Here is a 57,671-nt window from a genome sequence, read left to right on the forward strand (position 1 = left end):
TTTAATAGCAAAGGTAAGCAAGGACCCCAGTTTAAAACTGTGACTATTTTTGCCAATACCAATCCTGCTACCAACGATATTCAGTTTAAAGCAGACGTAACTCCCGCTCCAACGGCGGACTCAACGGCCGCAAAGTAAGACGAAAAACTTCTTAGACTTAACTTCTAACATATCACCTACGAGAATGAACAGTATTTTTTTACAAGCCGCATCTGGCCAAACTAGCATGATTTATCAGCTTTTGATGTGGGCAGGTATCATTGGAGTGTTTTATTTCTTCATGATTCGTCCGCAACAAAAAAAGCAAAAAGATCAAAAGAAATTTTTGGAAGAACTTAAAAAAGGCGACGAAGTTGTTACCATTGGCGGTTTGCACGCAACGGTCATTTCAGTATATGAAACAACCGTTACCCTTGACGTGGACGGCAAAGGCACTAAAATGAAATTCGAGAAATCTTCTATTTCGCGCAAAGCTGGAACAACTGCTTAATCGTGGCACAATTACCTGTCTCTTCAAAGCCTGCTCGTAGCCGCACCCTGATACTTAGTCTGGTAGCGGCTACGATTATTTGGCTTTTCAACGAACTCAACAAAGACGGCTATACGCTGCGGGTTCCGTATCCTGTCAAAATTTCTTACAACGATTCGTTGTATATTCCCATTCACCCACTTCCCCAAAGTGCCAACGCCATCATTAAAGGCAGTGGCTGGACACTCTTGCGCAAATCAATCGCCTTTACCGTTCCTCCTGTTACGTACGTCATCGAAAACCCCTTGGCTACCAACTCAATCAATACCAGCGCATTAGCAGCTGCCATGAATGAGCAAGTAAAGGATGTGGACATTACGCACGTAGAACTCGACAAAAATCGAATTGATTTTGAAGAACGCGTCGTCAAAACATCCATTCTTAAAGTGGATAGCTTGGGACTCAATCTATTTCCCAAATTTGTGGTGTCGAGCCTAATCAATCTTCGCCCGAACAAGGTGACGTTTGACGGCCCCGCTTCGCTGGTGAACGATATTGCGGATACGTTGATTGTGAAAGTTCCCGCCCAGAAAATCAGGGGAAATTACGACGAAGAACTTCCCATTCGCTATCCACAGTCGCCCTTGCTAAAAACCAGCGCCGAGCGCGTTTTTGTCAGCTTTGAAGTAGCCGAATTTTTGGGCACGCCTCCTCCTGCACCCCAACCCAAAGCGCCAGAACCCGTCAAAAAGACCAAAGCCAACAAAGGGAAGAAAAAGAAATAATTGCAAAATTGTCGTCATTCGTACTTCGACATTCATCATGGCTTTACAAATCGGAATAACAGGAGGAATCGGATCTGGAAAAAGTGTGGTTTGCCGTATTTTTGAAGCACTTGGCGCACCTTTTTATTCGGCCGATGAACGTGCCAAGTGGCTCCTTAATAACGACGAAAAGCTCAAAAAAACGGTAGAAGCGCTGTTGGGCAAAGACGCCTACTTACCCGACGGAAGTTACAACCGCAGGTGGGTAGCACAAGAAGTTTTTTCAAAACCTGCCCTGCTTCAACAGCTCAATGCCATCGTGCATCCAAGGGTGGGAGAAGATACCGAAGCTTGGATAAAAAAACATAAAAAAGCGCCTTATTTGGTCAAAGAAGCGGCCATCATGGCCCGCGCAGGCCAACGCAATTCACTCGACAAAGTAATCGTTGTTGAAGCCCCTGTTGCGCTTCGCGTCGCTCGGGTTTTGCAGCGCGACCCACAGCGTTCTGAAGCTGAAATAAGGGATATCATTTCTCGACAAATCTCTGACGATGAGCGACTTCAACTAGCCGACTATGTTGTCACAAACGATGAAAATCAGCTTCTGCTCCCGCAAGTGTGGGAACTTCACCAAGTATTTAGCAAAAAGAGATAAGCTGTAATGGCCACTCACCTCAACGGCGTTGGCCATTACAGCTAACCAAAAGGGCTTACCAGAAAATCCAGTAAATCAAGCTAAAAGTCACAACAACGGCAATGGCTCCCATGCGGAACGATGGCGTTACGCGGAACCATTCGGGGCGTACTTCAAACGCATTTTCTTGGTTTTGGCCTTTCGATTGAGCAAGGCTAATCGCCACGTGAACCGCCGAACAAATCCAGAATACCACGCCCATACGGTTGAGGAACGGGAAGGCAGGATAAAGATTTTCAATAACCGCCGACAACGCAATACTCAACACCGCTGCTGCCAAAGCGCCATTGGCAGTGGCTTTTTTCCAGAAAAATCCGAGCAAGAAAATACTCAAAATACCTGGTGAAATATAGCCTGTATAAACCTGAATGTATTCAAAAGCTTGACCAAAATTAGCCAACAATGGACTGACAATCAAGGCAATGATAAAGGCAATCACAATTGCCACTCGCCCCGTCCAAACGGTTTGTTTTTCAGTTAAGTTTTTGTTGAAAAACTTCTGGTGAATGTCTAACACATAAATGGTTGAAATACTGTTGGCTTTCCCTGCCAAACTCGCCACAATCGCCGCCGTCAGGGCTGCAAAAGCGAGTCCTTTCAAGCCTACTGGCAATAAATTGAGCAACACTGGGTACGCATTATCGGGTTTGACGATACCGTTTTGGGTAATTCCGTTTACAATCGACGTATCGGCATTTTCTTGGAATAATACATAAGCTGCAAGTCCTGGCAATACCACAATGAAAGGCATCATCATTTTCAAAAAAGCCGCAAACAACACGCCGCTCCGTGCCGTATTTAGGTCGGCTCCGAGGGCGCGCTGCGTCATGTATTGGTTACAGCCAAAATAGTTAAGGTTGTTTACCCACTGCCCACCAATGATAAACATCATAATCCCTGGAAGCTGGTTATAGGCATCAATAAATCCACCACGCCCGTCGTGAACTTGGTATTGGCCTGGGGTAAAAATCATGTGCAAGTGGCTATCTGCTTTTTCACGAATGAGGCCAAGCCCTTCCATAATACCCGCGCCCGTTCCCACCTTGGCAGAAAGCAAATCTAAGGCCAAGTAGGTGGTGGCCAATCCACCAAAAATCAAACAAACTACCTGAATCACGTCCGTGTAGCCAATTACTTTCATCCCACCCAAAGTGATAATCACCGCGAAAGTGGTCAAGAAAATGGCGCATGGCATGAATGAAAAGCCCGTCATTTTTTCCAAGCTCAATGCGCCCAAATAAATGATGGAAGTGAGGTTCACAAAAATGTAGAGGAACAACCAGAATACCGCCATAATGGTAGCCAAGCGCTCATTATAGCGCTTCGACAAAAACTGCGGCATGGTATAAATTTTGTTGTTGAGATACATGGGCAAGAAATACACCGCCACAATAATGAGCGCCACTCCCCCCAACAACTCATAGACAGAAATGGCAATCCCAAGCTGGAAAGCCTGTCCGCTCATTCCGATAAACTGCTCCGCCGAAATGTTGGAAGCAATGATAGAAGCCCCAATCGCCCACCAAGTAAGTGAACCTTCCGCCAAGAAAAAGTCCTTGGAATCAGCGGTTTGCTTGCCTTTGTTTTTATATACCCAATAGCCGTAGCTGGATACAATGACGAAATAAATGAGGAAAATTACGTAGTCAAGGGTTTCTAGTCCTAGCGTCATAAAAAGTCAGATTGTAAGAACGGGTTCTTGATAAATGATAGGTTTACTTTTGATTTATGTCAAAAAGACACAATTCGCTTTTTCGTACTCATTTTTCTTATAAATCATTTCAATCACCTTTTATACTATTGTGTTTTCCCACAATTCTCGACAAACTTCGGCAATATTTTTGCGCGACAAAATCTATAAACCGACCTATGTCTTATTATTCCCAAAAATAAAAGCATTAACTTTGACCATTCTTAACTTTTTTGGCTATGAAACTTGTTCGTTTGTGGATATTTTTAGCGATGACCGTGTTGGGACTCAGTCAGTGCAACGTTACTAACACTGGCGGCGGTGATCCAACTCCCGACCCTAACATTACCAAAACGGAGCTTTTGGCAGGCAAATCCTCAAAAGCCTGGGTGTTGACAGTTTCTAAAATCAACGGGAATGACGTTTTCAATCAGACAGTTGCCTGTGTGCGTGACAACAACATGGTGTTTCGTACCGACAAAAACTACGAGTGGAACGAAGGTGCTACCAAATGCCGTACGCAAGACGACCAAGTCTATGAAAAAGGAACGTGGGCTTTTAACACCGCCGAAACCGAGCTTGTGCTAAACAACGAGACGAAATATAAAATCGTCAAACTCACCGAAAATACCCTCCAAGTTTCATATACAAACGTATTTGGAGAAACCTTGGAAATGACCTTTAAGCCTAATTAATTCTTGCAAAAACTTCTTATCGTCATTGCTGGTCCCACGGCAGTGGGAAAGACAGACTTATGCGTTCGACTTGCCCAAACGCTCGAAACGGAAGTCATTTCGGCCGATTCTCGGCAATTTTACCGCGAACTTTCCATCGGCACGGCCAAACCTTCACTGGAAGAATTGAAGGGTGTTCCGCATCATTTTATTGATTCTCATTCGATTGAAACCTTATATAGCGCGGGTTCGTTTGAGCGCGATGCCTTGACGCTTTTGGAGCAATTGTTTCAAACCAAAGACGTGGTGCTCCTCACGGGTGGGTCGGGTTTGTACATCAAAGCAGTGTGTGAAGGACTGGATAATTTGCCCGAAACGCCTCCCGAATTACGAACGTCGCTCATGACCCGTCTCGAAACCGAAGGATTGGCTGTGTTGCAAGCGGAACTCCAACAACTTGACCCCGTTTACTGCACCACCAACGACCTCCAAAATACCCAACGGGTAGTTCGTGCGCTGGAAGTGTGTTTGCTCACGGGCAAGCCTTACTCATCGTTTCGGGAAAAGCAGGTAGCCCAGCGCCCTTTCCGAATCATCCAGATTGCGCTAGAACGTGACCGCGACGAATTGTACCACCGCATCGACGCCCGCATGGACCAAATGCTCGCCGCTGGCTTGGTCGAAGAAGCCCGCTCGGTCATTGCTTTTCGGGAGCACAATGCGCTGCAAACCGTTGGTTATAAAGAAATTTACGATTATTTTGACGGAGCCTACGACTATGCCGAAATGGTAAGACTCCTCAAACGTAACACCCGACGCTACGCCAAACGACAGGTGACGTGGTTTAAGCACCAAGGTGATTTTCGGTGGTTTCATGCCTCCGATTTTGAAGGCATTTTGTGGTATATTAGCGAAGCCCGCTCGCCCCGACTTGATGTCGGGGCGGACACGGCCTAAAGTCTCTGACTTTAATAAAACTTGCACTTGCTCGCCCCGACTTGAAGTCGGGGCGAACACGGCCTAAAGTCTCTGACTTTAATAAAACTTGCTCACCCTGACTTAAAAATCGGGCGGATATAGTTTAAAGTCTCTGACTTTAACAAGCAATACTTGCTCGCCCCGACTTGAAGTCGGGGCGGACACGGCCTAAAGTCTCCGACTTTAACAAACAAACCCAACTCAAATAAAGATAAAAAATAACCGAACAAACCCCTGCCATGTCAAACGAAGAAATTGTTGAAGTACTTGAACTTACCGTCAAATTAATGGAGCTTCACAATGCCGATGCGTTCAAAACGCGGGCATTTGGTTCTGCCGCCTTTAACCTCGACCGCTTCAAAGATGCCGAACTTGCCAGTCTTTCGGCCGATGAACTCACAAAAATTCAGGGAGTTAGTAAAAACATGGCGGGGAAACTCGTACAGCTTATTGACACGGGTCACTTAGCCGAACTCGACGAATTGTTGGCCCAAACGCCCGCTGGCGTCTTGGAAATGTTCAAAATCAAAGGCATTGGCCCAAAAAAAATTGGCACTATCTGGCGCGACTTAGGCATCGAAACCCTCGAAGCCTTGCAAGCCGCCTGCGAAAGTGGACAAATTGCCAAATTGAAAGGTTTTGGTGAAGGTACACAGCAGAAGATTTTGGATTCGATGGCTTTTCTCCGCAGCCAAGTGGGCAAACTCCGCATGGACAAAGGAGAAGCGCTTGCCACCATTATTCTGGAAGAATTACAACCTTATTTTACTCAAATAGCCATCACGGGCGAAGTAGCGCGCAAGTGCGAGATTGTAGAAACCATCCAACTCATCATTGGGACGGAGTCGACCGTAGCGGCGGCCCGCAGCATCGCCAAGGTAGGCTGGTTGGTTCAGAACCTTAAAGAATCATCACCGTTTATTTGGCGGGGCAAAATCCAAGACCGTAGCCAAGCGACCGACCTCCCACCCCAAGGTGAAGAAATTGAAGTCAAAAAAACGCTGGAAGTAAACGTCGAAATTCTCTTCGTTCAACCCGAACGTTTTGAAAACGAACGCTTTATTTCAGATAGCGCCAACGCTCACCTATTTGCCAAAACCCCGTCTGGACATACCCTACTGTCGTTGGCCAACACCGCTCAATCGTTTGTATCAGCCGAAGAAATTTATCAACAAGCAGGGCTTTCGTACATCGTCCCAGAAATGCGGGAAGGCTTGGGGGAATTTGATTGGAAGGCCACCCATACCAACGACGACCTCATCGAATGGAAAAACCTGCGCGGTATATTGCACAACCACAGTACTTACTCGGACGGAAAACATAGCCTAGAGCAAATGGCTCGTTTTTGCCAAGAGCTTGGTTTTGAATACCTTGGTATTGCCGACCATTCCCAAACCGCCTCTTACGCCCAAGGGCTCAACGAAGAACGCGTCGAACAACAGCACGCTGAGATAGACCGCCTCAACCAAGTGTTTGCCCAAGAATTTTCGACTCCTTTTAAAATCCTGAAAGGCATCGAATCCGATATTTTGGGCGATGGCTCACTCGACTACCCCGAAAGCATTCTCAAATCGTTTGATTTTATCGTAGCTTCGGTTCATAGCAACCTCAACATGAGTATCGAAAAGGCGACTACGCGTCTGCTTCGTGCCATCGAAAACCCTTATACAACCATTTTGGGACACCCTACAGGACGGCTTTTGTTGGCGCGGTCGGGCTACCCTATCGACCACAAAACCATCATTGACGCTTGCGCCCAAAACGGCGTAGTCATCGAAATAAACGCGAGCCCTTGGCGCTTAGATTTGGACTGGCGCTGGATTCGGTATTGCATGGAAAAAGGCGTGATGCTTTCCATCAACCCCGATGCCCACGAAAAAAATGGCTACTACGACATGCACTACGGCGTGGCCGTCGGTCGCAAGGGTGGATTGACCAAAGACATGACCTTCAATGCGTTACCATTGGCAGAGTTGGAACACTATTTAGCCAAACGCAAAAGCCACTAACAAGACTTTTCACCCCAAGAATAAACACATAGCCTACTTCTGTTTTCTATGTGTTTATTCTATTGTGCCCTATGTGTTTAAAAATGAATGCGTAAAAACCTTCTCGAACAACAATTTTACTTTCTCCGCATCATTTTCGCCAGATAACGCGTTACTACTAAAAGAAAACTATCTTTACGTAAACGAAACTCTCGGCACAATGAAAAAGCTATTCTTCGGGCTTTTGTTTATCGCAGCGGCACTTCAATCTTGCAAAACTGACCCAGATCCCAACGAAAAAAATACCCTTACGCTCTCTTTTTTGAACAAAGTAGGCACGCAAGACGTGGTGTTGGGCCAAGAGTCGTACCAAAATGCTGTGGGCGAAACCTACGGAGTGACTACGTACAATTACTATATCAGCAATATTTCGCTCAAAAAATCAGACGGTACGACCTACACGGTTCCGCAAGATTCGAGTTATTTTCTTGTCAAAGAGTCTAACCCCGCCTCCAAAAAAGTAACCCTGCGAGGCGTTCCAGCGGGTAGCTACACCGAACTTAGTTTTATGATTGGGGTCGATAGCCTTCGCAATACGATGAACATCAGCCGCCGTACTGGCGTGCTTGACCCAGGCGATGCCACCCACGACGGTGACGGGATGTACTGGTCGTGGAACTCGGGCTACATTTTCTTAAAGGTAGAAGGCACTTCGCCGCAAGTGGCCGCCGATGCCGCAGGAAACCGCAAGTTCCGCTACCACATTGGAGGGTTTGGGGGATATAATGCCAAAACCTTCAACAATCTTCGCACGGTTAAATTACCTTTGGGAAGCATTGCCGCCACCGTTGGCCCCGAACAACAGCCTGTGATTGAGGTCGTAAGCGATATTTCTAAGATTTTTAACGGGACTCAAAAAGTAAGCCTTGCTCAATACCCAACGGTGATGTTTGCCGATTATTCGAGTACGATTGCCAACAACTACGCCGCGATGTTTAGCATTGGAGGAGTTAAAGATTAAGTAAGTATGAATAGGTCGTTTCTTGTTATCGGTTCTATGGCTTTGTTTGGATGGGCTGCGTGTAGCAAATCTACCCCACCGCCTGACCCTACCACGCCTACCGCCGAAACGCTAGAAATGCCCCAACCGAGTTATTTCCCTTCGGTGGTGTACGACCTCAAGTCCAACCCGCTGACGTACGACGGATTTCAACTGGGTCGCTCGCTGTTTTACGACGGACTTTTGTCAAGAAACGGGACGATTGCCTGCGGAACGTGCCACCAGCAGGCCGTTGCTTTTACCCATCACGGGCACGATTTAAGCCACGGGATTGACGATAAAATTGGCATGAGAAATGCCCCACCCATTCAAAACATGGCGTGGTCGAAGGAATTTTTTTGGGATGGAGGCGTGCATCAGTTGGATTTGTTTCCGATTGCGCCCATTGAAAATCCCGTTGAAATGGACGAAAAATTACCCAACGTCCTCCAGAAACTTCGCGATAGTAAAAATCCCAATTACCCAGAGTTATTTAAAAAAGCCTTTGGCACAACCGACATCACCACCGAGCGATTTACCAAGGCCTTGTCGCAGTTTATGGTGTTTTTGGTGTCCAACAACTCCCGCTACGACCTTTACTTACGCGGTACTACCAACGCCCTCACGGCGACCGAAAAAGAAGGATTGGCATTATTTAAACAAAAATGCGCTACCTGCCACGCGGGTGAGTTGTTTACCGACCAATCGTTTCGCAACAATGGCCTCGACAACAGTCGCAGCAGCGATCAAGGGCGGTTCCTCATCACTCAAAATACCGACGACCTCTTTAAATTTAAAGTTCCTAGCCTACGCAATGTCGGCTACACCTCCCCTTACATGCACGACGGCCGTTTTAGCACCCTCGAACAAGTGCTAAACCACTACTCCACCAACGTCCAAAAAACCGCTACCTTAGACCCAGCACTGCAAACCAACGGCCAACTCGGCATTGCGATGACCGACGACGAAAAGGCCAAAATCATTGCCTTCTTAAAAACACTCTCCGACGAACAATTTGTAAAAGACTACCGCTTTGCCGACCCTGGCTTTGGGAAGGCGTTTTAGTAGGATGATAATTGAATAATCTTAGGAAGTTTAATCAACAAAAACATCAAACTATGGAAAACAGAACAATGGGAGTCTTCTTTTTTATGATTATCGGAATCATATCTGGGAGAGCTTTAATAAAGAAATTTGACCCTGATATTTTCAAATTTCATGAGCCATTAACTTCCCTCATTTATGTTATTTACATTCTTGGATTCTTAGCCTCTATTTTGGGTTTACTAATGATCTACAAAAATCGAAATCAAAAATAATCACAAGAGTTATCTACTGAGACGCAAGACTATCTTACAGGCTATCCTCAAAAAAGTAATCGAAAGCCATCAAATTGAATTTGTATGCGGTATATGGGCACCGACGTCACGATGAACGATTTGTTTGAGTAAAAAATGTATGACAAACATCTTCATGAAAAAACTAAGCCGCTTTCTCTTTCGCATCCACAGTTGGTTTGGACTGGCGACAGGGGTATTTTTACTCTTACTGGGGCTGAGTGGGTCTATTTTGATGTTTATGGAGGAATTGGATCCGATTATCTATCGCAACTCCCTCCGTGTAAAACCCACTGGGCAACCGCTCCCCATCGACAGTATTTATCGTATTATCACGGCCGAATACCCGCAACTTGATGGAATCGCTTGGCTTAACTCCGAAGCTACGCCCGAAGAGTCGTATCATTTTCGGTTATACATGAACGATACTCGCCTCATTTCGTACGATTTGGGGGCGATAAACATCAACCAATACACGGGTACAATTTTGCGTAAAGGCCGCAGTGACGACCTCGAAGTGGGCTGGATTGAATGGATTTTTCAATTCCATTTTTCGTTCCACCTCGGAATGCCTGGCGCCGCCCTGGCGGCTATTTTTGGCCTCACGATGCTGATTTCTATCCTAACGGGAGTGGTGGTGTATCGAAAATTTATTTGGAAAGTGCTGACGTTTAGGGTGAAAGTCAACCGCAAAAACTGGCGCACGGTCTCGTCTGACTTGCACCGCATCATCGGCGTATGGTCGTTGGCACTCAACGTCATCATCTTTTTTACGGGCTTTTGGATGAATCTTTTTGCCTTTGAAAAGAAAACGTGGGACAACGAAGTAATTCCCACTCCTACCAATACCCTTGCGAAAGTTTCACTTCAAAACCTGTACCAACAAGCCCTTCAAAAAGCACCCAATTTTACGCCCAACTACGTCTATTTACCCACGCAACCACATCGTAAGTTTAACGTCAGGGGGTATTACAACGACGAAAACCGCTTGTTTTCTAGCCGAAATGCTATTCTTTTTGATGCCTATACGGGTAAATTTATCGGCATTACCCGCTATGCCGACTTGTCGGCGTGGGAAAAAATTGAAGCGACTTTCCATCCCCTGCACGTCGGAAATTTTGGGGGTATTTTCCTCAAAATAGTCTATGTCATCGTGGGCCTCACTCCTGGCGTATTGTCAGTGACGGGCTTCTTACTTTGGTGGCGTCGTAAACTTAGAGCTACTCGTAGCTAAGTATTATTTCTGACTTTTGTCATATTGATACTCAGAAATATTACTCAATTTGTCTATAATTACTAAAATTAAGATAGACAAATGGCGGGTATTCCATCAGCGATATTACAACAATATGGAGCATCACTCAATCGCTTTGTCAAAGGTGAATACATCTTTTACGAAGGTTGGCCTGCTCACTTTTATTTTCAGGTGGAGGAAGGTAACATTAAGATGCTGAATGGCGGCGAAAACAACGATTATATCCAAGGTGTTTTTTCTCAGGGAGAGGGTTTCGGAGAACCGCCATTAATCGGTGACTTCCCCTACCCTGCCGATGCCCGAGCCGTTTCCAATGCAAAGGTGTGGGTCCTCAAAAAAGTTGAATATCTACGCCTATTGCGCGAAAATCCCGATATTCATTTTGAGCTTACCAAAATTTTAGCCAAGCGACTTTGCCACAAAAACAAGCTCCTCAATGCCATAAATACCCAAAGTCCTGAGCAACGAATTTTGACCATCATCGACTTTTTTAAACAAAAATCACCACGCTCTGGCGATTGTTTTGAAGTCCCCATCACCCGTCAAGCCATTGCCGATATGACGGGGCTACGGGTAGAAACAGTCATCAAAAAAGTGATTCAACTCGCAGATATAGGAGAGTTAAAAATTGCTAATCACAAAATTATGCGACCTTGGTAGATTCCTCAACTGACACTTCTCAAGCCCCTCGTTGGGGCTTTTTTTATTTAGTACACTTCCTCCCAAATCCTGTCAAAGATTAGGGAAGCAGTATGATTCAAACCATAAGTTTTTGGGGGTAAGCTGCTGTACGTTTGTGCTGTTGTTAACCAAAAACCAATTTCCTAATGAAACGTTTATTCCTTTATTTATTAACCCTCACCGCTCTCCTTTGGTATGGTTGCTCTGGCAAAGGGGCAGAACAGCGGGCAGAAGCTCCAGAAACAAACCCAAAAGAGATTTTGGAACAACCCGAAACGCACGGTACTGAAGTCAAAGAGGTAGCTCTTTCTACCCCGCTCGACCAAGCCATGGTCAAAAAAGGAAGCGACATTTACGACCTAAAATGTATGTCGTGCCACAAACTCACCGATGAAAAACTGGTTGGGCCAGGTTGGAAAGAGGTAACCAAAAAACGCAAACCTACATGGATTATCAACATGATTACTAACGTGGACATGATGCTCGCCGAAGATGCCGAAGCCCAAAAACTCTTGGAACAATGCCTAGTCAGAATGCCTAACCAAAACATCACCGCCGAGGAAGCCCGCAGCGTATTAGAATTTATGCGTAAAAACGACGGTGAGAAATAACTGTGCGTGTATAGGGTTGCTCACAACCCGACGAATAATCATACCTAATTTAAAACCATACTTCAATGAAAACCAATATCATCAACAGCATCGCGGTTGCGGTGCTTGCAGGGGGCTTTTTTGCCTGCAAACCCGACAACGCTGGTAAAAATGGCGGTTCGGAAATTGCAGGAGATGCCGCCCAAAAAGTATATGTTGCCCCAGGGAAACATGACGAATTTTACAACATTGTTTCGGGAGGATTCAACGGCCAACTTTCGGTTGTCGGATTGCCTTCAGGGCGGGTATTTCGAATCATTCCTGTTTTTTCACAATTTGCCGAAAACGGCTGGGGCTACAGCGAAGAAACCAAACCTATGCTCAATACGTCGCACGGATTTGTTCCATGGGACGACTCCCACCACGTAGCACTCTCGACCACCAACGGCGAACATGACGGACGTTGGGCATTCATCAACGGCAACAACACCCCCCGTATCGCCCGCGTCAGCCTTTCTACGTTTCGCACCGACGAAATCATAGAGCTCCCAAACTCAGGTGGCAATCACTCGTCGCCATTCATTACCGCTAATACCGAATACGCCGTAGCAGGAACCCGTTTTTCAGTTCCTCCCGATGCCAACGCCGATGTGCCCATCAGTAGCTTTAAACAAAACTTCAAAGGGTATATCAGTTTTGTGAGTATCGACAAAACGACTGGGCACATGGGGGTTAAGTTTCAGTTGAAAACCCCTGGCGTAAGTTTTGACTTGGCAAGAGCTGGCAAAGGAAAGTCGGATGGTTGGTTCTTTTTCTCTTGCTACAATACCGAACAAGCCGCTTCTTTGTTGGAAGTAAATGCCTCTCAAAAGGACAAAGACTTTATTTTGGCCGTCAACTGGAAAAAAGCAGAGGAGTACTTAGCACAAGGAAAAGGTAAAAAAGAAGCCGCTAAGTACGCACACAACATTTATGACGAAAAAACGCACTCAGCTACTTCTACCATTCTAACGGAAGTAATGACCCTCGATCCCAAAGAATGCCCAGGGATGTTGTATTTTATGCCTTGTCCCAAATCCCCTCACGGTTGTGACGTGGATCCAACGGGCAGTTATATCGTAGGTTCGGGTAAATTGGCGGCAGTTATTCCTGTGTTTTCGTTTGACAAAATGCAAAAAGCCATTGCTGCCAAAACATTCGATGGCGATTTTGACGGTATTCCTGTCCTAAAATACGACGCAGTACTTCATGGTGAAGTAAAAAAACCAGGCTTGGGCCCTCTTCACACTGAGTTTGATGGTCAAGGCAATGCCATTACTTCGTTCTTTGTATCGTCTGAATTGGTAAAATGGAACATCGAAAAACTCGAAGTCCTCGACCGTGTTCCTACTTACTATTCTGTGGGGCACTTGTGTATCCCAGGCGGCCCTACTGCCAAGCCTCACGGCAAATACGTAATTGCGTACAACAAAATTACCAAAGACCGTTACTTGCCAACAGGCCCAGAATTGACTCAATCAGCACAATTGTATGATATTTCGGGCGACAAAATGAAACTTTTGCTCGACTTCCCGACCATTGGCGAGCCCCACTACGCCGAAGCCATTCCAGCTTCATTGGTTGAAAAAAATACCAAAAAGATATTCAAGTTGGAAGAAAACAACCACCCTTACGTGGCTAAAGGCGAGAAAGAGACCAAAGTAGTACGCAAAGGCAACGAAGTACACGTTTATATGACGTCGATTCGGTCACACTTTACCCCTGACAATATCGAAGGAGTAAAAATGGGCGATGAGGTATTTTTCCACGTCACCAACCTCGAACAAGACTGGGACGTGCCACACGGATTTGCCGTGCGCGGCGCACAAAATGCCGAAATCCTCATCATGCCAGGCGAAACTTCGACCTTGCGCTGGAAACCTACCAAAGTCGGAGTTACGCCAATGTACTGCACCGATTTCTGCTCGGCACTCCACCAAGAAATGCAAGGTTACGTGCGGGTTTCACCAGCAGGCAGTAGTGTGCCGTTGACCTGGGGAACAGGCAAAACCCCAACCGCCGAAGCTGAAAAGAAAACGGCCAATGCCAAGCCCAAATTAAATACGCCTAAAGTAGCAATGAAATAAGGTTTCCACTACCGACAAGGGGGCAAGCGCCTCGTTTGCCCTCCTTTGTCGGTTTTCAAAAACTATTTTTATGAAACCCCTCCGTCCGTTTACCATTGGTAGTTTGTATGTAGCGTCGTTGTCGCTCATTGCTACCTATTTTCTCCCACTTTGGCGCATCGACTTATGGGCGCCGCAGTATCCCGAAGGGCTTTCGATGCAAATTTGGCTCGACAAGCTTTCGGGTCAAGTCGAGATCATCAACGGCCTCAACCACTACATTGGTATGGCTCACATCAAAGAAGAAATGTTTCCTGAATTTCAGTTTCTTTCTTACATCGTCGCTTTCTACATCGCTTTTGGCCTGCTGACGGCCTTTTTAAAAAGTCGTAAAATGCTCATTAGCTATTTGGTCTTGCTCATTTTAGCTGGAGCTGCCGCTTTGTACGATTTTTGGAGTTGGGGCTACGAATACGGGCATAATTTGAGCCCAGATGCTGCCATAAAAGTCCCAGGAATGTCGTATCAACCTCCGCTAATTGGCTATAAAGAACTCCTCAACTTCGGGGCATATTCCATTCCCGATGCAGGTGGATGGGTTTTTGTAGCAGTGGGTATTCTCGTGATTCTTTTGGTAGCCTGCGAAACCTACTTCTGCCAACCCAAAAACCAGCTAGTTCCCAAAAGCAACGTTTCACCCGCCTTGGTGGTGTTTTTGTTGGGAACCATGGCTAGCCTCCAAAGTTGCGCCCAGCAACCCGAACCCATCCGTTACGGTCAAGAAGCCTGTGTGTTTTGTAAAATGACAATTATGGATAAAAAATTTGCGTCCGAAATTGTCAATAGCAAAGGAAAAGCGTTCAAGTTTGATGACCTAAGCTGCATGGTTAAATACATAAAAACCAATCAATTAAAACAAGAAGAACTCACTTTTGTGGTAGTAAATGATTACAATCGACCAGGGGAGTTGATTGATACAAAAACGGCCATTTTTTTGAGTAGTAAAGAGCTTCGCAGCCCAATGCGCGGCGACATAGCAGCCTTTTCTGACAAAGCCAGTGCTGAAGCCGTAAAAGCTAAGTTTTCAGAAGCAAAAATACTGACGTGGAAAGAGGTTTTTGAAAGTTTATAAACGCCTTACTCTCAACTAATTTTAACCAAGTGTGTCATGTTTCAAGTCAATAACTCTCCTTGTTGGGATCACAGAGTTTCACGAAGTTTTTCACGGAGTTACACAACGTATCCTCAACATTCCTCGGTGCAACTCTGTGCTTTTCAAACTCTGCGTCACTCTGTGTCGAGTAATTGGCGCACGTGCACTCTTTTAACTACTATCGCTTTCCTCATTTGCTTTACGAGTTATGCGCGTCTTTGGAAAATCACCCCAAAACAGCCTTTGAAACAAGCGATTGAACAGGCGAATGCCTACGATACACTCCTGATTCAAAAGGGCTTATACCGTATCCAAAATATCGTCATTGACAAACCCCTAACCCTCATTGGCCAGCAGTTTCCAATTTTAGATATTCAATTTAAGAATGAAATTTTTACTGTCAAATCCAACGACGTCACCATCAAAGGCATCGAATTTAGAAACGTGGGTATGACGAGTATGATTGACTGGGCAGCCATCAAAGTATTGGAAGCGAGCAATATCCGTATTCTAAACAACCGAATCAGAAACTGTTATTTCGGGATTTATTTGTCGGCTTCCGACCATTGTTTGGTGCAAGGAAACGACGTGCAGGGCAACCCCAAAGAAGAACAAAATACTGGCAACGGCATTCACGCCTGGAAATGTGACAGCATTCTTATCCAACACAACCATACCCAAGGCCACCGCGACGGTATTTACTTTGAGTTTGTGACCAACTCTACCATTCAACACAATGATAGTCAACAAAATATACGTTATGGACTGCATTTTATGTTTTCGCACAACAATGGCTATTTCTACAATCATTTCCATAAAAACGGTGCTGGCGTAGCCGTGATGTACACCAAGTTTGTGACCATGAAACACAATATTTTTGAACAAAATTGGGGTGGGGCAGCCTACGGACTTTTGCTCAAAGATATTTCGGATAGTCACATCGAACAAAATAGCTTCAAAACCAATACTGTCGGCGTATATATGGAAGGGTGTAGCCGTTCGGTATTTACCAAAAACCAATTTATCGCAAACGGGTATGCCCTCCGTGTTCAAGCCAATTGCGACGACAACACGCTTACTTACAGCAACTTTCGAGGAAACACCTTTGATGTAGCTACCAATGGCGACGTTGTTTTGAATCACGTTTCACATAATTATTGGGACAAATACGAAGGCTATGACCTCAATCGCGACGGCATCGGCGACGTGCCCTTTCGCCCCGTGAGCCTGTACGCCACTGTCATTGAGCGAATCCCCCAAGCCATGATGCTACTGCGAAGCTTTACGGTCACCCTCCTCGACCGCATCGAAAAGATTATTCCTACCCTTACCCCCGAAGGAATGAAGGACGAAAAACCACAAATGAAACCTTTAAAACTATAAACCCATGATTCGCGCAGAAGCTATTTCAAAATCTTTTGGTAAACTCAACGTGCTCCGCAACGTAAGCGTGCGGCTCGACGCAGGGCGAGTCGTGGCGGTCATTGGGCCGAACGGTTCGGGAAAAACGACCTTTATCAAAACCCTGCTCGGGATGGTCGTGCCTGACAGCGGAACGGTATTGTTTGACAATCAACCCATTGAAAAACAACACGCCTATCGTTCTCAGATTGGTTACATGCCCCAAATCGGACATTACCCCGCCAATCTAAAAATCAGGCAGTTGTTTGAGATGATGGTGGATGTCCGCAAAAATGCCGCGACACAACTGGATGAAGATTTGGTAGAAGCATTTCACTTAAAAGGATTATTTGAAAAGCCATTAGGAACGCTATCGGGAGGAACCAAGCAGAAGGTGAGTGCGGCGTTGGCGTTTTTGTTTAACCCTTCGGTATTGATTTTAGACGAACCGACGGCAGGCTTAGACCCGCTTTCGAGCGAGATTTTGAAGGAAAAAATTCAGAAAGAGCACCAAAACGGAAAGCTCATTTTGATTACGTCTCACGTCATGTCTGATCTCGACGAACTCGCTACCGACGTGCTATACTTGCAAGATGGCAGCGTTCAGTTTTACAAAACCATCACCGAACTCAAGCTTGAAACAGGCGAGAACAAACTCGGCCGCGTCATTGCACAACTGATGTCAAAAGTCCCACAAATGTCATGAACAAAATCACTAAATACGTCCTCTACGACATCGTCCGAAACCGTTTCGTGATGGGTTATACCTTGTTATTATTGGCCATCAGCATGAGTTTTTTCAGCTTCGAGTCTGACCCAAACAAAGGACTTTTGAGCCTACTCAATATCATTTTGATGGTCGTACCATTGGTCAGTATTATTTTTTCGACCATTCATTTTTATAATTCTTACGAATTTATCGAACTGATGTCGGCGCAACCGCTAAGCCGCAAAGCCATTTTTTTAAGTGAATATCTCGGCGTAGCCGCCTCCCTGAGTTTAGCTTTTTTGGTCGGTGTAGGTATTCCTACCCTCGTTTTTGGCGGTGACCAAAGCAGCCTTATTCTGATTATCAGCGGGCTTCTTCTTACGCTTTCGTTTGTTTCCTTAGCATTTTTAGCTTCCGTCATTACCCGTGACAAAGCCAAGGGCATTGGCCTTGCACTGGTGCTCTGGTTTTATTTTTCATTGGTATACGACGGACTCGTTTTAGGCATTTTATTCTCCTTCAACGATTATCCACTCGAGAAAGCCATGCTTGTCTTGACCGCCCTTAACCCTACCGATTTAGCCCGAATTATGGTACTGATGAAAATGGACATTTCGGCCTTGATGGGCTTTACAGGAGCTGTTTTTCAGGATTTTTTTAGCACGAATTACGGGCTATTGGTAGCGTTGTTTGTGCTATTACTTTGGGTTGTTGTCCCCGTCAGTATCGCTACCCGAATTTTTCAGAAAAAAGACCTTTAATAGGTCAGACGATAGTCAGACCAGCGTTGGAATTTTCGGTCTGACTATCGTCTGACCATCAAATCAATCTTTTTAAACCAACCACTTACAACAATGAAACATCACTTTCTTTCTTTGGCATTCGTAGCTCTTTTTGCGGCCTGTCAGTCGTCTCAGAACTCACACTCACAAGACCAATCTACTACCACTACTACCGAGAGCGCGCCCGCCGCAGGGCAGTCGGGGGTAGAAGACAACGACTCCCAAAAGGACGTCGTGAAAGTAGCAGTAGGCTCTCCCGACCACACGACACTTGTGAAAGCTGTGCAGGCAGCAGGGCTTGTAGATGCACTTTCAAACGCAGGACCGTTTACGGTTTTCGCCCCCACGAACGCGGCCTTTGACAAACTCCCCGCAGGAACGGTAGAAGATTTATTAAAGCCCGAAAATAAAGACAAACTTAAAGCTGTTTTGGAGCACCACGTAATGACATCTGCATTGGCTGCCGACTTTTTTCAAGAAGGACAAAGCATGGGGATGGTGGACGGCACCAATGCTACTTTCCACGTCAAAGGCAACGATGTTTATATCGGTGAAGCCAAAATTGTGGCCTCGATACGCGCCTCCAATGGCTATGTTCACGTAATTGACGGTGTTGTTGTTCCTAAATAAATTTACCATGACTACCCACAATATCCCCGAGTTATTGCCTTATAACGGCATTAAAACCAAAAAAATAGAAGCTAATGAGCACTTTCGGGTGGTGCTCATTAGCCTCCAGCAGGGCCAACGTCTCGATGAACATACGTCGCCCACCGATGCCTTTATTTATGTATTGGAAGGTAATGCCAATTTTAATTTGGAAGGAGTAGCGCATTTCCTTTCTCCAGGCGATGGGTTTTCTTTTAAAGCTCACGCCGAGCATTCGGTAAACGCCTTGACCGACTTTAAGATGCTTCTGTTTAGATAAATCTTCTACCTTTGTCAAAATTTTGAAAAACCAATGAATCCCAAACGGCACATAGCGTTCTTTTTGCTTCTGCTTGTCAGCTTCAAAACGCTGGTAGTGCCGTTTGTATATTTGGATTTTGAGCTGCGCAAAGAGTACATCATCCATCACCTTTGCGAAAACCGCTTTAAGCCCCAATTGCACTGCGACGGTAAATGTTATCTGGCCAAGCAACTACACAAAGTAGCCGAAGATAACGCCCGCCAAGAAACACAAAAACAAAGCGATACCGTTAAGAAACTCCTTCAAGAAGTTTTTGACGAAACCGCTTTTACTATTCCTCCCCTTCACCTTTGCTATTTTCTCAAAGAGCGTCCCTTTTTCTTGCGGTGCGCTCCTCAAAACGGCTTTTTAGATAAGCTTATTCTTCCTCCCATTGCCTAATGGTTGTGTGTACGTTGTGGTAAACGTACCTCTCTCTCCAGCGGGAGAGATTTGGAGTTTATTTTCACACTTGTATCATTAGTCAAACCAATGAAAATCAAGCACATACTTTTGTGCGGATGTTGCATTGTGTCTGCATGCAGCAACCCACAAAAAGACCAAGCCGAAAAGCTTGAAAAAGAGGTGATGATGATTCACGACGCCGTTATGCCCAAAATGGGAGAACTCGTTTCGTTAGAATCGGCCATCAGTAAACGTATTGCGTTACTGGATAGCGTCACCCACGACACCAGCGCTCAATCATCGCTCAAAAAAGCACTTCAACTGAGCAGTCAACTCAAAAAAGCGGACGACAGTATGATGGATTGGATGCACCGCTACAAGGGTGATTCACTCAAAAAACTCGCCCCCAGTGAGGCCATCAAGGCATTGACTCACGAAAAAATCAACATCGAACAAGTGAGCGACGACATGCTTAAAAGCATAGAAGAAGCTCAGAAATTCTTGAAACAACAATGAAAAATCTATATATCACGCTCCTCATTGTCTGCGGAGCTATTTTCCAACCACTTCACGCCCAGTCGCTAAAAGGGAAAATTTTTGACGCTGCCACCAAAGAACCAGTGATTGGGGCTACGATTCAAATCATCAATACCCACACGGGCGTTGTCAGCGATAACAACGGAACTTTCACTTTACAAAATGTAGGAGAAAGTGCTAAAATTCGTATTTCAACCATTGGATACGTTGCACAGGAAATAGACGTTACGTCAACGAGAATGCTGGCCATTGCGTTAGAACCCGCCGTTGAAAACCTACAAACGATTGTGGTGACGGGCAACCGTGAAGCAGCACTTCGTACCGAAACTCCCATCGCCATTTCAAAGCTTTCTCCCAAAATGATTGAGGAAGCCAAACCAACGGCCATTTATGAGGTCATCAACAAAACCCCTGGCGTCATAATGGTGAACCTCAACAACGAGCAGCACTCCATGTCGATTCGCCAACCGATGACAACCAACGCCTACTATCTTTACCTCGAAGATGGCGTACCTATTCGTCCAATGGGGGTGTTCAACCACAACTCATTGCTCGAAATGAACCAATTCACGGTGAGTTCCATCGAAGTAGTTAAAGGCCCAGTATCTTCGATTTATGGCCCCGAGGCCGTGGGAGGAGCGGTCAATTTTATCTCTCAACGCCCAACAGCGGTTCCTACAGCCCGCATTGGTCTCCAAGCCGATCAATGGGGCTATCGTCGCGTTCAGTACGGTGCAGGGGCTACGTTGGGTAAATTTGGGGTATATATTGGAGGCTTGGCCGCCGAGCAAAAAGACGCGTGGATGACTAGCTCCGATTACACTAAAAATGCGCAATACGCTCGTTTGGAGTATCATTTTACGCCAAAAACTCGCTTGATTTATACCCTTTCGTACGCAAAATACAACTCCCAAACCAGCGGAAGCGTTGACAGTATTGCTTTCTATAATCGCCAGTACATCAGCACCACTGATTTTACGTACCGAAAATCGTATTCGCTCCGCTCGCGTTTGACCCTCGAGCACGAATGGAAGAATGGTTCGCAATCTTTCTTTACGGTTTTTGGACGGGATAACAAACACGGACAAAATCCAAGTTATGGCATTCGTTGGACGTCGGGAGCGACTACGGCTCGCGGTGAAATAAACTCCAATGACTTCCAAAGCCTAGGCGTGATTGCCCAACACACGCAAAGGTTCGCGTTTCTCAATTCTAAAATTATTGCGGGAGGAACAATCGACTTTTCACCAAACAAGTATTGGTCGTACCAAATCGACCTAGCGGCGCAGCTGCGTGCCGACAAAAAATCGGTTGAAAAATACACAATTGTGAAAGAACGACCTGACATTCAGATCGCCAACTACGACGCCGACATCTTGAATTCAGCCTTCTATTTACAGTACGATTTTGAACCAATCAAAAACCTTCGTCTCTCGGCGGGTTTGCGCTACGACAATATGTCATTTGATTTCGTCAACAACTTAGACATTGACAAAACGACCAACCAAGCCGTTGGAGGAAGTAAATCGTACAAACAAACGACGCCAAAATTAGGCATAACCTATGATTTTGGTAACGGAAAAGGTATATACGCCAACTTCTCTAAAGGGTTTGCACCGTCGGGTCTAACGGCTATTTTCCGCAAACGCCCTACGCCTGCGCCCAACGGCGATTTGTTTTATTACAACTTGATACCAGCGACATTTACCAATGCCGAAGTGGGCGGATGGATTTCTTTGCTAAAAAACAAAATGTACATCGACGCTTCTTTGTACCAAATGAACGGCAGCAACGAGCTTCTTAACATCCGCCAACCTGATAACTCAACCGACTACCAAGCGGCGGGAAAAACGCTGCACAAAGGGATTGAACTTGGCATCACTTACAAGCCATCAAAGGAAGTATTTGCCCGAATCGGGGGAACGTATTCCGTTCACCGCTTCGTTGAGTTTATCCTCAGTCAAAAAGCATCGGATGCCCTCAAAGACGTGAATGGCAAAGATATGCCGTCGGCTCCTCGCTGGATGTGGAACGGAGAAATTAGCTATTATCCCAAATGGTTTAAAAACTTCCGTACGTCTGTTGAATGGCAACACCTAAGTAAGTGGTATCAAAACCAGGTGAATACTGTCGTGTATAATGGATACGATTTGGTCAACTTCCGTGCGGGGTATCAATGGAAAGGTATCGAGGTCTTCACCAACGTCATGAACTTGACCGACGCTTTGTACGCTACCAATGCGACTCGGGGCAATGCCTCTACCGACCGTACCACCTTTACTCCAGCCGCTCCACGCACCTTCATCTTAGGAGTGCAATACAGTTTTACTGGGAAGAAATAAGAGAAGAGGCTGGCTCGAATCGTCGAGCCAGCCTCTTATTACTTATCGCCGTAGTGATCCCTAAATGAATAGAATTCAATGCTTGTGTCAGTTACTTTATATACCATGCGGTGTTCATCTGTAATTCTACGAGACCACATTCCTCTATATTCATGTTTGAGTGGCTCTGGCTTTCCTTTACCCTCAAAAGGATTTCGTCGAGTTTCTTCAATGAGTTCCGAAATTTTGAAAAATATTTTTTTGTTCTCATTGACCCAGCTCATAAAATCTTCAAAGGCTTGCGGCGTGAACAGAATGTTTCTTGACGAGTTCATCGAATTCTTCAGGAGTAAAAGAAATTACGTTACCATTTTCCACAGATTCAATTCCTTTTTTAATTTTTTCAACTAAATAAGGATTAGTCATTATAGCCTCCGTTTCGTCCAATTCTGCCTCTTCAATCTCAATTTTTATTTTAATCGGGCTTTTACTACGACTGAACTGAGCTTTAATACGGCGAAAAAGCTGGTAATCAAATTCGGTCTCGGTAAGTTGATATGTTACAGTCATCTCTCTAATTTTTTAACAAATTTAACGAAAAACCTTATACCCAACCATTCATCTTTTATGAAATACCTTGTTTTGCTCCTCGCGCTGATAAGTGGCTTAGAACGAGTCACTCCCAAAACAGTTTTGCTCTCTGATCCTCAAAAAACAGGAACTACTCCCCGTTTTACCACCGACCACCGCAACCGCCCAGTATTAAGTTGGGTAGAAAAAGAAGGTGATAAAAGCTTGTTCTTTTTTGCCGTCTCCAACGACCAAGGCAAAACGTTTGGAGATAAAATTAACATCGGAGTCCCTACCAACTGCTCTGTACACGCCGAGGGGATGCCACGGGTTGCGTTTAAGGCTGACGGAACCATTTTTGCTACCTTTGAGCTAAAAAAACCGACCAAAGAAGCCCCAAGAGCATCTGATTTAATGTACGTTACGTCGGCCGACAATGGCCAAACTTGGTCTGCTCCCACAGCGATTCACCGCGACACCACGCCAGGCAAAGGCCATTCGTTTAGCGACGTCACTCGTTTACCAAATGGCGAATTAGGATTTGTGTGGCTAGACGACAAACTCGGAAAGTTTGAAGGAAGAAGCGTAAAATTTACCCAAAGCCTCGCCAATGGTGGTTTTTCGGAAGAAGTGGTGGTGGATTCAAACGCTTGCCAATGCTGTCGTACGGTGGTATTTGTCGATAATGCTGGCCAAATTCACCTTACTTACCGTGATTTGAACACCGACGGAACACGCGACATGAGTCACGTCGTATCAACTGACGGAGGCCGCACATTTTCCAACCCCAAATTAATTCATAATGATTTATGGAAAATCAACGCTTGCCCGCACACGGGTCCAAGCATGGCACAGGTAGGAAAAGACGTATTTGTGGCCTGGTTTAGTGGCACCTCCGCTCATCACGAGGCGGGTATTCGCATCGCCAAATTGGGGCAAGAAAAATTGTATTCTTCGGAGTTAAGCATTCGTGCTAAACACCCGCAATTGACCGCTTATCAAGGAAACTTGGTAGTAGTTTGGGACGAGTCGATGGAGAAAAATGACCAGTATTTTTCTAAAATAGCCCTTCGCTATCTTTACAAAAATGGAACCCAGAAAACGACCTACCTCACGGCCGACTTCGACAACGCCTCTTATCCAGTAGTATTGCCCACCTCGCAAGGATTATTGGTCGCGTATGAATTACAAAAACCTAACCAAGAGCCCGTTATCGTCGTCAGTCGAATTGATACGACTTTGTAGTTAGTAGAAACAAAAAAGCCCTCGTGATGAGCGAGGGCTTTTTAATTAGTCGTTGGTTTCCAACTTAAATATATGTTTCATCAGCACCCACTTTTCGCCTTCTTTGGCCATGGGCAACGCTTGCTGATAGTTCCACATCAATGCTTCCCACGCTTGTACCGCAGGATTTGCGGCATCGGCTGCTCCTTTTGCTTCAAATGAAAAATCCTCAGTGGTTTCCATTATCATAAAAAGGCGATTTCCGACCCGATAAATCTCCATGTCCGTTATCCCCGAAGAGACGATGCTTTCGGTAATAGCAGGTTGAAGCTTTTCGTGGTACTTTTCGTATTCAGCGATTAGTGTGGGATCATCCTTTAAATCAAGGGCGAGGCAATAGCGTGGCATCTGAGTTTCTGTGGTTTATTTTCCAAAAAGACCACCTAACAAGCCGCCAAGGCCTCCTGCACTACCCGCGTTGCCTGAGTTTCCACCCAAAAGGCTACCGCCGATGCGCATCACATCGTTCATATCTAATTTACCGTCAGCAAGGGCATAGCCAATTTGGTTAAAATCAAAACCACCTTGTTGTTGTTGCTGAGGAGCTTGTCCGCCCAACAACGACCCCATGATGCCGCCAAAGTCCATGCTGTTATCGTTAGGGTTGCTTGTTTTTGAAATCATTGAGCCAAGAACTCCTGGAAGAACTTGTGCGATGATGTTACCCGCTGCGCTGTTCGATAAGCCAAATTTCTCCATCAAGCTACCAATCGCGTTTTGAGCAATTCCAGCCACAATTGGATTGTTCATTAGGCTCCCACCTTGTCCAGCTTGACCTGACAAAAGGCCCATCAAGCCGCTCAAATTTCCGCCTTGCGCTTCGTTTTGCAAGCCTCCCACGACCGATTGGAACACTGTTTGCATGGCAGCATTGTTGTTCTGATTAGGGATGGCAGGGTTATTAACGATGGCTTCCTGAGAATTGTCTTGAATAAGACTCATTAATTGCTCTAACATTGTCTTGAAAAAGTTTTAAGTTTGGCTCAAATTTAGAGATAATTTTAAAATGGAAAACATCCAAAAAGAGAATCTTGAGAATATCCCTCCTGTTGTTTCCGATATTGAGACGCAATGGCAGGCAGAAGTCACTAATTTATTGCCTAATTTGTTGTATCCTAGCGAATCGGATGAACCTTTGGAATGGATTGATATTGCACAGGTACAACCATCCCCATTGACAATCAACAACTTATTGGTATATCTTTCCGTCCCATTAGATACCTTTGTGGAGGAGATGAGTGTCGAAAATTTTTGGACTCCCGTCACCACAATAGAAGAATGGTACGAAGAGGAAGAGCGCCAAGCGGTAGCACAATTTTCACAACTTAAAAGTTTATTGGAAACCCATTTGAAAAATTTCCAAGCTTTTAGAGTAGGACAAACTGAAATTGACCTGTATTTACTAGGACAGACTACCAATGACCAATGGGCAGGTTTAAAAACCAAAATAATCGAAACATAAATCAAACCACCATAACATTTATTATTTTTTGAATACCATGTACCAAGACGCCACAATTTCAGAAGTTAACGAAGCGATGCAGCGCGCCTACGCGGCTTTTTTGGAATATCGCCACAAAAGCGGTAAAGAAAAAGCCACATTTATTCGGGCCGTTGCCGACGAAATAGAAGCCCTCGGAGAGGCTGTCATTGAAGTAGCCATGCGCGAAACGCACCTGCCGTCGGTGCGCTTAACGGGCGAACGCGGACGTACCTGTAACCAACTTCGCAACATTGCTGAGGTGGTTGCGGAGGGTTCGTGGGTGGACGCCACCATCGACACGGCCATTCCTGACCGCCTACCATTACCCAAACCAGATATTCGCAATATGCTCGTTCCCATCGGGCCAGTCGTGGTATTTGGGGCAAGTAATTTTCCATTTGCTTACTCAACAGCGGGTGTTGACCCCGCAGCGGCTTGGGGTGCGGGTTGCCCTGTAGTCCTAAAAGCCCACCCTGCTCACCCCGAAACGTCTGAGATGGTTGCGGGTGCGGTTCGCAAAGCGATTGAAAAAACAGGTATGCCACAAGGGCTTTTTGAGCACTTGCAAGGAGCGGGTTTTGAAGTTGGGAAAGCGCTTGTATTGCACCCCAAAACGGCCGCAGTAGGCTTCACAGGTTCGTTTGTGGGAGGAAAAGCCTTGTTCGACTTGGCCAACCAACGTCCCGTACCTATTCCTGTTTTTGCCGAAATGGGCAGTACCAATCCCGTTTTCCTCCTACCTGACGCCCTTGATAAAGAAGCAGTAAAATACGCAAAACTCTACGCAGGTTCTATCACGGGAGGCATGGGACAGTTTTGTACCAAACCAGGCTTGATTATTGGGGTAGAAGGCGAAGGACTCGATACGTTTAGCACAACCCTTGCCAACGAAATCCGTCAAATCGCTCCTGTACCTATGTTACACGCGGGAATTGCGAAAGCATTCCGTGCCAAGCGCAGTGAAGTCATTGGCCACGAAGCCGTAACGATAGACGCTGAAACCGAAGGAACTTACCAAGATTTAGACGGTATCCCGTCGGTGGCTTCGGTCAATGGCGACGACTTTTTACAAAATACAACCCTGCACCAAGAAGTATTTGGCCCTTTTTCATTGATTATCAAGTGCAAAGACACGGCCGAAATGAACGACATCATCGAACATTTGGAAGGACAGCTTACTTGCACCGTCATTGGAACTGATGCCGACCTCGCCAACGCCGCTGATTTGATTGCGGCCGTGAGCCTTTTGTGCGGTCGGGTGCTTCTCAATGGCGTTCCGACGGGTGTAGAAGTTTGCGCAGCGATGCAGCACGGTGGGCCTTTCCCCGCCAGTACCGACGGTCGTTTTGGTTCGGTAGGTGCTCATGCCATCAAGCGTTTTGTGCGTCCGTTGGCGTACCAAAACTTTCCACAACACCTTCTCCCCGACGAGCTCAAAGACGGAAACCCATTAGGAATCTGGAGAATGGTAAATGCGAATTGGGAAAAGTAATTAAAAATAAAAGGCAAGGAGCAAATTGCAAGAGGCAAAATAAAAGGTGCTTAGAAATTTCTAAGCACCTTTTATTTTGCCGTTCCTGTCTGATTTTTCGTCCTTCATCCCGAAAGACTTGAATCCTCACCCAATGTCGCTTATTTTCGTTTCAACAATTTAACCTTAACTACTGATAGATATGATTGCGTTTGGAATAATCGCTGTACTCGCTTTTTTACTCGTTTGGATGACCATCAAGGTGGTTCCACAGCAAACCGCTTTTGTGGTCGAGCGCTTGGGCAAGTTTTACGGGGTGCTTCAGCCTGGTATCAACTGGGTCGTACCCTTTTTTGACCGTATCGCTTATAAACATAGCCTAAAAGAAAAAGCGATTGATATACCAGAACAAATTTGTATCACCCGCGACAACGTACAGGTTCGCGTGGACGGCGTTTTGTTTTTACAGGTGGTCGATCCTCAGCGTGCTTCCTACGGAATCAACGATTACGTATTTGCCGTGACTCAGTTGGCCCAAACCACCATGCGTTCGGAGATGGGAAAAATTGACCTTGATAAAACCTTTGAAGAACGTACCACCGTTAACCACGCCGTGGTGCAAGCCATCGACGAGGCGGCGATTGGCTGGGGTGTAAAAATGCTCCGTTACGAAATAAAAAATATTACCCCTCCGCAAAGCGTTCTTCACGCAATGGAGAAACAAATGCAAGCCGAACGCGAGCGCCGTGCGTTGATTTTGCAATCGGACGGGGAGAAAATGGCCGCTATCAATCAGGCCGAAGGTCAGAAACAAAAAGTTGTTTTAGAATCTGAAGCATTAAAATTGCGCCAAATCAACGAATCGGAAGGACAAGCAGCCGCCATTAAGTCGGTAGCCGATGCCACTGCCGACAGTATTCGGGTGATTGCAGCGTCCCTTCAAGAAAAAGGCGGTATGGATGCCGTTCAATTGAAAGTAGCCGAACAAATGGTACAACAGTTCGGAAACTTAGCTAAGAGTACCAATACGATGATTCTCCCTGCCAACTTTGGAGACATGTCTTCGATGATTGCCACAGCGATGAGCATCGTTAAGCAACAGGAAAAAAAATAATTAACCATTAATTTTTACCCGAAATGGAAATCTCATCCACCCAAATTTGGATTATCGTTGGAGTAGTGATGCTCATAGCAGAATTACTTTCAGTATCTTTCGTATTTGCTTTTATTGGTGTGGGGGCATTCGTAACTGCTTTTTTAACGTGGATGGGCGTATTGCCCATGATTAATGCGCAATTGTTCTGTTTTTCGGTCGTGTCCGTTTTGTCACTGTTTGCGTTTAGAAAACCGCTTCAAGCACTCACCAAAAAATCGTCGGACAAGTCGCTGGAGTACTCTGAGTACGTGGGCGATAAAGCAACCGTCGTCATCGACATCCCTGTCGATGGCGAAGGGAAGGTTTTTTACCGAGGTACCGAATGGATTGCCCTCTCGAAATCGCACGAGCGTATTCACAAAGGCAAATCAGTTGTTATTCAAGAACTCGACGGCATTCGCCTCATTGTTGCAGAATAAAACACAAGTAACCAACTATTTACACAAAAAAAGTCGCTGTTAAGCAGCGACTTTTTTTGTAGTATTTCCAACCATTTTCACCAAAAGCAAGTCTTCATAGAAAAATACAAGGCTATGCGTTTACTATTGATTTTCGCTTTTTTATTGGCAATGACGGGTTGTGAAAAAGAGCTACCTCCAGAATGTGTGGAGAAGCCCGTTGACTCCTTTAATTGCTATCTTAGCTATGCGCCCGTTTGTGGTTGCAATGGTAAAACATACAGCAACGCTTGCTTTGCCGAAGCGTATGGCATTGTCAATTATACCCAAGGTGAGTGCAAAAAATAATTAGTATTTGAACGGCTTTCCACCTGCCAATACTTCTTGTGATTTTGCATCAAACGTCACGCGCTGACCTGTGCGGTAGGCAGCATTGGCCATAATGGTCGCGATTGAGTGCTGGTATCCTGCCTCAATCGGTGCATTGGGCTGCTTACGGCTACGCACACACTCCATCCAGTTTTTGATGTGATTGAACGTAAGTGGATCGTTGCCTGTATTGGCACTGGTTTCTACTTTCGCTCCCTCTAACTTCATCGTTGGCAACAAGTTAGCTGGCAAGCCCATTGCTTTAGCCTCGCGCTCACGCAAACCACCCGTTGGGCTGATTTCGTTGGTGTCAAGGTTAATCATACCACCGTTTGAGTAGTACAACTCCTTGGTTTCACCCGCTGAGTTAGAAAAACGGCTGGTGAATTGTACTTGGAAACCTGTTTTTGGATCATCCAATGGGCCGTAATCAAACACTACCGTCAACGTATCTGGGTTGGTACGGCCATCTTTCCACTGGTAAATCCCGCCGTTGGCTACGGCCGAACGTGGGTGTGGCAAGCCGCTGAACCAGTGTACAGTATCAATTTGGTGACTCATCCATTGGCCTGGAATCCCCGATGAATACGGCCAGAACAAGCGGTATTCTAAGTATTTACGTGGGTCAAAAGCTGTTTTAGGGCGGTTAAGTTGATAACGCATCCAGTCCACATCCGACTCTTTCAAATCTTTGGTCAATTCGGGACGGCGCCAGCGACCAGGCTGATTGACGTTCCACATCAATTCTACCATTACGATGGGGCCAAACTTACCTGACTTGATAAAATCAGCCGCTGCCCAGTAGTTTTCTCCACTACGACGCTGCGAACCAATCTGTACAATTTTGCCCGATGCTTTTACGGCTTTCAATACCGCACGGTTGTCTTCCATGGTTTCCGAAAGCGGTTTTTCGGCATACACATCGCAGCCTGCTTGCACGGCTTCAATGGTATGAATGGCGTGTTGGAAATCGGCCGTACTCATAAAAACGGCGTCCACCACTTTGGCATCGTACATTTCTTCATTGTTACGGAACGCTTTCACGTTGCCGCCTAATTGTTTGTCCAAATAGGCTTTTCCTTCGTCACGGCGGCGGTTCCAAATGTCGGAAATCGCCGTCATTTCAAAGTTCATTTGTTTTGAAAGTTCCTTAAATGGCCCGACGTGTGACGAACGGTGACGGTCTGAAAAACCAACTACCCCAACTCGTACGCGGTCATTGGCACCAATGATTTTGGCATAACTACTTGCCGACATGGCCGTTGCGGCACTGGCTAAAATAGATTTTTCTATAAATTCTCTGCGTTGCATGAGCGGAAACTTTGTTTAGTATGTCATTACAGAAGACAACCTTTTTTCCTATTTACTTCCTAAAGGCACAAAAATCCTACCTAAAATCCCATAAAATTTACGCAAACGTTCCCGACTGTAAGTCTCTAATTCAGGGGTTTGTGACGCGGGCTATCCATAATAACCCGCGCCACACCCGTCGGGATGTGAGCATCCCTCCCCACAGCACACACTCATCGGGATATGAGCATCCCTCCTCACGACACACACTCGTCGGGATGTAAGCATCCCTCTCCATGGCAGGCACTCGTCGGGATGTGAGCATCCCTCCCCACGGCACGCACTCGTCGGGATGTAAGTATCCCTCTCCACGACACACGCTCGTCGGGATGTGAGCATCCCTCTCCACTTCATTCTATTCGACACTCTGCATTCTCCCCTCGACATTCCCCACTGGTCCTGCGTTGATGATTTCTTCTGAACAACCGTCTTTATAGGTTTCAAAGTTTTTGTTAAAAAGTGATGCCAATTTTTTCGCCGTTGCGACATAGTCCTCTTGGCTTGTCCACGTATTTTGTGGAATCAATAATTCACTCGGAACAGCAGCGCACGACGTTGGAATTTCAAGCCCAAAAATAGCATCGACGACCGTAGCTGCATTGGCCAATTCGCCGTTGTGAATCGCATCCAAAATAGCACGGGTATAGCGCAATTTTATCCGTGAACCCACACCATAAGCCCCACCCGTCCAGCCTGTGTTCACTAGCCACACATGGGTATTATTTTCTTGGATTTTTTGGGCCAATAATTCCGCGTATTTGCTCGGGTGCCACACCATAAACGCCGCCCCAAAACAAGCAGAGAAGGTCGCTGTCGGCTCGGTTACGCCCATTTCAGTGCCCGCTACTTTGGCCGTATAGCCACTAATAAAATGGTACATAGCCTGCGCAGGTGTTAGTTTAGAAACGGGCGGAAGCACTCCGTAGGCATCACAGGTCAAGAAAATGATGTTTTTGGGATGACCACCCACGCACGGTATTTTAGCGTTTGGAATAAACTCAATGGGGTACGAAGCGCGGGTGTTTTCCGTAATAGAGGTATCGTCGTAATCAACTTCGTGCGTTGTCGGGTCATAAACGACGTTTTCTAACACCGTACCAAACTTGATAGCTTGGAAAATTTCTGGTTCTTTTTCAGCACTTAAATTGACGGCTTTGGCGTAGCATCCACCCTCAATGTTAAACACCCCATCGGCCGACCAACAGTGCTCATCGTCGCCAATCAATTGACGGTGTGGGTCAGCAGAAAGGGTTGTTTTTCCCGTTCCACTTAGGCCAAAAAACAAAGAAACATCGCCATCAGCGCCTTCATTGGCCGAGCAGTGCATTGATAGCACGCCGATTTTGGGCATGATGTAGTTCATAATTGTGAACACCCCTTTTTTCATCTCACCCGCGTACTCCGTTCCCAAAATCACAAACTGCTTGCGCTCAAAACACAAGTCAATGCTCGTCCGAGAGTTCATGTGGGTAGTATAGGGATTGGCTGGAAACTCTCCCGCGTTGTAAATCACGTAATCAGGTTCGCCAAACGTCGCTAGTTCCTCTTGCGTTGGCCGAATCAGCATGTTGTTCATAAACAAGGCATGATAAGGACGCGTACAAATCACCCGTACTTTGATGCGGTACGTAGGATCCCAACCCGCAAACCCGTCCACAACGTACATCCGCGTGCGGGTATTAAAATAGTCGATGGCCCGCTGAATATTGATGTTGAACGTATGCTCATCCATTTTGATGTTCACATTTCCCCACCAAATATCATTGACACTTTCGGGGCGTTCGATGATACGTTTGTCTTTAGGGCTGCGACCCGTTTTTTCGCCCGAATCGAGCATCAACGCACCTTTGTCAGAAATGGCCGCCACTTTTTCGTACAAAATGGCCATTTGGTACAACTGAGCGGGCGACGCATTGCGAATTGTCTCTTTGTTTTTGATACCGTACTGGAGAAGGTTGAATGAAGTGCTCATAAGAGAAAGTGAATGGTTGATGACATTTTGGTCAAAAAAGAGGAATAAATAATCCTCCCAAATGTACAAACCAATCCCTAACGAAACACAGGATAACCGTCACATTTTCAGCACTTTTATGCTAAATAAGTAATGATAAATGTCATTATTGTTTTTTATTCTCCAACACCCAAAGCCCCCTTAACGACTGATTGATAGGGTTATGATAAGAAGGGCGTTCGAGGTAGCCGAGCAAGAGGTCGGTGTCGCCGTCGCGGTCGTAATCGGCTTTTTCCATCAGCATCCATTTGTCTTGGCGGGGTTGGGCAAAGGTTGTGGCTTTAAATTTCAGGCTGCCTTGATTTTCCAAAAACACAAATCCTTCTTGGGGTTTGGCGGGGAAATACGAAATCGCAGCGATGTCGATGTCACCGTCTTTATCAAAATCTTCAGCCAGGGCCTTTGCGGCACCGTTTAAGCCAAAAAAGTAAGCTTCTTTGAAGTGCAAATGCCCGTCGTTTAAGAAAATACGAATCCCGTGGTAGGGTTTTAAAATCATGGAATAATCGGCATTGTCGCCGTTGGCATAAAGAATATCAATATTTCCATCACCATTAAAATCAGCCAATTCGGCGTAGCTAGAGCCATACACGGGCGGGAAACGATGCAGTATTTGTTTTTCAAAACGTCCACCACCACGGTTGTAATAGACTGCCATTTGTTCATCACCTTGCGCCAACAACACAAAATAATCGAGCTTACCGTCACGGTTAAAATCGTAAGGCTGAACCACCCTCGCCCCTGCCAACGCATCCAATTGAAACGCTTGGTAGGTATCATTAGGCAGTTGTTTGTACCACGAAAATTGCCCCAAATGAAACCCAAACTCACACACCATCATATCTTTGAGGCCATCGCCATCCACGTCCGTAACGTACTGACTCACAGGCCGACGAAGTTTAGAAATTAAGGTTTTTGAATCCCATTTTTTCCCATCAGCCGCCTTTTTATACTGAACCATTGTTCCCGTCATTTTGTCGTTGGGATCCATGATACCCATCGCCAGCGCATTGAGGCTTCCATCGGCATTGAAATATACATCCGATGGCGCCGACCCTACGCTAATCGAGTCTGTTCGCTTAAATTGCGCATCCAAAATATGAATCTTTCCCGTACGCGTACCGACGTATAACTTTTGGGCTTTGTCATCAAATTTTAGCATCGACACCATCGGCAGTTTTTCTACGTCTGGGACATCCGTTTTGGGAGCAAACAGCGTCAAATCACTTGAAATGGGGTAATTTTTAGATGAATCGGGAAGTTTTTCGGGCGCATTGGTAAGGTAATATTTCACAATTTTCTCCCACTCTTCTTTGGAAAGAATGGGGGTTTCTGGGTAAATATTCGCTTGCGTAAATGCAATAATTTCGTCGGTTGACAACTCTCCATACACGCTCATTGTTGGGGCAGGCTCTACCCCCAACCGAAGCGCCATTTGGGGTAAAACACCCTTTTCCCACGTTTTTTTGTCCAACAAACTAGGAGAAGGCATCTCGTGACAACCACCACAATAACTCTGCGCAAGTCGTTCCTCTTCCGACTTTGAACTGAAATTACAGGCGTTTATTAACAGCATTAGTGCCCCAAATGCAATAATTTTTCTCATAGGAAGTGTTTACTTTGTACTCAAAAGCGAAAAACGGCCCTAAAACTACGCAATGAAATCCACAACTTCTTTCTTTTGGCGACTTCACCAAGTATTCTTTATTTATACGCTATTGGTATATGGGCTTGCTTTTTTTACGTTCACGGGGCATTGGGTGGCGGGCTTTTTAATGATGAGTTTGCCCGTAGTGGTTCTGCTTCACTTGGTCATATTTTGCTACTTTTTACTACGTAAATCTTCAAAAATGACCCTTTCAGGCGCAGCACTGTTGCTGAGTTTTCCCTTTTGGAGCCGTACTTTTCAGTTTTCTTGGGTCGCGCCTCCTGCACCTGAGAAACAAGAATTGACTGTTTTGTCGTACAACGTTATGTCGTTTGACGCATACAATTTTATTCAAAACATCCACCCCGAAAACAACCAAGCCATGCTTGAGTGGGTCAAAGGGCTGAAGACCGACATCCAGTGTTATCAGGAATTTTACAACTCCGATACGCGCCCCCATTTGAATACATTAAAACAACTCAAAAAAGTAGGGTATCCGTATTATACCGTTTTGCACCCCGACGTAGCTCCCCGCGAACAGCACTGCATGGGCCTAGCGATTGTTTCAAAATACCCCATTATCGACCGTGGGGAGGTTGAATTTCACGACCAAAATGGCTTGCTTTTTGCCGACATTGTGATTCGGAAAGACACCATTCGGGTCATTAACTTGCACTTACGCTCGATGATTGTTCGCTTTGGTGGATTGAAAGAAGCTTACGTTGAAAAAGACTATAAACAAGGCAAAAAAGAAGCAAAAAAAGTCACCCAACGCCTCAAAATGGGGTTTATCCACCATTCCGAAGAGGCTGATGTGTTGCTAGAATGGATACAAAAAAGTCCCCATCCTGTGTTGGTATGTGGCGATTTCAACGAGGTTCCGTACGGCTATGTATATGGCGAAGTTCGGTCTATGCTCGCCAATGCCTTTGAAGAAAAGGGCCACGGATTTGGGTTTTCGTACCGCAATACGCCACGCTTTATCCGAATCGACAACCAATTTTTTGACAAAAAAAAGCTGGAAGCCATCGACTTCCAGACCCGAAGAGACATTCCTTACTCCGACCACTACCCCGTCATTGGGCGTTACAGGTTGTTGTAATAGGCAAAAATTTTGGCCATATCTGCCCGCGATTTCATGCTTAGGTCGTTGGTTTTGATGAATTTTTCAACGTCGTCGGCGCGGTCACCCAAGGCTTCCAATAGTTTCTTTTTAGATGTCCCAATCTGAAACAACGTGTTGCCTCGAACGGCGAAATACTGCGGGCTTTTTGAAATTTTGGTATCCCGACTTCCCGTGCCAAGTGCTTCGTTGAAGGAGGGTTTAATGATGTTTAGTTTGGTATATTCCACCAACGAAATTCGCCCTGCGGCAATCAGCTCCATAAATCCTTGCACGGGTTCTTCCGCCCGAAATTGCCTGGCATTCATAAACACGCGGCGTTCGACCCCTTCAATCGTAAAAAAGCGCACCATGCTCCCACTCACCGCCCGAATTTCGTTGGCAGGCGTTTTGATTTCCACTTCGTTGGCGTACAAATCGAGGCGAATCGGCACGTTGGCAATGCTATCGCCTTCGCGGCCAGGAGGCCCAATTTTTTGAAATAACTTAATGCTTCCTTCTTTCCAAGTAGAATCGAGGTACGGATTTCCGACCACTTCCCCGCGCGGCCCTTTGATACCAAAAAGCCCCACGTTGGCGTTGAGTGGAACCTTTAGTCCTTCGGTGTTCATCATATCCCGAGCCACGTTACTCATGCCATTGGTTGTGTTTTGGGCAACTGCGACGGACGCCCATCCCGCCAGAAAAAAGAAGAATATTTTTTGAAACATAATCGTAAAAAAGAAGAGGTTATGGTTTGTGAGTCAACGTAAAGCTACAATGATTTCTTATTTACTGCGTGGCCAAAGCTGCTGTTTATTTTCCCTCAAAACCTCTCCGTGACTTTTCTCAATCAGATGTATGACTTTTCTCATGGAAAATATTAATAAAAATAGCTGATTTTGAGAAAATTAAAAGACAAAAACTACCATGGCCAAGAATCCTAAATTCGACCTCCAACGATTTCATTTTGAACATCGGCTTTGGGGAAAAGAAATTGATTTTGTCAACGAAGAAGTGACCATTTTTGCGCATTTGCTCGACGAAATGAAGGTCATTTTACCCACTGACTTAGCTACAAGTTTTGCCGAAACGCTCCAGCGCATGTCGCGGGAAATTGAACATTTTAAACGCGTCAACAATACCCTCAAAAGCGAGATTCACGCCCAAGAAAACGTCATGGCCATCGCCCTGAAAAACGAAACGGTTCAATACAACGACGACATTTGGGCGACGCAGGTGTATCTGCGGGAAAAGATGGACTTTTACCACGACAATTACCGCAAATTCAAAACCGAATTCCGATTGTTTATTGGCAAAGACCTAGAAAATCATTTTTCGCTCAAGGAGGTTTCCTCGTTACAAGAAACAGCCTAAGGCTTGATTTTTATAGGAGGACTGTGTAAGTTGTCGCCAGAATCAGATATTCTAATGCGACAACTTATTTTTTTTGTGCTATTGGCCAGCCTCACTTCGGTTCATGCTCAACACCCCGCCCTTGAGCAAAGCCTCGCCGACTACCTTGCGAAGTTACCCACTTCGGTAAAGGTCAATTACCGCGTCGAATCACTTGAAGGAAAACGTTATGCAAGCCTTGGAGACGACGAACGGGTGCCATCTGCCAGTATCATCAAAATTCCCATTTTGGTCGAAGTCATGGAGCAAGTCAAAGCCCAACGCTTTGAACTTACCGACTATTATACCCTTCAAAATGCCGACAAAGTAGGCGGAGCAGGTACTATTTTTCAGGAACGTGAAGGCAAAGCTTTTACGTACGAGCAACTTGCCCACCAGATGATGGTGGCAAGCGACAACACGGCCACCAACATCTTGATTCGGAAAGTAGGGCGCGAAGCCGTCAACGAACGAATGAAAACGCTTGGTTTTCCCAATCTCCAACTCAATCGCGTGATGATGGACACCGCCGCCGTGGCCAAAGGCATCGAAAATTACGTGAATGCGGCCGAAATCAACCGCTTACTCAGCCTTATTTACCAGCGTAAGGTTGCCACGCCTGCGCTTTGTGATTTGATGGTGGCGTTTTTGCTTGACAATCATGACACTAGCACCTTGCCCTCGCTCATTCCTCGGCAAGTAGGCATTGCCCATAAAACAGGCACGCTCACTTATATTCGGGGCGATGCAGGGATTATTTTCACCAAAAAGCCCTTCGTAATATCCGTATTTGTACGTGGTACTGAGCTCAACAGAGCTGAAACAATTATCGCAGAAATCGGTAAAATAAGCTACGAAACATTAAAGTAGAATCAAATCATCAACCCTAATAACTCCATATCCATGAATACAATTTTTGATTTTTTGGGACAAATTCCTTGGTGGTGTTGGCCCATTGCTTTCCTTTTAATTATTGCCATTCGGGACATTACCCAGAAAAAACATACCATCAAACACAACTTCCCCGTGGTTGGCCACCTACGGTATTGGATTGAAACCATTGGGCCTGAATTTCGGCAGTATATCGTGGCCAACAACCGCGAAGAGCTTCCCTTCAACCGTCGGCAGCGGTCGTGGATTTATGCTTCGTCCAAACGCGAAAACAATTTTCAAGGTTTCGGAACTGACCAAGACGTGAATGGAGCAGGCTACATTTTTATCAAGCCCGCTTTGCTCACCAAACGCCTTCCCAAAGACCACCCTTACCGCGAAAACCCGTACGTTTTGCCCGCTGCAAAAGTGATTGGCTTACCACACAATCGCCGAAAGCCCTATCGCCCTAAGCAGGTGATTAATATTTCGGGCATGAGTTTTGGGTCGTTGTCGGCGCGTGCGATTGAGTCGTTGAACAAAGGTGCGGCCAAGTTTGGCTGCTACCACAACACGGGCGAAGGCGGTTTTTCGCCCTACCACAACAAAGGCGGCGATGTGGTGCTAAATATAGGAACAGCTTACTTTGGTATCCGCGACGATGACGGGAATTTTGTGATGCAAAAACTGGTGGATTTGACCAAAAGCAATCCGTCCATTCGGATGCTGGAGCTGAAACTTTCGCAAGGGGCAAAACCTGGGAAAGGGGGCGTATTACCTGCGTCAAAAATCACCCAAGAAATCGCCGACATCCGCCACATTCCGCTGGGCAAGGACGTGATTTCGCCCGCAGCGCACAGTGCATTTTCGAACATCCCCGAAATGATTGACTTCATCGAAAGCATGGCCGACGCGACGGGACTTCCTGTCGGCATCAAAGCCGCCGTGGGAAAGCTAGAAATGTGGGAAGAATTGGCCGAATTGATGGTAAAAACGGGCAAAGGCCCCGATTTTATTGCCATCGATGGTGGCGAAGGAGGAACAGGAGCGGCACCACCGTCGTTTGCCGACCACGTTTCGCTGCCTTGGGTATATGCGTTTTCGAGTGTGTATAAAATTTTCAAAAAGTACAACCTTACCCACCGCGTTACGTTCATTGGCTCGGGCAAGCTTGGCTTACCTGCACAAGCTATTATGGCCTTTTCGATGGGCGTCGATGTCATCAATATTGCCCGCGAAGCCATGATTTCTATCGGTTGTATCCAAGCCCAAGTCTGCCACAACAACCGCTGCCCGACGGGTATTGCGACCCAAAACAAATGGTTGCAGGCAGGGGTTGACCCTACGTTGAAAAGCGAGCGTTTTTACAATTATGCAAAAACCCTCACGAAAGAAGTACTAGAGATTTCGATTGCTTGCGGCTACGAACACCCTTCTCAGTTTACCATGGACGATGTGGACGTAGCAATGGGTGACAACAACCACACCCGCCCGCTCCGAATCGCGTACGAATACGAAAAAGTACCCGTCGCTTACGATGGCATTAATAAGTTGGTCAATTGTGCGCATTTAGGTGGGGGGAATTAAATAGTGAAGCAAGTAAATAGTGAGGCGGGTTGCTTACAACCCGCTTTTTTTATTCAACAAACCAGCCACTTCATAAAGAAAACAAGCCATTTCATAAAACATTTCAGCCATTTTGTTAAATATCTCCACACAAAAACTATCCCAACAAAGCCCCCCTCGTCCAATGAAAAACAGGTAAAACTCCCTTCTTTCATGTCAGACGAAAAAATCTACCAACTTGCGCTTCATTTGACCAACGGCCTTGGCAGTGTCCTCATTCGGCAGTTGATTGCCCACTTTGGAAGTGCACAAAAAATATTCCAAGCCAACCTAAAAAGCCTAACGAGGGTCAATGGAATTGGGGAAGCGACGGCGCGAATAATACTCCAAAAAGAAGGCATTCGAGACGCAGAAAATGAGCTCAAAAAACTAGCCTCCGTCGATGGGAAATTACTTTTTTATACTGACCCCGAATTTCCAACCCGTTTCAAATCGCTCTACGACGCCCCTGTGCTACTGTACGGCAAGGGCAATTTCAATCTCAACGAAGGTCGGTTTGTGGGGGTGGTCGGAACCCGCAAAGCAACGGATTATGGCAAAAATACGTGTGAACAAATTGTGGAAGGATTGGCCAACAAAGGAGTGACGATTGTGAGTGGATTGGCCTACGGCATCGACATCGCGACGCACCGCGCTTGTGTCAAACTCCGCGTGCCCACCCTCGGAGCCATGGCCACGGGAATTGACCTTATTTACCCTTCGACTCACGCCAAAACCGCCCAAGAAATGCAGGCCAATGGAGGAATTTTGACGGAATATCCGTTGGGAACCAAGCCTGATTTTATGCGTTTTCCCGCTCGCAATCGCATCATTGCGGGGCTTTCTGACGCCATCATCGTTGTAGAAGCAGCCGAAAAAGGAGGCGCGCTCATCACCGCCGAATACGCCAACAATTATAACCGCGACGTGTTTGCCGTTCCAGGAAACCTTACCAATTCGTATTCGACAGGTTGCAATCAGCTCATTCGCACGCACAAGGCTCAGATATTTACGGGCGTGGACGATTTAATGGATGCACTCAGTTGGCTTCCCGATGGTGCGGCATCTACCACCCCTCCCCCTCTTCCTGAGCATTTTACCCAAGCCGAAAGCGCTATTGTATCGCTTCTGCGCCAAAAGGGGGAAATGCAGATTGACGAACTCGCGTGGGAAAGCCAAATTCATCTGGGTAAGTTATCCCCACTTTTACTTAATTTAGAACTGCAAGGATACCTCCGAAGCCTACCAGGCAAGAAGTTTACCTTGGCCTAACGTACCTTGTAAGTGACGGTCGAATGGGGAGTTTGGCAATAATTATAGGCATCTAAAAGCTGCAACGACCCTTTGCTATTGGTTTTCAACCAACTTTTGGCGGGCAGTTGTTGGAGTAAATCCAGCATACATTCGTCGGTCGCAAACACCTTTTTTAAATTACGTACGCTCAGATACAGGAGTTCTTCGTTGGGGGTAATGCTGAAGAAATACTCATCCATACTTCCTTCGCCAAAATTATGCCGACAATAAATCGTCATCCCTTGTGATTGAACTACTTCATAAAACTGATCTAAGTACAGTCGGTATTTGTGTCCCTTTATTTCTTCATAACCCCACACTTTATTCGCATTTATTTCTTCTTTGTTACCTTTTAATGAGGTTACAATCACGCGTTGCGACTGCCAACGCAGCTGCACCGCCCGAAGCTCGGGATGAACTTGGGTATCGTTCTCTTCGCGATAAATCAGGCGGTAGTGCGTTGGCGCGCAACTTTGGAAAACTACTAACAAAAGTGTGAACAGAAGGGCGGGATAACGCATTATTTTTTGCTTATTTTAATAGATTGTCCATCACGGATTTCTTCGGACGCTTTGCGCACAATGGTTTCTTTGGAATGAATTCCTCCAAACACTTCAACCAAACTATCGAGCACATTGCCTTTTTCCACGGGCACCCACTCGGCTTTGTTATCATTTACCCGAATCACAAAGGTTTTTTCGGTCGAACTTACCACCGATGTTTTAGGAACAAATAGTGTGGACATCGTTCGCTCTACGGGCAATTTCACTTCAGCATACATGCCAGATTTCAACAAATTGCGTTGGTTGTTAAAATCAAACTCGGCCATCATTGAGCGATTGGCTTCCACCAAACTCTGCGCACTTCGGGCCAATTTTGCGTTGAACGTTTGTTCAGGAATGGCATTGACCGTAAACGAAACCGAACTTTTGTCAGGAAGCTGATTGGCGTAGCTTTCGGGAATGGCTACCGTCAGACGCAACGTTCGGCTATCTTCCAGCACAAACAACGGTTTTCCGTTGCTTTCGCCTGCGCCTACCAACGCCCCCGCGCTAATGTTCCGCTCCGTAATGACCCCGTCAAATGGTGCCGTAATGGTCAGGTAGTGACGCAATTCGGTCTTGGTTTGGTACATCGAACGACTCGCTTGGACATTTCCCTTGGCCACGCTCACCATCGCGCTGTCGGCCAGCATTTTCGCCTGGGCTTGTTCGAGTTCATGCGGCGAGACGGCGCCTTCTACTTTGTTGGTTTGCAAAAGCCGCTGGTAGGTTTGTTTGCTCGCCCGAAAACGTGCCGCTTGTTCAATCAAAACTGCCTCTTGGGCCTGTACGTGTGCTTGCGCTTGGCTCACTTCCGACAGAACTTCGGGCGCATCCAACTGCGCCAAAACTTGTCCTTTGCGTACCCACGACCCGCGATCTACTTGTACCGCCCGCACAAAGCCTTTCACTTTGGCATACAAGCTCACTCGGTTCCAAGGTTTCAGTTCACCTGGTAGCACAATGTTTTTCTCAGGGCGCATTTCCTGTACCTCCACCACTTCTACTTGCTGGGTTTCAGGCGCGGTACTTTTCTTTTTTTCTTCACTGGCTTCGGTAGAACAGGCAGTAATAGCTGCCCCCGCCACCAATGACGCTAAGAGGGTCCGATAAGATTTCATATAGTTGGGGTCAACGAGGATTTGTAATAATTGCTTTCAGGATCTTCTGGGTCAAGCGATACCGACTGGGTAGTGGCGGTGTGCTGGAATTGCGTAAATACGCAAGGCAAAATGAGCAAAGCCGCGAGCGTGGAGGCAATCAATCCGCCAATAACGGCTTGTCCCAAAGGAGCAATTTGGTCGCCCCCTTCTCCAAAGCCCGACGCCATCGGAAGCATCCCCGCAATCATCGCAATACTCGTCATCAAAATGGGACGAATACGACTGTTGGCGGCCAACATCACCGCTTTACGGCTATCGCCAAGGGTTAAGCGAAGGTTTTCGGCATTGGTCACCATCAAGATCGCATTGGCCACCGATACCCCTACCGACATAATTAAGCCCATGTACGACTGGAGATTGAGCGTTGCTCCGCAAGCCAACAACATCAGCAGCGAACCTGCTATTACGGCAGGGATAGCCGACAAAATCACGAGAGATAATTTGAACGACTGATAATTGGCCGCCAAGAGCAAGAAAATAATAATAATCGCCACCAATAAGCCCGTTTGAAGGCTCGTGAGGGTATCTCCCAGCAATTTGGTTTGGCCACGCATGTCCACCTGCACGCCGCGCGGCGGGTCGCCCGCATCTTTGATGGCTTTTAGAACGGCTTTTTGAGCCGAGCCGAGGTCTTTGTTGTGCAAATTAGCCGTAATTGTCACCAAGCGGTTAGGGCCTGCTCGGTCGTATTGACCTGGTGCCGTCTCCTCCGAAAAAGAAGCTACGTCCGACAATAAAGGGTGCATGGCTCCGCTACGCAACGGTATGTTACCGATGTCTTCGGGGGTGGTCATTTTGTATTCGGGAATTTGTACCTGCACCTGATACGCCAACCCTTTCGAGTCATCGAGCCAGAGGTTTTTATCGGTAAAACGGCTGGACGAAGTAGCTGCCACCATCGAACGGGCAATTTGGGTAGAAGTCACGCCCAGCTGCCCCGCACGCTCGCGATCGAGGGTAACTTTCAAAATAGGATAGGCCAGCGGTTGCGCAATTTTCACATCGCGCAAAAAAGTAATCCGCTTCATCTCGTCCTGAATTTTTCCCGCAAAACGCCCCGCTTCTTTTAAGTCTTTGGCGGCAACGGTCACTTCAATCGGTGTTGCCGAACCTTGGCTCATGATTTTATCAACCAACTCAATGGGCTCAAACGACACCTTGGCCGCAGGTAATTCTTGACGAATTTTCTCGCGCAATTCTTCTTTCAGTTCGTCCATATTGACGTGGTGTGCCTCATTGAGCGATACTTGCATGACAGCTTCGTGCGGCCCGCTGTTGAATACAAAGATGTTGGAGGTCCCGTAACTTGAAGGAACTGTTCCGACGTAGGCCGACGAAATAGCGACGTTTTCTTCCCCAACCGTTGATTTTATAATGTCCAACACTTTGAGCGTAGCCAACTCCGTGCGCTCGACCCGCGTTCCATCTTGCACGCTCAGGCGCAACTGAAACTGATGGCTGTTGGCATGGGGTAAAATATCGGTTCCAATCCCCAAAAAGCACAACACAATTACGCCCACACTTCCCACCAAATAGCCCCCTACGACCCATTTACGCTTTCCTAAGGCACGACTGAGCAAGGCAGAATAACGCTGTTTAAACTTCTCAAAACCCGTTGCTTTCGGGTCGGGGTGCGTTCCTTCATAAATCACCGTTTGGGTTTCTTGCGCATCCAAGGCCAAAGTAGCAGGCTCGTGCGGCGGATGGCTTTTGAGCAGCCAATTGGCCAATACGGGCACAAACGTCTGCGACAAAATAAAGGACGCTATCATGGCAAACCCTACCGACAACGACAACGGCAGAAACATCGACCGAGGTACGCCGCTCATGACAAAAGCGGGTGCAAACACGGCTAATATCGCCATCAAAATGAGAAATTCGGGAAAAATAATTTCTTTACAGGCTTCCCAAATAGCCACTGCTTTGGGTTTGCCCATTTCGAGATGCTGGTGAATATTTTCAATTGACACCGTGGCTTGGTCCACCAGAATCCCAACGGCCAACGCCAAGCCCGACAACGTCATGATGTTGATGGTTTGTCCTGCCAAATTCAATAAAATCACGGCCGACAACACCGAAATCGGAATGGTCACTACGACGATAATTACACTCCGCCAATCTCGCAAAAACAGCAGCACCATCAATCCCGTCAGCACTGCGCCCAAAATTCCTTCCGTTACGAGGCTTTTTAGGGCGTTTGTTACATACACCGACTGGTCAAACTCGTACGAAATCTTTACATCTTCGGGGATAGAATTTTGAAGTTCAGGAAGCGCTTTTTTGATGTTGTTCACCACGTCAAGCGTTGAAGCATCCGATTTTTTTACGACAGGAATATACACCGCGCGGCGGCCATTGACAAGGGCGTAACTAACGGTCACGTCCGCGCCGTCTTCCACCGTGCCAACGTCACGCACAAAAACCGTTGGCCCCGCTCCTACGCGAATCGGGATGTCCAAAAAGTCTTCGGGCTTTTTTACCAACGAATTTACGGGCGTCATCAGCGTTTTCTCTCCCATTCGGATATTCCCCGCTGGCGAAATCTGGTTATTGGTCACAATCGCTTTGATGATTTCGTCGGGCGTCAATTGATAACTTCGCACCAATTGTGGGTTTACTTTGATGATAATTGTACGCTGGTTTCCTCCCAAAGGCGGCGGGCTCGACACCCCAGGAATCCGCGAAAACATGGGTCGCACCCGCGACGAGGCAAAATCTTGTATTTCGTTGAGTGAACGATTTTTACTTTCAAAAACCAACTGACCAACGGGCACCGAACTAGCATCAAAACGAACTACTTGCGGCGGCACTGTTCCCTCTGGCATATACGCTTTGGCCCGCGACACGTTGTTGGCCACCTCGGCGGCGGCTTGGGCCATGTCGGTTCCTGGGTAAAATTGAAGCCGAATCAACGATAGCCCTTGAATGGTTTTTACTTCCACATCCCGAATCCCCGATACGTACAAAAAGTGGTCTTGGTACCGCGTAGCCATAAAACCATCCATTTGGTCGGGAGCCATACCGCCGTATTGTTGCACCACATAAATGGTCGGCAAATCCAAATTGGGAAAAATATCAACAGGAATAGTGAACAATGACATCACCGAAAAAAACAGGATGCCAAACACGCCCACTACCACTGAAATGGGTTTCCGCAAGGCAGAACGAATGAGTTGATACATACTTCTATGGTGCGTTTGAATTACTTAACTTGGTTCATAAACAGGGACAAATCGCCTTCGGCGGCGGCTTTCAACAGCAAAAAGCGCCACGCATTGCTTGTGGCCACGTAGCCGTCGATTTCGGCGCGGTTGAGCGTGACAAAGCTTTGGAACAACGTCGGCAAATCCGTTAGTCCACTTTGGTAACGGGCCTTGGCTTGGTTGTAGGCTTGCTGGGCAGCTTTGAGTTGAATGGGTGCTTGTTTGGCCAATTCCAAGCCCATCGTCAGTTGCGTATCGGCCTCCTGGTTTTGTCGATTGATGCGCAGCGATTGCTCGTTGTACAAATACCTAAAACGGTCTATCTGCAACTGTTCACTTTTATATTCTTGCCTCACCCTCAGCATGTTTGTTATGCTCCACCGTGCGGCAACGCCCACCAAATAGTTGGAGACTTGATAGCCCAACCCACGGCTAAAACTAAAATCGGCGACATCGCTCACATCGGCGGCGTTTGACACCCCCGACCCCCGCGCCCAACCCGCTCCTACCAGCGATATGAACGGTAATCCCGAATGCTTGATGGCATTGCTGCGCGCCACCGAAAGGCTAAGTTGGGTTTGGAAAAGTTTTAAAACAGGATTTTTGGGCGAAAGTGAATCCGAAAGAAAGGTAGTTTGAGGAAGTGTACGGTAAAAACCAAGGCTATCCACCTGAAGATTTTTTTGAACTTCACCCACCAGTTCCGAAAGGCGCAATCGCTGAACTTGTGCGCGTTGTTGGCTTTCAAGCAACGATAACCGCGCCCGAACTGTCTCAGCCGTGGCCAAGGAACTATCGACCGCCGCACGCATCCCCGACTGTACACCTGCGTCTATCACCCGTTTGAAGGTCAAGGCGCGGTCGAGGTTAGTGCGCTGTACTTCAACCAGTTTTTGCTGAATGAGAAGTAACAAATACGCATCAATCACCCGAATTTGATGTTGAAAAAGCTCATTTTCGTAGTCCGCTTGCGCCCGCTTCCAATCTGCCTGAGCGGCTTCCACGTTGGCTTTGACCCTGCCAAAATTGACAATGCGCCAGTCAATGACGGCACTCACAAAACTCCCCGTGGTAGGTTGATAGACAGGCTCAGGACGAATCCCCCCAGAAGTAGAAATGGTCGTACCCTCGTTTGGAAAAAACGAACCGTGAATACTGTTGTTGGTCGAAAAGGTATATTGATCTTGCACTACGATGGAGGGCAAGTACTCAGTTTTTGCCAATTGCACTCGTCGTTCGATGCTTTTGGCTTCGGCCTGCTTTGCTTTCAAAAAAGGGTAATTTTGAACACCTTGCTCAATGGCTTGCGACAGCGAAAGTGTTTGTGCTTGCCCAGAAAACCCTTGGCTTACCATCAATACCAACCCAAAAAACTGGCTCAACGGCCGAATGTAGCTAATACCTTTTTTCATAGAAACCAACGTAGTGGAAGTGCGGTTATCAGTAATAGCTCACAAAACAATAGCCCAATTCTGGAAACATTTAGGAAAAATGGGAATCTAGGCCAAAAAACAGGTTGAACGCATCAAAAAAAAGTAGCCTCAGCGAGGTTACTTTTTTTTAATGCGTTCAGCCTCGGCAAAAAAGTACTTTGTCTAAATGTTTCCAGAATTGCCTTCTACCTTTGTTTTGTTGAATCAAATACGTCTATGAAAGTACTGGTTGTTGAAGACGAAAAAGGATTGGCTGAAAGCATCAGCGAATACATGATCAAAGAAGGATTTGTGTGCGAAACCGCAGGCACTTTTTTGGAGGCCGACCAGCGGATTTATTTATACGACTACGATTGTGTCATCGTGGACTTAAACTTGCCCGACGGCAATGGGTTTCAACTGATTCAATCGCTCAAAAAAATGCTTACAACCACGGGCGTTATTATTATTTCGGCCCGCAATGCCCTAGAAGATAAAATCAAGGGGCTAGAAATTGGGTCGGACGACTACCTGACCAAGCCTTTTCATTTGTCTGAACTCAACGCCCGCGTCAAATCGCTGATTCGACGACGCAACTTTAGTGGACATACCGAAATTGAGTTTCACGAAATTTTGGTTCAACCTGCTTCCCGAAAAGTCTATGTAAAAGGACAATTGACCGTACTTTCGCGCAAAGAATACGATTTATTGCTATATTTCTTGTCGAACGTGGACGTGGTACTTACCAAAGCATCCATTGCCGAACATTTGTGGGGGGACAACATCGACTCCGTTGACTCATTGGACATCGTTTACTCACACATTAAAAACCTTCGGCGAAAATTGCTTGAAAAAGGCTGTACCGACTACGTGCGTTCGGTCTATGGAATTGGCTATAAATTTGGGCTTTCGTGAAACTATTAACCAAAACCAACCGCATTTATCTGACATTCTCAACGGCCATTTATTTGTTTGCGGGACTGGCCTTCTACCAAGTCATTAAAATCCTTATTTATGATGAAGTAGAAAATCGCTTGAAGGTCGAAAAACGCGACTTTGAGCAATACCTCAAAATCCACGACAACTGGTCGAGTGGCTATTTTGTCGAAAACAAAATCGAAGTCTCGCCCGTCACTGGCCCCATCCAAGCTGCAGAATTTTTTACGGATACCCTGATGCGTAGCCGTTACGAAGACGAACTTACGCCTTTTCGGCAACTTACGTTTTATGCCACCATCGGCGGTGTGGTGCGTGAAGTTACCATTCGTAAATCCCTCATTCAAACCTTCCGACTGATTGAAATCATCACCGCCACCATGGTGGTTTGCCTTGTGCTGTTGCTGATAGGGACTTTTTGGTTTCAGGGAAAATCTTCGGGGCGAATCTGGCATCCGTTTTACGAAACCCTTTCGCGGATGAAAAACTTTGACCTCACCCACGAAAAACCTTTGCAGTTGGACAAGCCCGAAATTGACGAATTTGAGGAATTGAACGAGGTATTCCGAAAAATGGGTGAAAAAATGCAACACGACTACCGCAGCCTCAAGGAGTTTACCGAAAATGCCTCGCACGAAATCCAAACGCCGTTGGCGCTCATCAATGCCAAAGTCGAGCAGTTGATTCAACACGCCAAGCTTTCCGAAACCCAAACCCACTTGATTGAAGATATTTACCAAGCCTCGCGGCGGATGGCTCGTCTCAATCAAGGGCTGTTGCTTTTGGCAAAAATTGAAAATCACCAGTTTACGACGAACCACACCATCAATTTGACCGAATTGTTGGTCAACAAGTTGGGCGACATGGAAGAGATGATACACTACAAACAATTGGAAGTCCATCTCGAAAACGACGCCCCTTTTGTGGTGGAGTTACCGCCCGCTTTGGCCGAAACTTTGGTTAATAATTTGGTCAATAATGCCATCAAACACAACCACGCCCAAGGACAAATTCGGTTACATTCGACGCCCCAGCAAATCTGCCTCAGTAATACGGGACACGCCCTTGTAAGCCCTCCCGAGCGCTTGTTTGAACGCTTTAAAAAAGAAGGCACAGGCCCCGACTCGGTGGGGCTTGGCTTGGCCATTATCAAGGAAATTTGTACCAATTACGGCTTACAAGTCAACTACACCGTCGGCGACGGATGGCATCAGTTTTGTATCTCTTCCTAAGATTTTTCTATCTTTGACGCATCAACGCGCCAAAGATGAAATCCCATTTTCGCATCGACGAAGTTACGTACTCCCATTTATTGGGCAGGCTCAACGACCTGCACGTGACCGATAAGCGCGGTACGCTCCCTGATTTTACTTTTTTTCATAAAGACGAATGGCTCGCCGACACGGCCGTTATCGAGGAACTCACGCGACACAAAGGCGAGTGGCAGGTTAATTTGGTCTTTGCCCATACCAACAACCCGATGCGGTTTATTCGCCGACAAATCACTTCGTATTCTTGTCCGCGTAAGGCATCGTTGTTTGCGTCTTTGATGCGCCGATTGGCGGCAAAAGACCAGCGCGGTACGCAGGCAATCAGTATAAATGATATATTTGTAGCACAGAACTGAGCATCATCGCAAGGGTTATCATGCACAATACCAAAGAAAAAATCGTACTAGCTTCCATAAAGCTCTTCAATGAGCACGGGGTGGCAAGTGTCAGGCTTCAACAAATAGCCGATGAAACGGGTATTAGCGTCGGTAATTTGGCCTACCATTTTCGCAACAAAGAGGCCATTGTTTCTTCTGTTTACGAAAAACTATTTGATGAATTTCGGCAACTTCTCAGTACGTACCTTTTGACGCCTTCTTTTGCCGATTTCGACGGGCAGATGGCTGGCTATTTTGAATTTTTCAAAACCTACCGTTTTTACATTACCGATTTGTTTTCTGCCGAGCATCCCCTACCCGACATTCAAGCCGAATGGGAGATGTTTATGAACAAAATGATTTTGCAAATCAAAAACCGTATCGACTTCCACGTCAGTCGAGGCGAGCTCCTTCCCGAATCGTCGCAAGGAACGTACTACCTCATTTCGGAGTCGATTTGGATGACACTGGTTTTTTGGATTCCTCAGCAAACCATGCGCCGCAAACCCGTCACGGAAGGACGCTATCGGACGGCCGTGTGGAACCATTTAAAACCCTACTTTACTCAAAAAGGCTTAGATACCTTCGAACTCATCTCCCCCGTCCTTTCTCAAAATTAATCTTCAAATCCTGACCAATGTCATGTCTTTGCAGTAGTACATCCGCTACTTTGTGAAACACATGTATCTACCGATATTTAGGTTTATTCTAAATTAGAAAAAAATTTCTAAAATTAATTAGAAAATATTTTCTAAAAAGTCAGAAGTGGTTATATTTGTTCACTTTTTAGTACAATTTTAGCAAACCAAAACCCTTAAGCTATTTTTTCTTATGGCAAATGTACTATGGCTGCAAGGAGGCGCGTGCAGTGGCAATACCATGTCATTCTTAAACGCCGAAGAGCCTACGGTGGTTGACCTCGTCACCGATTTCGGCGTCAATATTCTCTGGCACCCTTCCATTGGGCTTGAAATTGGTCATCAAGTGACCGAGCTACTCGATGACATCATCAAGGGGAAAGTGCAATGCGACATTTTGGTATATGAAGGAAGTATCATCAAAGGCCCTAAAAATACAGGCACGATGAACTACTTCTGCGACCGCCCCATGAAGGACTGGGTACGGGAGTTATCGGAAGTAGCGGGTTTTGTAGTAGCCATTGGCGACTGCGCCACTTGGGGCGGCATTCCCGCCGTGGAACCCAACCCCAGCGAATCGACGGGCGTACAGTTTTTGCGCAAAGAAAAAGGTGGTTTTTTGGGGGCTAATTACAAATCAAAAGGTGGTTTGCCCGTCATCAACATTCCAGGCTGTCCTGCTCACCCCGACTGGATTACGCAAATTTTGGTGGCCATCGCTACGGGCCGTATCGGGGATGTTTTATTGGATGACTACCACCGTCCCAAAACTTTCTTTACCGATTTTGTACAAACGGGTTGTACCAACGTTGTCAATTTTGCCAATAAAGTGGATGGAGGTTTTGGAAAACGAGGCAATGGCTGCTTGTTTTACGAAGTGGGCTGCCGTGGGCCAATGACCCGGGCGAGTTGTAACAAAATTTTGTGGAACCGCCAGTCGAGTAAAACCCGCGCCAACCACCCCTGCCTAGGTTGTACAGAACCAGGCTTCCCGCACCACGATTTGGCCAAAGGAAGTGTCTTCAAAACCCTCAAGTATTTGGGCTTTTTGCCCCAAGACGTACCTGCGGGCAACTCCAAACTTGGCTACTACATGCGCGCTGGTTTTGAAAAAACAATGCACGCCGTGGAAGTCGGACTTGGTATCGAAAAAGCCCACAGCCAAGGTTCTAAATAGTTTCAAAGAACCATTTAACATTTCCATTCACTCAATTTGAACACACTCCAATGGCAATCACCAAAGAACTAAATATATCCCCCGTAGGTCGGGTAGAAGGCGACCTCGATGTAAAAGTATATATGGAAGATGGCGTAGTGACCCGCGCCCATACGCAAGCGGCTATGTTCCGTGGTTTTGAGCAAATTATGGCGGGTAAAGACCCCCAATCAGGGCTTATCGTAACGCCGCGTATTTGCGGTATTTGCGGTGGCTCGCACTTGTATTGCGCGTCATCGGCCTTAGATACTGCTTGGGGAACAACCTTGCCGCCGAATGCCCTCTTGCTTCGCGCCTTGGGGCAAGCCACCGAAACCATTCAAAGTATTCCGCGTTGGTTTTACGCCATTTTTGCTACCGATTTAGCCAATAAAAAATTTGCCAATAAACCCCTTTACGCCGAAGTTGTAAAACGCTGGGCGGCGTATGTGGGTACTTCTTTCCAAAAGGGGGTCACCACGAGCGCGCTACCTGTGCAAGTGTATGCGCTTTTTGGCGGTCAATGGCCGCACTCTAGCTACATGGTACCAGGTGGGGTGATGAGCGCACCTACCCTCAAAGACATCACGCGGGCTCACGCTATCATGAATCAATTCCGCAAAGATTGGCTCGAAAGTATCTTTTTGGGCTGTTCGATTGAGCGTTACATGCAAATCAAAACGTGGGACGATTTGATGGAATGGGTCGAAGAAAACGAATCGCAACGCAACTCCGACTTGGGCTTGTACATTCGGGCAGGGATTGAGTTTGGACTTCATAAATTTGGACAAGGAGTAGGCAAATTTGTGGCGTTTGGCACCTATATTCACAAAGATTTGTGGAACCAGCCCAAAATTGAAACCCGTAACAACGCCGTGATTAGTCCTGGTGGTTTTTGGGACGGCAAAAAGTACTATGAATTAGACCATTTGCAGGTACAAGAGCACGTCAAGCACGCATGGTACGCCGATGTACCCGCCGCCCACCCTTGGGACGAACCACTGCCAACGCCGCTGCCGTCGCAAAACTTGGCCGAAACCAATTTTAACGATAAATACAGCTGGTCGAAAGCACCGCGTTACATGAACTTTGCGGCAGAAGCTGGACCACTGTCGCGGGTGATTATGAATGCCAATCCTGCCAATAAAGCACACCAATTCCAAGATCCCCTTTTTATGGACATTATGGAAAAAATGGGTCCAAGTGTCTTTACGCGTACCTTGGCACGTTTGCACGAAGCGCCACGCTTGTATTTGATGATCGACGAATGGCTCCGTCAAGTGGATCTCAACGGTGACTTTTACATCAAACCTACCGAACGCGACGGCAAAGGCTGGGGAGCCACGGAAGCAGCGCGTGGGGCATTGGCACACTGGATTGAAATTGAAAACGGCGTTATCAAAAATTATCAAGTGATGGCTCCAACGACCTGGAACGTAGGCCCTAACGACGAAACTGGCAACCCTGGCCCCATTGAGGCCGCCTTGGAAGGTACCGAAATCGAAGACCCACACGACCCCGTGGAAGTAGGTTTAGTGGCTCGTTCGTTTGACTCTTGCTTGGTCTGTACGGTTCACGCCCACGACGGTAAGAGCGGTCAAGAATTAGCGAAGTTTAAGTTGTAATTTTCTAAAACAATCCAGTAACTCCAGCCTTTAGGCTGGGGGTTTGGGGAACTACGATATTGAGTAGATTGGGCTTTAGCCCTGATTTTTTACGTTATAATGCTAAAGGTCATGGCTAAAGCCCCAATAATGTCTTAATTATTTATGTCCTCAGCCTAAAGGCTGGAGTTAAAAGAGAGAAAAAAAATTACACAATATGAAAAAAACAGCGATAATGGGGTTTGGGAACCCGTGTCGAAGCGACGACGGAGTCGGCTGCTTTGTAATTGAACAACTCAAAAACCAATTCGCTGAGAATGAACAGGTAAGCTTATTTGACATGGGCACTTCAGCTTTTGAGGTGCTCTTTCACTTACAAGGTCACGAACGAATCATCGTGGTGGATGCCGTGGTCAATTCGGGAGAAACCCCAGGAACGTTGTATCGACTGCCTGCCTCCGAAATCAACGCACACATTCAGGACGACCCAATGGTGTTTTTGCACAGCTTAAAATGGGACCAAGCGCTTTCGTACGCCAAAAAAATCTTGCGGGAAGCATACCCCGACGACATTCAGGTGTATTTGATTGCCGTTGACAACCTTCGGCTTGACATTGGTTTGAGCCAGCCCGTTCGTGAAGCAGGCGACCGCGTTGTTGAGTTGATTTTGAAAGAATTGGAATTAGCCGCGTATGACACTACAGCTTAAAAATGGTCATTTGATTCTACCCGTAGCGTTGGTGCAGTCGGCACTGGAAAACGAAGCGCAGGTCAATTGGGTGTATTATCCCGAGCGACAAACCTTATTGTTGGCAGGAAAATCCAAGCAGTTTTTTGAAAAACTCCATAAAACGAATTGGCAAACGCTCAAAGACAAAAACTTACTTGGGGACAAAGCTTTTTACCTCCGTGGATTATTGCTGGATTTTGAGCTCGACGAGCACGACCGTGAACTGGCTTATGACGTCACCCAAGTGGGCATTATCAACGTACGACTGTGAACCCATTTCCTGATTCTCGCGCAGGTTTTACCCTCAACGTCCGAGGTTTATACAGAGATTTAGAGGTACTTATCAACGACCGTTGGCTTCATTCGACCGAAGTACGTTACCGAATCGAAACCCGAAAAGGACGTTGGCATTTGACCATGGTCTATGTTTATATTCAGAACCCATTGCAGTTTTTATGCCGAAGGCTCGATCATTACGATACCGAAGAAAAAGCTAAATTATACGCTCAATTGTTTCGGCGCGGAATGCAGCGCGACGCCCGAGGAACCCTTAAATCTAACGCTTTACATGTTTTCGATATTTGCCTCAACTGACCAACTCCCTGCTTTACAGGCCATTATTGACAGCGAATTTCGCCTCAACGAAGTCGTCAGTGTCAAAGAAATGCCTTCGATTGGAGAAGAAATCACGAACCGATTTTTGGTGGTACGTGACCATGAAATTTTTATTCCGATTGATTGGGCCAACGAAGCCCCGCCCTACATTCTCCCCTATCCTTTGGAGTTTAGCGCGCAAAATTTGTTGGCAGTGGTTTATACCAAACTCGGAAATTATGAAAAAGCGTACGAATTGGCCGAAATCAACCCGTTTCTTCTTCGGGACATCGACACCCTCAACTGCCTCCAGCACGGGGTGCAGGTGAGAATCACGGAGGAGCCTTTTACAAAGCTGCCGTCCTTTGAAATGTATCGGTATTGGCACAACACCGCCGTCATGACTCACTATGGCGAATTGACCCATTTTGTTCATTACGTTACCATAAAAAAATACTACCAAAAAGCCCTTGAAACGGCCCCCGATGATGAGTGGCGGGCGTTTACGGGCAAACATTATGCCTCTTTACTGCTCGATGCCGACGAATTGGGCGAAGCAGCACAGTTGCTCCACCAATGCCGCGATATGGCGATTTCGGACGATGCACGCATGGAATTACAAAATGTGCAATGTGCCGTTTGGTTGAAGCAGCTACAAATACCGTACGACGAGGCATTGCTGGCTACCATCAAAAATTCGTTGGCTACCCTCATACCGTATTATGAACAACGGCAAAACGGGCCACAAGCAGCACTTTTGCTCATTGATGCTTCCCAAATTGCTAATTTGACGGATAGTTTTGCCGAATCATTGGGTTACATCAATCGAGCGATTGCGTTATTGCGCCAAGAGGACATTCCCGAATTGGTGGCCAATGCGCACTATCGAAAAGGGACACTGTTATACACATGGGCACAAAATGGCAATCCGCAGTTTTTGAAACCCGCCATGGAAGCTTATCAAGAAGCACTTAAACTATTTACCCGTGACAATGCGCCCGAGGTGTTTGCCGAAATTCATCACCATTTGGGAGTAATTTATTCCGAAATTCCTGATGAAGCCAAGAAAAAAGGGATTTGGGCGGCCGTATCGGTAAGTTCTTTCAAAGAAGCACTCCGCTATTTTACCCGCGAAACCAATCCGTACGAATACGCACGCATCTGCAACAGTTACGCCAATGCACTCACCAAATACCCCGAAGCTGCCCAAAGCGACAACCACGCCAAAGCGCTGTCGTTTTATCGGGAGGCGTTGGACGTACGGACGGCGGCAGACTACCCACACGAACGGGCATTGACCTTGCTCAATTTTTTAGAAATAGGCTGGTTTGTCAACCACGAAAATGAAGCAAGCGAAAAAGCGCTGTTGGAAGAAATGGAAAGCTACATTGCCGAATTAGCTCAATTGACCAACGACCCGTCATTGCGAGCAGAAGCTGCGCAACACCAAGAAAAATTGGAGAAATTAAAAGCAGTAGTAAATCTCTTAACCCCACGCTAGCAATGCTTTAGCCCTGACTTTTGAAGTCTAAAAAAGACCTTCCAAGTTTTGAAAACTTGGAAGGTCTATACAAAACCTCTTGATAAATGCACGAAATATCATTAGTACGGAATATTTTCAGAACGTTGGAAGAAGAGTTCCCCAACGACATGCAGCGCGTACGCGGGATTTATTTAAAAGCGGGGCTATTGTCTAATGTCCAGCCTATTTTGATGCAGAACGCGTTTCAGGCCGTTTTGGAAGACCAACCCAAGTACAACAAAACCAGTTTACACGTCGAGGTTTTGTCCATTTTAATTCAATGCGACCTCTGTGGACAAACTTCAGAAGTTGAACAATACCGCTTCGTGTGTAGTCATTGTGGGCGACCAAGTCGAAACGTGATACAGGGAGAAGAATTACTCATCAGTAAAGTAGAATTTGAATAAAAGCTATGCAAAAACCTAAATCAAATCAAGCCTCCGTCGGGTCGGTACAGTGCGAAAACACGACACTTAACTTACTAAAAGTAAACGATTTTGTGGCCAAAGCCATCCGCGACCGACTGCCGAGCATCTTGGTCATCAATGTTTGTTCGTCGCCTGGGAGCGGTAAAACTACCCTCATGCAAGAAACGGGCAAGCGGCTAAAAGGCAAGTTAAACATGGCCGTTTTGGTGGGTGACCCCGAAACCGAGCGCGACGCCATCCGTATGCGCGATGTGGGCATCAACGCCCTGCAAATTGTAACGGGCGGCATGTGCCACATTGAGGCGCAGATGATTTTCCAAGCCCTCGACCACATCGACCTCACAGGTACCGATGTACTATTTATTGAAAACGTGGGCAATTTGGTTTGTCCTGCGGCTTTTGATTTGGGCGAAGACTACCGCGTAACGGTCTTGGCCTGCACCGAAGGCGACGACAAGCCAAAAAAATATCCTCGGATGTTTTTGACGAGTGAACTGCTCATCGTCTCCAAGTCTGACTTGTTGCCTTACGTTCCGTTTTCGGTGGAAGCTGTCACCAAAGATGCTCGCGACGTAAATCCCGACATCGAAGTACTTAGCATTTCGAGTTTGAAAGGCGACGGTATGGAAGCATGGTGCGATTGGTTGACCGAACGCGTTCATGTGAAAAAAGAAAAAACCTCCGAAAAAGTAATGTAAAACCGTTATGTGGGTGGAGACTGCCGAAAATACAATCCAACAAGTTGTTTCTCAAAAGTCAGTTTCTTTTGAAGAACAAACCTATGGTATTCGGCTCACGGGCATCGTGCAGGGCGTTGGATTTCGGCCATTTGTTTATCAACTAGCACATAAATGGGGGTTAACAGGAACAGTGAGCAACGGTCCCGAAGGCGTCAAAGTGGTTTTGAATACCGACCAAACTACGGCAAAACGTTTTTTAGCAACCCTTCTAGCCAATACGCCGTCCCAGGCCTCAGTAGAAAAATATGAGTTAGAATCACTACCTTTTTGCTCCTTTCAAACGTTTACAATCGTTGAAAGTCAAGCTGGTAAACTCACCAATGGGCTCAAACTTACCCCCGATTTTGCGATGTGTGCATCGTGCCGCGAAGAACTACATGACCCACAAAATCGTCGTTTTCGGTATCCATTCATTACCTGTACACAATGCGGGCCGCGCTTTTCCATTCAGCAGGCAGTTCCTTACGACCGCGCCCAAACAACGATGCAGGCTTTTGAAATGTGTCCCGCCTGCTTGGACGAATATAACGACGCCACCTACCATCGTTTTTACTCCCAAACCAATTCTTGTTCCCACTGCGGCATTCAATTGAGCTGGTACACTTGCCGACAATCTACTGCGTATTCTTCCTCTTTTTTACACGATACCCATTGGATTTTAGACCGCGCCCATCGGGCCTTGAAAGCGGGAAAAATTGTGGCGGTGAAAGGAATTGGGGGGTATCTTTTGCTTTGTGATGCCACCAACGAAAGCGCCGTGGCAACCCTTCGCGAACGAAAACACCGACCT

The 57,671-nt window shown here is 46.4% G+C and carries 60 protein-coding genes (2 of these 60 running past the window's edge); 46 read left to right on the plus strand and 14 right to left on the minus strand.

Annotated elements, in window-relative coordinates; genetic code table 11:
- The 4 genes in view from K339_RS0129215 to coaE are tightly spaced (at most 46 nt apart) and all read left to right on the plus strand, a layout consistent with a single transcriptional unit that may run on beyond the window.
- Nucleotides 1-138, plus strand: the final stretch of a protein-coding gene (locus tag K339_RS0129215) for a DUF1573 domain-containing protein (RefSeq protein ID WP_028526766.1). Its footprint begins 306 nt before the window's first position; only the last 138 of its 444 coding nucleotides appear in the window; its start codon lies beyond the left edge, outside the window; it ends in the stop codon at nt 136-138.
- Nucleotides 139-184: 46 nt separating this feature from the next.
- A complete protein-coding gene (gene yajC / locus K339_RS0129220) occupies nt 185-490 on the plus strand; it encodes a preprotein translocase subunit YajC (RefSeq protein WP_028526767.1) in 306 nt (101 codons plus the stop codon).
- 2 nt (nt 491-492) lie between these two features.
- Nucleotides 493-1,254, plus strand: a complete 762-nt coding sequence (locus K339_RS35235; protein ID WP_051398337.1) for a YbbR-like domain-containing protein — start codon at nt 493-495, stop codon at nt 1,252-1,254.
- Nucleotides 1,255-1,291: 37 nt separating this feature from the next.
- Nucleotides 1,292-1,888, plus strand: a complete 597-nt coding sequence (coaE, locus tag K339_RS0129230; protein WP_028526768.1) for a dephospho-CoA kinase — start codon at nt 1,292-1,294, stop codon at nt 1,886-1,888.
- Between the two features lie 55 nt (nt 1,889-1,943).
- Here the strand turns inward: coaE and K339_RS0129235 are convergent, their stop codons facing one another.
- Complete coding sequence (locus K339_RS0129235; RefSeq protein WP_028526769.1) at nt 1,944-3,599, minus strand: sodium/sugar symporter; 1,656 nt, start codon at nt 3,597-3,599, stop codon at nt 1,944-1,946.
- Between the two features lie 257 nt (nt 3,600-3,856).
- Here K339_RS0129235 and K339_RS37655 point away from each other — a divergent pair, with 257 nt between their 5' ends.
- The 18 genes from K339_RS37655 to K339_RS0129335 all read left to right on the plus strand — a co-directional run bounded on the left by K339_RS37655 (nt 3,857) and on the right by K339_RS0129335 (nt 22,542).
- The gene (locus K339_RS37655) at nt 3,857-4,312 is read left to right on the plus strand and encodes a DUF5004 domain-containing protein (RefSeq protein ID WP_028526770.1); all 456 of its coding nucleotides are present in this window, start codon (nt 3,857-3,859) and stop codon (nt 4,310-4,312) included.
- Between the two features lie 3 nt (nt 4,313-4,315).
- Nucleotides 4,316-5,248, plus strand: a complete 933-nt coding sequence (gene miaA, locus K339_RS35240; protein ID WP_051398338.1) for a tRNA (adenosine(37)-N6)-dimethylallyltransferase MiaA — start codon at nt 4,316-4,318, stop codon at nt 5,246-5,248.
- 260 nt (nt 5,249-5,508) lie between these two features.
- Entirely contained in the window at nt 5,509-7,278 is a 1,770-nt protein-coding gene (locus K339_RS0129250) for a DNA polymerase/3'-5' exonuclease PolX (protein ID WP_028526771.1), read from the plus strand.
- Between the two features lie 199 nt (nt 7,279-7,477).
- Nucleotides 7,478-8,278: an MbnP family protein gene (locus K339_RS0129255; RefSeq protein ID WP_028526772.1), complete on the plus strand. Its 801-nt coding sequence runs from the start codon at nt 7,478-7,480 to the stop codon at nt 8,276-8,278.
- Nucleotides 8,279-8,284: 6 nt separating this feature from the next.
- Nucleotides 8,285-9,361: a cytochrome-c peroxidase gene (locus K339_RS0129260; protein WP_028526773.1), complete on the plus strand. Its 1,077-nt coding sequence runs from the start codon at nt 8,285-8,287 to the stop codon at nt 9,359-9,361.
- 408 nt (nt 9,362-9,769) lie between these two features.
- Nucleotides 9,770-10,867 (plus strand): PepSY-associated TM helix domain-containing protein, encoded by a 1,098-nt coding sequence (locus K339_RS0129270; RefSeq protein WP_037302206.1) that lies wholly within the window; start codon nt 9,770-9,772, stop codon nt 10,865-10,867.
- An 81-nt stretch (nt 10,868-10,948) separates the two neighbouring features.
- Entirely contained in the window at nt 10,949-11,548 is a 600-nt protein-coding gene (locus tag K339_RS0129275) for a Crp/Fnr family transcriptional regulator (protein ID WP_028526776.1), read from the plus strand.
- Between the two features lie 167 nt (nt 11,549-11,715).
- Nucleotides 11,716-12,180 carry a c-type cytochrome gene (locus K339_RS0129280; RefSeq protein WP_028526777.1) on the plus strand — a complete coding sequence of 155 codons (465 nt, stop codon included), beginning with the start codon at nt 11,716-11,718 and terminating at the stop codon, nt 12,178-12,180.
- Between the two features lie 65 nt (nt 12,181-12,245).
- Entirely contained in the window at nt 12,246-14,285 is a 2,040-nt protein-coding gene (gene nosZ, locus K339_RS35245) for a Sec-dependent nitrous-oxide reductase (protein WP_051398339.1), read from the plus strand.
- Nucleotides 14,286-14,355: 70 nt separating this feature from the next.
- On the plus strand, nt 14,356-15,396 hold the full coding sequence (locus K339_RS0129290; RefSeq protein WP_028526778.1) for a nitrous oxide reductase accessory protein NosL: 1,041 nt from the start codon (nt 14,356-14,358) through the stop codon (nt 15,394-15,396).
- A gap of 264 nt (nt 15,397-15,660) precedes the next feature.
- On the plus strand, nt 15,661-16,800 hold the full coding sequence (locus tag K339_RS0129295; RefSeq protein ID WP_229598847.1) for a nitrous oxide reductase family maturation protein NosD: 1,140 nt from the start codon (nt 15,661-15,663) through the stop codon (nt 16,798-16,800).
- Between the two features lie 4 nt (nt 16,801-16,804).
- Nucleotides 16,805-17,524, plus strand: a complete 720-nt coding sequence (locus K339_RS0129300) for an ABC transporter ATP-binding protein (RefSeq protein ID WP_028526780.1) — start codon at nt 16,805-16,807, stop codon at nt 17,522-17,524.
- Nucleotides 17,521-18,288 (plus strand): ABC transporter permease subunit, encoded by a 768-nt coding sequence (locus K339_RS0129305; RefSeq protein WP_028526781.1) that lies wholly within the window; start codon nt 17,521-17,523, stop codon nt 18,286-18,288. The genes K339_RS0129300 and K339_RS0129305 overlap by 4 nt, the downstream gene beginning before the upstream one ends.
- A 93-nt stretch (nt 18,289-18,381) precedes the next feature.
- Nucleotides 18,382-18,939 (plus strand): fasciclin domain-containing protein, encoded by a 558-nt coding sequence (locus K339_RS0129310; protein WP_028526782.1) that lies wholly within the window; start codon nt 18,382-18,384, stop codon nt 18,937-18,939.
- A 7-nt stretch (nt 18,940-18,946) separates the two neighbouring features.
- Nucleotides 18,947-19,237: a cupin domain-containing protein gene (locus tag K339_RS36350; RefSeq protein WP_051398341.1), complete on the plus strand. Its 291-nt coding sequence runs from the start codon at nt 18,947-18,949 to the stop codon at nt 19,235-19,237.
- A 33-nt stretch (nt 19,238-19,270) separates the two neighbouring features.
- A complete protein-coding gene (locus tag K339_RS36355; RefSeq protein ID WP_051398342.1) occupies nt 19,271-19,660 on the plus strand; it encodes a hypothetical protein in 390 nt (129 codons plus the stop codon).
- Nucleotides 19,661-19,750: 90 nt separating this feature from the next.
- Nucleotides 19,751-20,179, plus strand: coding sequence for a hypothetical protein (locus K339_RS0129330; protein WP_051398343.1), 429 nt, complete (start codon nt 19,751-19,753; stop codon nt 20,177-20,179).
- Entirely contained in the window at nt 20,176-22,542 is a 2,367-nt protein-coding gene (locus K339_RS0129335) for a TonB-dependent receptor (RefSeq protein ID WP_028526784.1), read from the plus strand. Before K339_RS0129330 ends, K339_RS0129335 begins: the two co-directional genes overlap by 4 nt.
- Before the next feature lie 38 nt (nt 22,543-22,580).
- Here the strand turns inward: K339_RS0129335 and K339_RS0129340 are convergent, their stop codons facing one another.
- Together K339_RS0129340 and K339_RS0129345 are read right to left on the minus strand one after the other, a co-directional pair.
- Complete coding sequence (locus K339_RS0129340) at nt 22,581-22,856, minus strand: Txe/YoeB family addiction module toxin (RefSeq protein WP_037302208.1); 276 nt, start codon at nt 22,854-22,856, stop codon at nt 22,581-22,583.
- Complete coding sequence (locus tag K339_RS0129345) at nt 22,813-23,091, minus strand: hypothetical protein (protein WP_028526786.1); 279 nt, start codon at nt 23,089-23,091, stop codon at nt 22,813-22,815. The genes K339_RS0129340 and K339_RS0129345 overlap by 44 nt, the downstream gene beginning before the upstream one ends.
- A 57-nt stretch (nt 23,092-23,148) precedes the next feature.
- Between K339_RS0129345 and K339_RS0129350 the strand changes: the two genes are divergently transcribed.
- Nucleotides 23,149-24,336 carry an exo-alpha-sialidase gene (locus K339_RS0129350; RefSeq protein ID WP_028526787.1) on the plus strand — a complete coding sequence of 396 codons (1,188 nt, stop codon included), beginning with the start codon at nt 23,149-23,151 and terminating at the stop codon, nt 24,334-24,336.
- Nucleotides 24,337-24,381: 45 nt separating this feature from the next.
- Here the strand turns inward: K339_RS0129350 and K339_RS0129355 are convergent, their stop codons facing one another.
- A complete protein-coding gene (locus K339_RS0129355; RefSeq protein ID WP_028526788.1) occupies nt 24,382-24,723 on the minus strand; it encodes an L-rhamnose mutarotase in 342 nt (113 codons plus the stop codon).
- Nucleotides 24,724-24,738: 15 nt separating this feature from the next.
- On the minus strand, nt 24,739-25,332 hold the full coding sequence (locus K339_RS0129360; RefSeq protein ID WP_028526789.1) for a hypothetical protein: 594 nt from the start codon (nt 25,330-25,332) through the stop codon (nt 24,739-24,741).
- A gap of 49 nt (nt 25,333-25,381) precedes the next feature.
- Here K339_RS0129360 and K339_RS0129365 point away from each other — a divergent pair, with 49 nt between their 5' ends.
- From K339_RS0129365 to K339_RS0129385, 5 genes are all read left to right on the plus strand, one after another.
- Nucleotides 25,382-25,837, plus strand: coding sequence for a nuclease A inhibitor family protein (locus K339_RS0129365; RefSeq protein WP_037302210.1), 456 nt, complete (start codon nt 25,382-25,384; stop codon nt 25,835-25,837).
- A 37-nt stretch (nt 25,838-25,874) separates the two neighbouring features.
- Entirely contained in the window at nt 25,875-27,350 is a 1,476-nt protein-coding gene (locus K339_RS0129370; protein ID WP_028526791.1) for an aldehyde dehydrogenase (NADP(+)), read from the plus strand.
- Nucleotides 27,351-27,531: 181 nt separating this feature from the next.
- Nucleotides 27,532-28,443, plus strand: coding sequence for an SPFH domain-containing protein (locus tag K339_RS0129375; RefSeq protein WP_051398344.1), 912 nt, complete (start codon nt 27,532-27,534; stop codon nt 28,441-28,443).
- Between the two features lie 23 nt (nt 28,444-28,466).
- Nucleotides 28,467-28,904: an NfeD family protein gene (locus K339_RS0129380; protein WP_028526793.1), complete on the plus strand. Its 438-nt coding sequence runs from the start codon at nt 28,467-28,469 to the stop codon at nt 28,902-28,904.
- A 114-nt stretch (nt 28,905-29,018) separates the two neighbouring features.
- Entirely contained in the window at nt 29,019-29,231 is a 213-nt protein-coding gene (locus K339_RS0129385) for a Kazal-type serine protease inhibitor domain-containing protein (RefSeq protein WP_028526794.1), read from the plus strand.
- Here the strand turns inward: K339_RS0129385 and K339_RS0129390 are convergent, their stop codons facing one another.
- The 4 genes from K339_RS0129390 to K339_RS0129400 form a co-directional block, all read right to left on the minus strand.
- Nucleotides 29,232-30,563 carry a Gfo/Idh/MocA family protein gene (locus K339_RS0129390; RefSeq protein WP_028526795.1) on the minus strand — a complete coding sequence of 444 codons (1,332 nt, stop codon included), beginning with the start codon at nt 30,561-30,563 and terminating at the stop codon, nt 29,232-29,234.
- A 130-nt stretch (nt 30,564-30,693) separates the two neighbouring features.
- Complete coding sequence (locus K339_RS37350; protein ID WP_157607785.1) at nt 30,694-30,921, minus strand: hypothetical protein; 228 nt, start codon at nt 30,919-30,921, stop codon at nt 30,694-30,696.
- Between the two features lie 36 nt (nt 30,922-30,957).
- Entirely contained in the window at nt 30,958-32,574 is a 1,617-nt protein-coding gene (gene pckA / locus K339_RS0129395; RefSeq protein ID WP_028526796.1) for a phosphoenolpyruvate carboxykinase (ATP), read from the minus strand.
- Nucleotides 32,575-32,719: 145 nt separating this feature from the next.
- Nucleotides 32,720-34,219 carry an FG-GAP repeat domain-containing protein gene (locus tag K339_RS0129400; RefSeq protein ID WP_028526797.1) on the minus strand — a complete coding sequence of 500 codons (1,500 nt, stop codon included), beginning with the start codon at nt 34,217-34,219 and terminating at the stop codon, nt 32,720-32,722.
- 52 nt (nt 34,220-34,271) lie between these two features.
- Between K339_RS0129400 and K339_RS0129405 the strand changes: the two genes are divergently transcribed.
- Nucleotides 34,272-35,363 carry an endonuclease/exonuclease/phosphatase family protein gene (locus tag K339_RS0129405; protein ID WP_028526798.1) on the plus strand — a complete coding sequence of 364 codons (1,092 nt, stop codon included), beginning with the start codon at nt 34,272-34,274 and terminating at the stop codon, nt 35,361-35,363.
- On the opposite strand, the gene K339_RS0129410 is transcribed toward K339_RS0129405, so the two are convergent.
- Entirely contained in the window at nt 35,348-36,094 is a 747-nt protein-coding gene (locus K339_RS0129410; RefSeq protein WP_028526799.1) for a hypothetical protein, read from the minus strand. The two genes, K339_RS0129405 and K339_RS0129410, sit on opposite strands and share 16 nt — an antisense overlap.
- Nucleotides 36,095-36,293: 199 nt before the next feature.
- On the opposite strand from K339_RS0129410, the gene K339_RS0129415 reads away from it, so the two are divergent.
- From K339_RS0129415 to dprA, 4 genes are all read left to right on the plus strand, one after another.
- A complete protein-coding gene (locus tag K339_RS0129415) occupies nt 36,294-36,740 on the plus strand; it encodes a hypothetical protein (RefSeq protein WP_028526800.1) in 447 nt (148 codons plus the stop codon).
- A 54-nt stretch (nt 36,741-36,794) separates the two neighbouring features.
- Nucleotides 36,795-37,628, plus strand: coding sequence for a serine hydrolase (locus tag K339_RS0129420; RefSeq protein WP_051398345.1), 834 nt, complete (start codon nt 36,795-36,797; stop codon nt 37,626-37,628).
- Between the two features lie 33 nt (nt 37,629-37,661).
- On the plus strand, nt 37,662-39,215 hold the full coding sequence (locus tag K339_RS0129425) for an FMN-binding glutamate synthase family protein (RefSeq protein ID WP_028526802.1): 1,554 nt from the start codon (nt 37,662-37,664) through the stop codon (nt 39,213-39,215).
- A gap of 192 nt (nt 39,216-39,407) precedes the next feature.
- Entirely contained in the window at nt 39,408-40,505 is a 1,098-nt protein-coding gene (gene dprA, locus K339_RS0129435; RefSeq protein ID WP_028526803.1) for a DNA-processing protein DprA, read from the plus strand.
- Here the strand turns inward: dprA and K339_RS0129440 are convergent.
- From K339_RS0129440 to K339_RS0129455, 4 genes are read right to left on the minus strand one after another with little or no spacing between them, the layout of a single operon-like run.
- Nucleotides 40,502-41,047 carry a hypothetical protein gene (locus K339_RS0129440; protein ID WP_028526804.1) on the minus strand — a complete coding sequence of 182 codons (546 nt, stop codon included), beginning with the start codon at nt 41,045-41,047 and terminating at the stop codon, nt 40,502-40,504. The genes dprA and K339_RS0129440 overlap by 4 nt on opposite strands.
- On the minus strand, nt 41,047-42,189 hold the full coding sequence (locus K339_RS0129445; RefSeq protein ID WP_037302211.1) for an efflux RND transporter periplasmic adaptor subunit: 1,143 nt from the start codon (nt 42,187-42,189) through the stop codon (nt 41,047-41,049). Before K339_RS0129445 ends, K339_RS0129440 begins: the two co-directional genes overlap by 1 nt.
- Nucleotides 42,186-45,413: an efflux RND transporter permease subunit gene (locus K339_RS0129450; RefSeq protein ID WP_028526806.1), complete on the minus strand. Its 3,228-nt coding sequence runs from the start codon at nt 45,411-45,413 to the stop codon at nt 42,186-42,188. Before K339_RS0129450 ends, K339_RS0129445 begins: the two co-directional genes overlap by 4 nt.
- Nucleotides 45,414-45,433: 20 nt before the next feature.
- Complete coding sequence (locus tag K339_RS0129455; protein ID WP_084332354.1) at nt 45,434-46,846, minus strand: TolC family protein; 1,413 nt, start codon at nt 46,844-46,846, stop codon at nt 45,434-45,436.
- A gap of 237 nt (nt 46,847-47,083) precedes the next feature.
- Between K339_RS0129455 and K339_RS0129460 the strand changes: the two genes are divergently transcribed.
- From K339_RS0129460 to hypF, 13 genes are all read left to right on the plus strand, one after another.
- Nucleotides 47,084-47,761, plus strand: coding sequence for a response regulator transcription factor (locus K339_RS0129460; protein WP_028526808.1), 678 nt, complete (start codon nt 47,084-47,086; stop codon nt 47,759-47,761).
- Complete coding sequence (locus K339_RS0129465; protein WP_028526809.1) at nt 47,758-49,014, plus strand: sensor histidine kinase; 1,257 nt, start codon at nt 47,758-47,760, stop codon at nt 49,012-49,014. The genes K339_RS0129460 and K339_RS0129465 overlap by 4 nt, the downstream gene beginning before the upstream one ends.
- Before the next feature lie 35 nt (nt 49,015-49,049).
- Nucleotides 49,050-49,409 (plus strand): hypothetical protein, encoded by a 360-nt coding sequence (locus K339_RS0129470; protein ID WP_028526810.1) that lies wholly within the window; start codon nt 49,050-49,052, stop codon nt 49,407-49,409.
- Between the two features lie 20 nt (nt 49,410-49,429).
- Complete coding sequence (locus tag K339_RS0129475) at nt 49,430-50,050, plus strand: TetR/AcrR family transcriptional regulator (RefSeq protein WP_028526811.1); 621 nt, start codon at nt 49,430-49,432, stop codon at nt 50,048-50,050.
- 211 nt (nt 50,051-50,261) lie between these two features.
- Nucleotides 50,262-51,245 (plus strand): NADH-quinone oxidoreductase subunit B family protein, encoded by a 984-nt coding sequence (locus K339_RS0129480; protein ID WP_028526812.1) that lies wholly within the window; start codon nt 50,262-50,264, stop codon nt 51,243-51,245.
- A gap of 50 nt (nt 51,246-51,295) precedes the next feature.
- Nucleotides 51,296-52,888: a nickel-dependent hydrogenase large subunit gene (locus tag K339_RS0129485; protein WP_028526813.1), complete on the plus strand. Its 1,593-nt coding sequence runs from the start codon at nt 51,296-51,298 to the stop codon at nt 52,886-52,888.
- 196 nt (nt 52,889-53,084) lie between these two features.
- Complete coding sequence (locus K339_RS35260; protein WP_037302213.1) at nt 53,085-53,576, plus strand: hydrogenase maturation protease; 492 nt, start codon at nt 53,085-53,087, stop codon at nt 53,574-53,576.
- A complete protein-coding gene (locus K339_RS0129495) occupies nt 53,560-53,868 on the plus strand; it encodes a hypothetical protein (RefSeq protein WP_028526814.1) in 309 nt (102 codons plus the stop codon). Before K339_RS35260 ends, K339_RS0129495 begins: the two co-directional genes overlap by 17 nt.
- Nucleotides 53,865-54,191, plus strand: coding sequence for a hypothetical protein (locus K339_RS0129500; RefSeq protein WP_028526815.1), 327 nt, complete (start codon nt 53,865-53,867; stop codon nt 54,189-54,191). Before K339_RS0129495 ends, K339_RS0129500 begins: the two co-directional genes overlap by 4 nt.
- Entirely contained in the window at nt 54,166-55,692 is a 1,527-nt protein-coding gene (locus tag K339_RS0129505) for a hypothetical protein (RefSeq protein ID WP_028526816.1), read from the plus strand. Before K339_RS0129500 ends, K339_RS0129505 begins: the two co-directional genes overlap by 26 nt.
- A gap of 86 nt (nt 55,693-55,778) precedes the next feature.
- Nucleotides 55,779-56,120 (plus strand): hydrogenase maturation nickel metallochaperone HypA/HybF, encoded by a 342-nt coding sequence (locus K339_RS0129510; protein WP_028526817.1) that lies wholly within the window; start codon nt 55,779-55,781, stop codon nt 56,118-56,120.
- A 5-nt stretch (nt 56,121-56,125) separates the two neighbouring features.
- The gene (gene hypB, locus K339_RS35265; RefSeq protein ID WP_051398346.1) at nt 56,126-56,839 is read left to right on the plus strand and encodes a hydrogenase nickel incorporation protein HypB; all 714 of its coding nucleotides are present in this window, start codon (nt 56,126-56,128) and stop codon (nt 56,837-56,839) included.
- 7 nt (nt 56,840-56,846) lie between these two features.
- On the plus strand, nt 56,847-57,671 hold the 5' portion of the coding sequence (gene hypF / locus K339_RS0129520; RefSeq protein WP_084332355.1) for a carbamoyltransferase HypF. The gene runs 1,542 nt beyond the window's last position; only the first 825 of its 2,367 coding nucleotides appear in the window; the start codon lies at nt 56,847-56,849; its stop codon lies off the right edge, out of view.

It is taken from the genome of Runella limosa DSM 17973, assembly GCF_000482465.1.
GTDB lineage: Bacteria > Bacteroidota > Bacteroidia > Cytophagales > Spirosomataceae > Runella > Runella limosa.

What these genes read in the sequence shown, in the direction of transcription:
- K339_RS0129460 (WP_028526808.1), top strand. Translation starts at nt 47,084, where the DNA reads ATGAAAGTACTGGTTGTTGAAGACGAAAAAGGATTGGCTGAAAGCATC.
- K339_RS0129440 (WP_028526804.1), bottom strand. Translation starts at nt 41,047, where the DNA reads ATGCGTTATCCCGCCCTTCTGTTCACACTTTTGTTAGTAGTTTTCCAA.
- K339_RS0129255 (WP_028526772.1), top strand. Translation starts at nt 7,478, where the DNA reads ATGAAAAAGCTATTCTTCGGGCTTTTGTTTATCGCAGCGGCACTTCAA.
- K339_RS0129455 (WP_084332354.1), bottom strand. Translation starts at nt 46,846, where the DNA reads ATGAAAAAAGGTATTAGCTACATTCGGCCGTTGAGCCAGTTTTTTGGG.
- K339_RS36350 (WP_051398341.1), top strand. Translation starts at nt 18,947, where the DNA reads ATGACTACCCACAATATCCCCGAGTTATTGCCTTATAACGGCATTAAA.
- nosZ (WP_051398339.1), top strand. Translation starts at nt 12,246, where the DNA reads ATGAAAACCAATATCATCAACAGCATCGCGGTTGCGGTGCTTGCAGGG.
- K339_RS0129405 (WP_028526798.1), top strand. Translation starts at nt 34,272, where the DNA reads ATGAAATCCACAACTTCTTTCTTTTGGCGACTTCACCAAGTATTCTTT.
- K339_RS0129380 (WP_028526793.1), top strand. Translation starts at nt 28,467, where the DNA reads ATGGAAATCTCATCCACCCAAATTTGGATTATCGTTGGAGTAGTGATG.
- K339_RS0129470 (WP_028526810.1), top strand. Translation starts at nt 49,050, where the DNA reads ATGAAATCCCATTTTCGCATCGACGAAGTTACGTACTCCCATTTATTG.
- K339_RS0129385 (WP_028526794.1), top strand. Translation starts at nt 29,019, where the DNA reads ATGCGTTTACTATTGATTTTCGCTTTTTTATTGGCAATGACGGGTTGT.
- K339_RS0129415 (WP_028526800.1), top strand. Translation starts at nt 36,294, where the DNA reads ATGGCCAAGAATCCTAAATTCGACCTCCAACGATTTCATTTTGAACAT.
- K339_RS0129350 (WP_028526787.1), top strand. Translation starts at nt 23,149, where the DNA reads ATGAAATACCTTGTTTTGCTCCTCGCGCTGATAAGTGGCTTAGAACGA.
- K339_RS0129250 (WP_028526771.1), top strand. Translation starts at nt 5,509, where the DNA reads ATGTCAAACGAAGAAATTGTTGAAGTACTTGAACTTACCGTCAAATTA.
- K339_RS0129505 (WP_028526816.1), top strand. Translation starts at nt 54,166, where the DNA reads ATGTTTTCGATATTTGCCTCAACTGACCAACTCCCTGCTTTACAGGCC.
- K339_RS0129390 (WP_028526795.1), bottom strand. Translation starts at nt 30,563, where the DNA reads ATGCAACGCAGAGAATTTATAGAAAAATCTATTTTAGCCAGTGCCGCA.
- K339_RS0129375 (WP_051398344.1), top strand. Translation starts at nt 27,532, where the DNA reads ATGATTGCGTTTGGAATAATCGCTGTACTCGCTTTTTTACTCGTTTGG.
- K339_RS0129310 (WP_028526782.1), top strand. Translation starts at nt 18,382, where the DNA reads ATGAAACATCACTTTCTTTCTTTGGCATTCGTAGCTCTTTTTGCGGCC.
- K339_RS0129345 (WP_028526786.1), bottom strand. Translation starts at nt 23,091, where the DNA reads ATGACTGTAACATATCAACTTACCGAGACCGAATTTGATTACCAGCTT.
- K339_RS36355 (WP_051398342.1), top strand. Translation starts at nt 19,271, where the DNA reads ATGAATCCCAAACGGCACATAGCGTTCTTTTTGCTTCTGCTTGTCAGC.
- yajC (WP_028526767.1), top strand. Translation starts at nt 185, where the DNA reads ATGAACAGTATTTTTTTACAAGCCGCATCTGGCCAAACTAGCATGATT.
- K339_RS0129280 (WP_028526777.1), top strand. Translation starts at nt 11,716, where the DNA reads ATGAAACGTTTATTCCTTTATTTATTAACCCTCACCGCTCTCCTTTGG.
- K339_RS0129510 (WP_028526817.1), top strand. Translation starts at nt 55,779, where the DNA reads ATGCACGAAATATCATTAGTACGGAATATTTTCAGAACGTTGGAAGAA.
- hypB (WP_051398346.1), top strand. Translation starts at nt 56,126, where the DNA reads ATGCAAAAACCTAAATCAAATCAAGCCTCCGTCGGGTCGGTACAGTGC.
- K339_RS0129365 (WP_037302210.1), top strand. Translation starts at nt 25,382, where the DNA reads ATGGAAAACATCCAAAAAGAGAATCTTGAGAATATCCCTCCTGTTGTT.
- pckA (WP_028526796.1), bottom strand. Translation starts at nt 32,574, where the DNA reads ATGAGCACTTCATTCAACCTTCTCCAGTACGGTATCAAAAACAAAGAG.
- coaE (WP_028526768.1), top strand. Translation starts at nt 1,292, where the DNA reads ATGGCTTTACAAATCGGAATAACAGGAGGAATCGGATCTGGAAAAAGT.
- K339_RS0129485 (WP_028526813.1), top strand. Translation starts at nt 51,296, where the DNA reads ATGGCAATCACCAAAGAACTAAATATATCCCCCGTAGGTCGGGTAGAA.
- K339_RS0129270 (WP_037302206.1), top strand. Translation starts at nt 9,770, where the DNA reads ATGAAAAAACTAAGCCGCTTTCTCTTTCGCATCCACAGTTGGTTTGGA.
- K339_RS0129340 (WP_037302208.1), bottom strand. Translation starts at nt 22,856, where the DNA reads ATGAACTCGTCAAGAAACATTCTGTTCACGCCGCAAGCCTTTGAAGAT.
- K339_RS0129495 (WP_028526814.1), top strand. Translation starts at nt 53,560, where the DNA reads ATGACACTACAGCTTAAAAATGGTCATTTGATTCTACCCGTAGCGTTG.
- K339_RS0129410 (WP_028526799.1), bottom strand. Translation starts at nt 36,094, where the DNA reads ATGTTTCAAAAAATATTCTTCTTTTTTCTGGCGGGATGGGCGTCCGTC.
- K339_RS0129480 (WP_028526812.1), top strand. Translation starts at nt 50,262, where the DNA reads ATGGCAAATGTACTATGGCTGCAAGGAGGCGCGTGCAGTGGCAATACC.
- K339_RS37655 (WP_028526770.1), top strand. Translation starts at nt 3,857, where the DNA reads ATGAAACTTGTTCGTTTGTGGATATTTTTAGCGATGACCGTGTTGGGA.
- K339_RS0129275 (WP_028526776.1), top strand. Translation starts at nt 10,949, where the DNA reads ATGGCGGGTATTCCATCAGCGATATTACAACAATATGGAGCATCACTC.
- K339_RS0129335 (WP_028526784.1), top strand. Translation starts at nt 20,176, where the DNA reads ATGAAAAATCTATATATCACGCTCCTCATTGTCTGCGGAGCTATTTTC.
- K339_RS0129355 (WP_028526788.1), bottom strand. Translation starts at nt 24,723, where the DNA reads ATGCCACGCTATTGCCTCGCCCTTGATTTAAAGGATGATCCCACACTA.
- K339_RS0129260 (WP_028526773.1), top strand. Translation starts at nt 8,285, where the DNA reads ATGAATAGGTCGTTTCTTGTTATCGGTTCTATGGCTTTGTTTGGATGG.
- K339_RS0129450 (WP_028526806.1), bottom strand. Translation starts at nt 45,413, where the DNA reads ATGTATCAACTCATTCGTTCTGCCTTGCGGAAACCCATTTCAGTGGTA.
- dprA (WP_028526803.1), top strand. Translation starts at nt 39,408, where the DNA reads ATGTCAGACGAAAAAATCTACCAACTTGCGCTTCATTTGACCAACGGC.
- K339_RS0129400 (WP_028526797.1), bottom strand. Translation starts at nt 34,219, where the DNA reads ATGAGAAAAATTATTGCATTTGGGGCACTAATGCTGTTAATAAACGCC.
- K339_RS0129475 (WP_028526811.1), top strand. Translation starts at nt 49,430, where the DNA reads ATGCACAATACCAAAGAAAAAATCGTACTAGCTTCCATAAAGCTCTTC.
- K339_RS0129445 (WP_037302211.1), bottom strand. Translation starts at nt 42,189, where the DNA reads ATGAAATCTTATCGGACCCTCTTAGCGTCATTGGTGGCGGGGGCAGCT.
- K339_RS0129420 (WP_051398345.1), top strand. Translation starts at nt 36,795, where the DNA reads ATGCGACAACTTATTTTTTTTGTGCTATTGGCCAGCCTCACTTCGGTT.
- K339_RS0129330 (WP_051398343.1), top strand. Translation starts at nt 19,751, where the DNA reads ATGAAAATCAAGCACATACTTTTGTGCGGATGTTGCATTGTGTCTGCA.
- K339_RS0129370 (WP_028526791.1), top strand. Translation starts at nt 25,875, where the DNA reads ATGTACCAAGACGCCACAATTTCAGAAGTTAACGAAGCGATGCAGCGC.
- K339_RS0129290 (WP_028526778.1), top strand. Translation starts at nt 14,356, where the DNA reads ATGAAACCCCTCCGTCCGTTTACCATTGGTAGTTTGTATGTAGCGTCG.
- K339_RS0129425 (WP_028526802.1), top strand. Translation starts at nt 37,662, where the DNA reads ATGAATACAATTTTTGATTTTTTGGGACAAATTCCTTGGTGGTGTTGG.
- K339_RS0129235 (WP_028526769.1), bottom strand. Translation starts at nt 3,599, where the DNA reads ATGACGCTAGGACTAGAAACCCTTGACTACGTAATTTTCCTCATTTAT.
- K339_RS35260 (WP_037302213.1), top strand. Translation starts at nt 53,085, where the DNA reads ATGAAAAAAACAGCGATAATGGGGTTTGGGAACCCGTGTCGAAGCGAC.
- K339_RS0129300 (WP_028526780.1), top strand. Translation starts at nt 16,805, where the DNA reads ATGATTCGCGCAGAAGCTATTTCAAAATCTTTTGGTAAACTCAACGTG.
- K339_RS0129305 (WP_028526781.1), top strand. Translation starts at nt 17,521, where the DNA reads ATGAACAAAATCACTAAATACGTCCTCTACGACATCGTCCGAAACCGT.
- K339_RS0129360 (WP_028526789.1), bottom strand. Translation starts at nt 25,332, where the DNA reads ATGTTAGAGCAATTAATGAGTCTTATTCAAGACAATTCTCAGGAAGCC.